The sequence below is a fragment of the Dermacoccus barathri genome, assembly GCF_015070805.1.
GTDB classification, from domain to species: domain Bacteria; phylum Actinomycetota; class Actinomycetes; order Actinomycetales; family Dermatophilaceae; genus Dermacoccus; species Dermacoccus abyssi.
Map to the genome: position 1 here is coordinate 1 of NZ_JADCTK010000004.1, position 57,671 is coordinate 57,671.

A 57,671-nucleotide genomic window follows, 5' to 3' on the forward strand; every position below is an offset into this window, starting at 1 on the left:
ACCCAGCCGAGCGCCTGCGTGATCTACTTCAAACCACGTGATCAATCAGGTGTTGCGAGGACCACGAGAATCCGCCCTTCTCGGCAATGGGGCTTCGTTCGTTCTCCGTCACACGGTGAGGATCAGTCCTCGAACGCCTCGGGCGGCGGGCACGAGCACACGAGGTTACGGTCGCCGTACGCACCGTCGATGCGACGAACCGGCGCCCAGTACTTCGCACGCGGGTCGGTGCTCCCCGGGTAGACCGCCTCGCGACGCTCGTAGGGGTGGTCCCATTCGCTCGTCAGCGACAGCGCGGTGTGCGGTGCGTGACGCAGGGCCGAGTCCTCGGCCGCGACCTTGCCGTCGATGACGTCCTGGATCTCGGCGCGGATGGCGAGCATCGCCTCGACGAAGCGGTCGAGTTCCTCGAGCGACTCCGACTCCGTCGGCTCGACCATGAGTGTGCCCGCGACGGGGAAGCTCATCGTCGGGGCGTGGAAGCCGTAGTCGATGAGGCGCTTCGCGACGTCGTCGACCGTGACGCCGGATTCCTTCGTCAGGGCGCGCAGGTCGAGAATGCACTCGTGCGCGACGAGACCGTCGGTGCCCGCGTAGAGGACCGGGTAGGCCTCACGCAGACGAGCGGCAACGTAGTTGGCGTTGACGACGGCGAACTGCGTCGCGCGCGTCAGACCCGCGCCACCCATGAGGCGAACGTATGCCCACGAGATCGGCAGGATGCTCGCCGAACCGAACGGCGCAGCCGAGATCGGACCGACGCCGGTGGCCGGGCCAGCCTCCGCGAACAGCGGGTGGTTCGGCAGGTGCGGTGCGAGGTGCTCACGCACTGCGACCGGGCCGACGCCGGGGCCACCGCCGCCGTGCGGGATACAGAACGTCTTGTGCAGGTTGAGGTGCGAGACGTCGCCGCCGAACTTGCCCGGCTGGGCGAGGCCGACCATCGCGTTGAGGTTGGCGCCGTCGACGTAGACCTGGCCGCCGGCCTCGTGCACAAGCGAGCAGATCTCGGTGATCGTGTCCTCGAAGACGCCGTGCGTCGAGGGGTAGGTCACCATGATCGCGGCGAGGTTCTCGCCGTGCTCCTTGAGCTTGCCCTTGAAGTCCTCGAGGTCGACCTCACCCGAGGCCGCCGTCTTGACGACGACCACCTTGAGGCCGGCCATGACGGCGGACGCCGCGTTAGTGCCGTGCGCCGAGGCGGGGATGAGGCAGATGTTGCGGTGCCCCTCGCCGTTGGCCTGGTGGTAGGCGTGGATGGCGAGAAGGCCGGCGAGCTCACCCTGGGAGCCGGCGTTCGGCTGCAGCGAGATGTCGTCGTAGCCGGTGATGTCGCACAGCCACTGCTCGAGGTCGGTGATGAGCTCGCGGATGCCCTCGTTCTGGTTGGCCGGAGCGAACGGGTGAAGGTTTGCGAACTCGGGGCACGTGATGGATTCCATCTCCGTCGTGGCGTTGAGCTTCATCGTGCACGAGCCGAGCGGAATCATGCCGCGGTCGAGCGCGTAGTCGCGATCGGCCAGACGACGCAGGTAACGCAGCATGGCCGTCTCGCTGTGGTGGCTGTTGAAGACGGGGTGGGTGAGGTACTCGTCCTCACGCACGAGCGCCTTCGGCAGAGCCGACGCCTCGCCCGCCTCGCGGGTGCGGAAGCCCCACGCGGCGCCGAGAGCGTCGATCTCGCCCTGCGTCGTCGTCTCGTCGAGGCTGATCAGGACGGTGTCCTCGTCGGCCTTCCAGACGTTGACGTCGTGCTCGAGCGCGGAGTCGACGAGCGCCTGCGCGCGTCCCTCGCTGCGGACGGCGAGCGTGTCGAAGAAGGTGTCGTGGACGACCTCCAGGCCGGCCTTCGGCAGCGCAGCGGCGACGAGACGCGCCTTCGCGTGAACGTCCTCGGCGATCTTCGCGAGCCCCTGCGGGCCGTGATAGACGGCGTACATCGACGCCATGACGGCGAGCAGCACCTGCGCGGTGCAGATGTTCGACGTCGCCTTCTCACGGCGGATGTGCTGCTCACGCGTCTGCAACGCGAGGCGGTAGGCCTGGTGGCCGTCGGCGTCGAGCGAGACACCGACGAGGCGCCCCGGCATGTTGCGCTCGAGACCGGCGCGCACCGACATGTAACCGGCGTGCGGGCCGCCGAAGCCCATCGGAACACCGAAACGCTGCGAGGTACCCACTGCGACGTCCGCACCCCACGAACCGGGCGACGCGATGAGCGTCAGGGCGAGCAGGTCAGCGGCAGCCGTGACGAGCGCACCGTGCTCGTGGGCGGCCTCGGTGAGCGCCTTCCAGTCGACGATCTGACCGTCGGCGCTCGGGTACTGCACGATGACACCGAAGACGGACTTGCCACCCGCAGCTTCGACGAGCGCGTCCGCGTCCTTGACGTCGCGCAGGTCGGCGACGACGACCTCGATGCCGAGCGGCGTGGCACGCGTCTGCGTCACGGCGATGCTCTGCGGCATGACCTGCTCGTCGACGACGAGCACGGCGTCCTTGGCCGACTTGCTCGCACGGCGCATGAGCGTCATGGCCTCGGCGACGGCGGTGGCCTCGTCGAGCAGCGACGAACCGGCCGTCGTGAGACCCGTGAGGTCGGTGACGACGGTCTGGAAGTTGAGCAGCGCCTCGAGGCGACCCTGGGAGATCTCCGGCTGGTAGGGCGTGTAGGCCGTGTACCAGGCCGGGTTCTCGAGAATGTTGCGGCGAATGACGCCCGGCGTGTGCGTGCCGTAGTAGCCGAGGCCGATCATCGACGTCAGGACGCGGTTGCGGGAAGCCTTCTCACGCAACTCGGCGAGCACCTCGGCCTCTGAACCGGCGGCCTCGAGGGCGAGCGGCTCCTTCTGGGCGATGGCCTGAGGAACGGCGCGGGCCACGAGGTCGGCGACGTCGCTCGCGCCGATCGTGGAGAGCATGTGCTCGAGGTCGGAGTCGCCCGGGCCGATGTGGCGGGCGACGAAGGGGGCGAACGAATCGCTTGTCATGGGTGACTCCCTGACGCGTGTCGGTGGGCGACGGCCGACGGTCTGGTCGGCTGCTCCCCCTCTGTCACGCACGACGGCGCTTCAGAGTTGCTTCACCCGATGGTCCACTTCGCCTGAGAGGTTGCGGGGAGGCTTGCCCCTTCGGCGCCCCGGCTCGCGGCCGGAGTCTCTCCCACCGGATTCGACAGCGAGCACAACAGTACCCGACACCGCCGTTGCGGTGTCGGGTACGAGAAGGCTGGTGGAAGCGGTTCAGCCGGCGCGCTTCGCGGCGCGGCGCTTGCGCAGTTCGTCGCCCGGGTGCACGGCGATCTCGGTGGCGTCGGGACGCTCACCGGGGAGTTCTGCAAGGGTGCCTTCGACCTCGGCCCAGACGCTTCCGAGCGCGATACCGAACACGCCCTGGCCGCCGCGCAGAAGGTCGATGACCTGGTCGTCGCTCGTGCACTCGTAGACCGACGCGCCGTCGGACATGAGCGTGATGCCCGCGAGCTCCTTGACGCCGTGGTCGCGCAGTGCTGCCACCGCGACGCGGATCTGCTGGAGCGAGACACCGGCGTCGAGCAGGCGCTTGATGACCTTGAGGACGAGGACGTCGCGGAAGGAGTACAAGCGCTGGTGGCCGGAACCGCTGACGTTGCGCACCGACGGTTCGAGCAGGCCGGTGCGGGCCCAGTAGTCGAGCTGGCGGTATGTCACACCGGCAGCGCGGCAGGCAGCCGGGCCGCGGTAGCCGAGCATCGCGTCGTCGATCTCGACCTCGCGCGTGACATCGGCGTCGATCGGCGCGGCAGCCTCGGAGTGAGACTCGGGCGCTTTGCCGGTGGAAACCACGGCGACCTCCTGGAAGAAACAAGGCGTGAGCACGTTGACCCGCGCCCTCTTGACTCCTCAAAGGTAGAGCCGATTCAGGGTCCGATCAATGACAGCGCGCACGACACGCCGAATAAATTTCCCGAAATTTCGCGGGTCACGACTCGATCACAAACACTAAAGATCCACTTAACACTTAGTTCTATCGAATCATTCGGGGGTCAACCAACACTTCACTCTTCGGGTTCTTCGAAGTCCTCTGCGCTGACGTGGTCAAGGAATTCGCGGAACTTCTCGACCTCTTCCTCCTGCTCGTCGGCGACCTGAACGCCCACTTCGTCCACGATGGCGTCCGCGACAAAGATGTCCACAGAAGCGCGCATCGCGAGAGCGACGGCGTCGCTGGCGCGGGAATCGACGCGCCCACCGTCGTCGAAGACGAGGCTTGCTTCGTAGACGTCGTCGCGTAGCGCCGTGATCTCGACACGTTCCAGCGAACGGCCCGCCGCGCCCGCAACGTCGAGGACGAGATCGTGCGTGAGGGGCCGCGGGGAATCAACACCTTCGGCGAACAACGCGATCATCGAGGCCTCGGGCGAGCCGATCCAGATGGGTACGTGCGTCACTCCACCTTCGATACGCAGAAGGAGGACGGGGCTGGTCGTCGGCAACTCGACTCGGATGCCGGAAACTTCGGCGCGCTTCACATGTCCACGCTACCGCGCAGCCGCGACCGGGAGCGACCTGCGGAACACCTCGGATGCCACCGACCGGCGACACCTGCAACGTCAGTGACGCAGGCCGGCCTTCACGAGGGCCACGTGCAACGCGAGGCAGCGCTGAGCGATGACGGCGCGCTGCGACTCGTCACGCAGTGGAACCTGCTCGACAAGACCGATCTCGCGGTCTGCCGCCAAGCGGAAAGGACGCAGATGACGGCCCTGAACCCCGAACTCGGCGAGTGCGGCCGCAGCCGTCGCCACGGCGAGAGCCTCACCGTCGAAGTGCCCGTCCGCGCCGGGGCGCACGAGACCGAACGTTTCGAGCTCGGCGATGAGGGCGTCCGTGCCGCCGGCCCCACGAGCAAGTTCTTCGCGGGTGAGCGAGAGTGTCTCGTTCGCATCCGCGGCGAGCGTCTCGACATCAGGCACGTCGGGGTCGGCCGTCGGCGTCGGAACGCTGGGAACGGCGCTGACGAAGTCGGCGTCCTGCGGGGTGAGGCCACGGTCGTAGGCGTCGAGCGCCTCACGGATGACCTTAAGGGGCCAGAAGCGATCGCGCTGGGCCCGCAGGACGAAGCGCAGACGCTCGACGTCCTCGTCGCTGTAGCGGCGATACCCGGAGTCGGAGCGTTTCGGGGAGACCAGACCTTGGGCGTCGAGGAAACGAACCTTCGAGACCGACAGGTCGGGGAACTCCTCGCGCAGGGTCTTGAGAACCGCGCTGATCGTCAGGCCGTGCTGTGCCATGGAGCGGAAGCGCCTCAGCTCTGCTCGGGTGCGGAGTGTGCGGCGGCGTAGTACGTGAGTCGGTACTTGCCGATCATCACCTCGGCGCCGGTGACTAGCGGCAGATTGTCGACGAGCTTGCGGTCGACGTAGGTGCCGTTGAGCGATCCGATGTCCTGCACGCTGTAGCCGTTGCCGGAGCGAACGAAGATGGCGTGACGGCGCGAGACCGTGATGTCGTCGAGGAAGATGTCGCTCTTCGGGTGACGCCCAGCGCTGACCTCGTCTGCGTCGAGCAGGAATCGCGCACCGGAGTTGGGTCCGCTCAGCGCAATGAGCAGCGCGGTGTTCGGGCGCAGCGCCTCGACCATCGCCTGGTCGGCCGGCGAGAGCACACGGGGTGCCTCGTGCGACAGCTCACGCGGCTCCCAACCAGCTTCGCCGGGCACGCCGATCGTCGTGGCATCACCGGAATAGCCGTTGTACTCGTCAGCCATGGTGTACCCCATCCCCTGCGCCTTGCGGCGCCGTGTCGTGAGCGGCTCGTCCGCACGGGGCGAGCCGTTCGATGTGGTGGTCAGACTACCGTCACCCGACGGAACCGAGGAACCGCCGGGTGACGAGAAGACTTACAGGACGTGTCAGTCGAGCGAGCCGGTGTAGGCGTCGGCGTCCATGAGGCCGTCGATCGCAGAGGCATCGCTGGGGCGGATCTCGAACATCCAGCCGGAGCCGTACGGGTCGGAGTTGACCGTGCCGGGCTCGGCGTCGAGCGTGTCGTTGACGGCGACGACCTCACCGTCGAGCGGCGAGTACAGGTCGCTGACGGACTTCGTCGACTCGACCTCGCCGCAGGATTCGCCCGCCGTGACGGAGTCACCGACGGACGGGAGGCTGACGTACACGACGTCGCCGAGGGCGTCCTGGGCGTACGCCGTGATGCCGACGCGAACGACGCCCTCGCCCTTGTCTGCGACCCACTCGTGGTCTTCGGTGTAACGAAGGTCGGCCGGGTACTGCAACTCGCTCATGGTTCTCCTCGAGTCGGTCGGTGAGCAGGCGTCTGGTCAGTCTCTTCGGTGCAGCGAGGTGATCTGCATCGAGGTTTCCTCGGAGACCTTAACGCGAGCGCCTGCCTGTGTCAGCGTATCGGTCACACCGCCCGGAATGGCCATCGCGGTGCTCATGGTGTGCGGATCGCCGATGGCGCTGATCGTGAACTTCTCCGGCAGGCTTCGGCCTTCGACGCTCGGGCGGCCGTCCACGTCGGTGAACCAGGACGACGCGACGATGCGGTTGCCACCGACATCGATGGACTCGGCGCCGGCGTCGCGTAGCTCTTGGACGGCGTCGAGGATGTTGGCCGCTGTGACGTCGCCGCCGGCGGAATCGACCTCGATGATGATGCCGGGGCCCTTCACCTGCACCGTTCCGTTGAGGATGGCGAGTTGGTCGAGACGCTTCTGCGCGTCGGCCACGGCTGCCCGGTCTCCGCCGCGAGCGAGCTGTTCCTTGCTCGTCGTGAGGTCGTCGAGTTCCTTCTCCAGGCGCGCGGACTGGTCGTTGACGTTGCCCAGGAGCGCCACGAGGTCGGCCTGCGAGAGGTTGTCGAGGCCGGACTTCTCGTTCTGCTGCACCTGCGTCATGACAGCGAAGCCGAGGCCCAGGGCGAGCACCGCCGCCGTCAGACCGCCCGCGAGGGAACGCGGACCTCCGAAGGCGTAGCGTCGCCAGGGTTGGGCGGGAGCCTCGTGCCCGTCATCGGGCGTCGCGTCGGACTGCTCAGCCGAGGTCGCGATCGACGGGGAGGTCTCGGCGCCTTCCTCAGGAACGTGCTTCTCCCCCGGCAACGCCGCGTCCTTGGCCGGCTCCGACGACGCCTCAGCGGGGTCGATTTCGGTCGGTGCGTCGAGGTCTGGCGCCTCGGGCGTCTTCTTCTGCTTCTTGCTCATGCCTTGAACACGTGTCGGCGGATCGAAGCGACGTTGGTGAAGATGCGCAGGCCGAGCACGACCACGACGCCGGTGGACAGCTGGTTACCGACACCCAGTTGGTCGCCGAGGAACACGATGAACGCGGCGACGACGACGTTCGAAAGGAACGAGACGACGAAAACCTTGTCGTCGAACAATCCGTCGAGGGCTGCACGGATACCGCCGAACAGCGCATCGAGCGCGGCGATGACGGCGATCGGCAGGTACGGCTGCATCCACAACGGAACGTCGGGGTGCAGCCACAGGCCGAGCACGAGGCCGATCACGAGGCCGATGGCGGGAATCACGTCAGCTCCTAACGAGGGGAAGGGCGAAGTCAGCGCACCGGCTGAGCGTGGGCGATACGGATGGTTCCTTGCGCAGGCACCGTGACGTTGCCACGGGAGGTGGAGATGGTGAAATCCGACTTCCGCAGCGACGTGAGGTAGTCCCCCGAGAACCCGCTCTCGAACTTGTTCTGCATGTCGCTCGGACCGATCGCGGTGACGGTGTACGGCGTCGCGAGCGGACGGTAGTTGACGAGGATGGCCGAGCCGGCGAAGCGCACCGCGCTGAGTGATGTGATGCGCTGACCGTTGACGCTGACGGCGGTCGCCCCCGAGGACCACAGACCGTTGATGACGTGCTGCAGATCGCTCGAGGTGAGAGCGTTCTCGTCCTCACCGGTGCGCGGATCGCTGTCGGCTGCGTCGGGCTCGGCGTCCTCGGGGTTCTCGATGACGACGGTGAGCCCGGGCCCGCTGACGGCGGCCGCTCCAGCGGTGCGCTCACCGGCCGTGAGGTCGGCGCTCAGGTTCGAGCGCTCCTGGCGGGTCAACGCTGACGAACGGTTCGAGTCCAGTTCCGTGCGTAGTGCCTCCACCTCGGCGGCGGAGTCGTCGTTCGCCTTCTGTTTCGCCTCGACCTGTTCCACGAGTTGCGCGTGACGATCGGCCTGCACCGAATCCGGCACTCGCAGGGCATGGGCCGCCGCGCCGAGAAGGAAGCCGAGGGCGATGACCGTCACGACGAGCAGCGGCGAACGGCCCGGACGACGAACCAGCCCCTCACCCGTTGCCTCGCGCTTGCGGGCCACGTCTTCGTAGAGGGGGTCGATCGGCCGCTTCATGGCGTCGAAGATGAGCGCCATGCTCGCGGCCGGGTCCTGGACACGTACCTCGCGCGTCGTTCCCGGCGAGCGCGGCTTGCGTCGGATGAGTCGGTGCGGTGCCATCACACCGCCCGCGCGCGAACGACCTTCAGCATCTCGCGCACCTGGACGGCGTACAGCAGGCCGGCGAGCCAGTACAGGCACACGCCCCACAGGACGAAGGCCCAGGCGGTCGGGCGCGCCAGGTCACCGGCAGCGCCCTCGATCTCGGCGAGCAGGAGAAGGGGGAAGGCGTACAGAAGGTTGAAGGTGGCCGCCTTGCCGATGAAGTGCACCGGCGGCAGCGGCAGGTTGTGCCGGCGGACGGTGGGCGCCATCGTGAGGATGAAGACTTCGCGCAGAACCAGGGCGAGCACCACCCACATCGGCAGGATTCCACGCATCGCGAGGCAGACGATCGTCGCGACGATGTAGAGCCGGTCAGCCATCGGGTCGAGGATGGCTCCGAGACGCGACTGCATGTCGAACTTGCGGGCGATCTTGCCATCGAGGTAATCGGTGAACCCCGCCACCATGAGGACGACGAGGGCCGTCTTGTCCCACTCCGAAAGGATCAGCCAGACGAACGCCGGAACACCGACGAGCCGCAGGAAGGACAGCACGTTCGGCACCGTCCAGATGCGGCTCGAAAGCTCCGGTTCAGCGGTCGTCACAGGCCAAGACTAGGCGATGGCCCCGCGCGGCGCGCACCGACCGTCGAGCCCGCGGCCCCTAGCATGGAGCCGTACTGCACCGACCCCGAGGAGCTCATGTCCGCCGCACGCAACACCCTGTTCACCGCGCTCGCCTGCCTGAGCGTGTCCGCCGCCTCCCTGACGGCGCCGGCGTCCGCGCAATCACCCGCTGAGGCCTCTGCCCCCGCGAGCGCCGCGACGACGACCGCCACCGGCCTGCGCGCCGCGTCGAACGCCCTGTACGAGAACTGGGCCGGCTACCAGGTTGCGGCGAAGAACCCGACGCAGGCCCGGGGTTCGTGGACGGTACCGAAGGCGTCGTGGCCCGGACGTGACGGCTACTCGAACATGTGGGTGGGCCTCGGCGGCGGAAACCGTGCGCAGGGCCAGCTCATTCAGGCCGGAACGGAGCACGACTCGAAGTGTGTCGCGCTCAGGGCGGGCAAGTGCTCGAAGTGGAAGAACGACTACTACCTGTGGGTCGAGACGTTCCCTCAGCGCTCGCAGGAACGCATCACGAATCTGCCCGTCTCTCCCGGTGACCCTGTCCGGGTCGCGGTGCGCTGGTCGGCGCGGGACAGCCGTGCCTACTTCACGCTGTGCAACGAGCGCCTCCAGCGCTGTGTCGTGACCTCCCGCGCCACGAGCGCGCCGAAGGGCGTTGCCGAGTTCGTGCTCGAACGCCCGAGCCGCGCCGACGGACGCCCGCTCGCCCTCGCGAACACGGGCACCGTCTCGTTCCGTCAGCTCAGCGTCACCGACGCCTCGGGCACGCGGGCGCCGAAGAAGATGGCCCACACGCGCATCTTGATGTTCAACGGCAACCTGCTCGCATCGCCGGGCGCGTGGTCGGCGAGCGGCAACGGCTTCCCGGTGACGTTCAAGCGCGCGGCCTGACGCTGCCGGTTCAGCCCGCCTGGGGTTCGATCCGGCGGATGGTGTCGTCGCCGTCGTCCGCGCGGACCGCCGAGGGCTTGAGCAGCTGCTGGAGCCGCAGCGGGAACTTCATGGCGACGAGGAGGATGACGATTCCCGTGAACGAGGCGGAGAGCACGATGATCGCTCGACCGAGCGACATCGTCTCCGCGAGCGCGGCTCCGACGACGGGCGACACCGCTCCACCGAGTGCGCCGACGTTGTAGGTGAAGCCGAGCGCTGCGGCGCGCTTCTCGATGGAGAACCAGCTCACCATCCACTTGGGCACGAGGCCGCCGACGCCGGCGCCGAAGCACTGCTGGACGAACAGCAGCAACCCGATGAGGGGCGCGTGGTCCGAGGTCAGCGTGAAGATCGGCCACAGCAAGGGTAGGGAGATGAGCAGGCTGCCCCAGTAGGCGCGAGTCGTGCCGAAGCGGTCGCCGGTGAAACCGGCCAGGATCGCACCGAAAGCCGTACCGAATCCGCTCCAGAAGAGGATGTCGCTGACTTCTCCGGGCGAGAGACCGAGGTCGGTCTTGAGGTAGGTCGGCAGCAGGGCCGTGATGGGCCAGGCGAAGAAGAACACGGTGAAGACCACGACCGTCACGGCAACGGCGGTGGGCCAGCGCTGAGGCTCGAACTGCACGAGGAACCAGACGAACACTGCCGTGATGAAGACGGACATCGGTGCGACGGTCCCTGCGCCGTGGACGTAACCACCGAAGATGGCGAGGAGAACCGCGAACGTCGCCAGGGTGAGGAGGACGTTGAGAATGCGGTGCGGGCCGCGGTAGAGCGTCGTGAACATGTCAGGCGTTGCATCCACCCGACCGGAGTCCTTCGCCCGGCGGAAGTCCTCCGGTTCGGGCAGACCACGGCGCAGCCAGAGGGCGAGCACGATCGGCACGAGACCGATGGCGAACAGCGCTCGCCAGCCCCACGCGGGCACCACGAAGCGGTAGACCTGAGCGACCAGCACTCCACCGATGGAGAAGCCGCTGATGAGGAAGGCGCTCGCCTTGTTACGCAGGTGCTGCGGCCACGACTCTATGACGTAGGTGGCGCTCGCGGAATACTCCCCCGCCATGCCGAAGCCGATGAGAAGGCGTGCGGCGAACATCATGACGTAGCCGGTGGAGACTGCACACAACAGTGAACCGAGGGAGAACGTGACGATGGCGAGCACCATGGCGTCACGGCGTCCGAGGGTGTCGGCGATGGCGCCGAGCACGAGACCTCCGAACCAGCGGGAGACGAACGCCGCGCTGATGAGGGTGGCGGCCTGGACGCCGTTGAGGTCGAACTCGTCGGCCACCTCGGTGAGGACGAGCGTGATGATGACGAAGTCGAAACCGTCGAGCAGGTACCCGAGCCACGCGGCCCAGAAGGACTTCCACTGCGTCGGGCTGACCTCGCGATACCAGGGCACGGTGGCAGCGTTCATGTGTGCCTCCTCATCCGGTTGTGCTGCTCACGGTTCTCCGGCACCTTATAGAGATTCGATGCGTCGCAGGCTGAATTCGCTCTGGGCACGGTGCCGGCCGAGCGTTAGGGTCGAAGCATGAACGGCATCGAGGTACTCAAGGATCTGGCGGGACGAGCCGCGGAGGTGGCGGGTTCCCTGCGGGACGTTCCGGCCGAGCGACTCAACGCTCACCCGGGGCACGACAACTCGATCGCGTGGCTGTTGTGGCATGCAGCTCGAGAGATCGACGTGCAGGTCGCGCAGCTCTCGGGCGAACAACAGGAGTGGACGCGAGGGGGCTGGGCGGAGAAGCTCGGCGTGGACCGCGGTGCGGACGCGATGGGCTACGGCGATTCCTCCGAGCAGGCGCGCGCCCTCGTGGTGAACGACGCGAACGCCCTCGTCGATCACCTCGAGGCCGTGACGGCTGCGCACGTGGCCTACCTCGACACCCTGACGGACGCGGACCTCGACGATGTCGTCGACGAGAACTGGGATCCGCCGGTGACCCGCGGCGCCCGCCTGGTGAGCGTCAGCGAGGATGCGCTGCAGCACGTCGGCCAGGCGAGCTACCTTGCAGGCATGAAGGATTCCGCCTTCGAGTGAGTCGCGTTCCGACGCGACGCCCGGTCGTCAGCGCACGTATCGTCGAAACATGACCATCAGCAGCCAGGACATCGGGGACTTCTTCGGTCGCTATGCGGCGGCGCTCACGAATTTCGACGCCGGGGCCTCGGCGGACCTGTGGGCGACACCCGGCACGATCGTGGACGACCGGGTTCTCCGGCGTCCTCGACTCACGGGACGCGATGGTGTCAGGGCTCGAGCAGTCCTAGCCGGTCTACAAGCAGCTCGGTCTCGCGTCGGTGGCGTACGAGATCGTCGATCAGCGCCACTTCAGTGACCGTCTCGTCCTCGTCGCCGTCCGCTGGACGTTCTTCGACGCGAACGGGGACGCCCTCACGGACAGCAGCCCCTCCTACCTCCTGCGTCGCGAGGATTCCGGTCTGCGGGCGACCGTATGCATCCAGACCGACGACATGGAGAAGCTGCAGGCACTCGCCGAAAGCCGCGGGGTGGATCTCGCGTCCCGCAGCGAGTGACTCTCACCGCGTCCGGCGAAACGAGCACGAAAAAGCGGGAGGGATCGCACGATGCGATCCCTCCCGCTGGTCTGTCGGGCTGACAGGATTTGAACCTGCGACCCCTTGGAGGATCCTGGCAATCTGCCGGGCTCCACCGATCGTCTCGGGAACTCGCGGATTCCCTTGTCTTGACAGGGAACCGGGCGGTTCGCTTGGTCCTAGTGTACTCGGTCGCTGGCAGTTGTCGGCGGGTGATTGAGATGGGTTACTGATGACCGTCGCAGTGGCCCGACGCGCAATTTGGTGGCTCTTCAGCTCCGAACCGCTCGTCGCGGCAAATTTCGCCCAGTCACGTTACGTTCATGTGTGCCCGGTAATGCCCATGTGCGGACGTTTTCGATCACCCCCCGGTCACGTCCTTTCGCCTAGAATGACGCGCAGCGGGATGGATCAGCTCCCAGGACTTTTTCAGTCGGGATGAGGCACCCCCACCGCATGAGCGACTAACTTTCTTCAAGCTGTTGGAGCACTACCGACGCCGAATCGCCAGCCGCGGCGAGTCCGTCCACGATACGGCGGTAGCGGGCGAGCGGCGGGCCCACCACAGCTGCGGAGGCGCGTAGCTCCTCTAGCCAGTTGGTCACGAACCATATGCGGTTTGCGAACGCGCCGAACCTTCCGTGAAGCACGCTCTCCAACCAGACGAGTCCGGTTGTTGCCTGCCAACTGGTCGGAGCCGTCCGGGCGAACCGAGCCACGGCCTCGGCGCACTTCGGCTCGCCCTGCCCCATGGCCAGCCATCGATCGACCACCCCTTCGAAGGCATCGGGCGGCGCCCAAGAAGCTCTGCAGCTGTCCAGCGTTGCATCGGGGTCAAAGTCTTCCGACTTGATCTGCGGCACAGGAAGCAGTGCAGAGATCGCGTAGTCGTGCCACGAGATGGAGTCGTCGATCAGGCTCGTGCCTGAGTCGATCTCGTCGAGAACCGTCGCCATTAATGGCGGCCAGAACTCGGCCAGCAGGGGGCGCAGTTCATCGTCATAGCTGAACGCGGTCGCGAAGCTGTGAAGCAACAGATGAAGGGCGTGTGCGTTCGACGCGAAAAGGCGGAGGTGCGCGTTGAGTGCTTCCCTGTCTCCTTCGGTTGCAAGCTGGATGAACAGGCGTGCGACGAGCTCGTGATGGCGTTCGCCCAGGTGGTCGTAGTTCCCGCGCCAGGCGTGATCGAGGGCTCGCAGGTGAGCGTCCCAAAGCGGACTAGCGAGGAGTTTCGCGCGTGCAGTCGTACATTGAGACGAAAGCGCGGCGTGGTTGCAGACCACTGGCATGCGGAGACGGTTGACCAAGAGTTCGTCGCCGGGGACTGTCAGTAGCGTCTGTTCAAAGGGACCCTCAAGCGAGATAGAGTGCCGGCGTTGCGTTTCGTACTCCCACGGCCCTAGGCGAACGGTCGAAATGCAGGCCTGGATAGCCTCCCACAGCGGCTCGTGTCGCATGCAAACCGTTCCCTGGCTAATGGCGCAGTCTGCTGCCCAGACAGGCGCCGTCCCTTTCGCGAAGGCGGTGCGAACCTCGTCGTAGACGCTTGTCGCCAACGAGATTAAGGCTCGTTGAAGGCGACCGGCGTCCACGTCCAGGTGCTCGAAGACCGGCAGGAGTAGAAACGGCACCGCGATGGCCGCGGCACGGTCGGCGCCCGTGGAGAAGAGACTAGAGGAGGAGCTGAAACTATCTATCCATGGCTCTTCAGCTGCAGTGAGAACTATGTCGACCGCCCAGTCCAACTCGGTCAGTCCTAGTGTCGCGAGCCCCAGAGCGTGCGCGCGCAGGCCTGCGGCCGCGACCGCCACGACTGGGTTTTCGTGCCGGTTAAGCATCGCGGACGAGCTCTCATCCATGAGACGTCTCGCCTCGGCAATGTCCGCAGTGATCGATTCAACCGGCCATGCCTCAGGTGTCTCGTTCTTCAACGCGTACGCGACCTGCAGCCGCAAGAACGCCTGCGTAGCCTTGATCTCGGCGTTGCTTGGCGCTAGTGCAGCTTCGAGTTCTGCCGGACGCCCGAACTGAACGACGACGCCGCCGTCGACGACCGATGCCTCGTAGTTCTCGGCGCTGAACTCCGCAGCCCAGCTGCCGACCATCGCCAGGTACTGCTCCGGTCCTTCTCTCGTCAGAGCTGCCTCGGCAGGGTCTGGTTCCGATGCCGCTGTTTGTTCGGCGTCAACATTCCGTTGAGCCGACTCCAGTAGTCTTGAGCCGACTGCGCTAAGTTGGTCGAGACGTGCCTGGTTGCCTGCCGCGCGTGCGTTGACGACCATCCAGCCGACAGTTTCGTGAGGCGAGTACCTGCGCTTGTCCTGGCCTGCCAGCATGTCGGCGTCACGGTCTCGCACGGTGAACGCCCCTTCAGTCGTCACGCGCCCAATCTCCAAGTGCCAGACGGTCACGTCGGCGAGAAACGGGTCGAGGAGGTCTCCCACCTCGTCGAGGTGTCGGGTCAAGAACCCGTGGAGCAGGCCGGGAATCGCGAGATTGTGGCAGCCCTCCAGGAGGAGATCGACGATGGTGGCCAACGGGATCTCAGCTTCGTTGTGCAAGTGGTCGATGAAGCGTTCGAGCGCAAGGAGGGCGCTCATGCACGGGTAGGGACCGACACTGGTGCCGCGGTACCAACTCCACACGTGGGAGTCTCCGACGTAATGCCGCTGCCCGCTCTTGGCATTCAGATGCAGCGACGCGCCCGGATAGCTGCTCCAGTCAACGCCGGCGGTCAGAGTCTGGGTCTCGTCTGTGACTCGATAGAAAGCCGCCTGGTTGAGCATCCGGTTTATGAACGCGATGGTCTTGAGCGGCGTTAGGTTCAGCAGCCTGAAGAAGGGCCCGAAGTACCAGGCGGCACTAGGCGGCCCGAACCCGAATTTGTTGCCATGCCCGAAGTCGCGGATCCCGTCGTCGAGATAGCTGCGGCCACTCAGACCGGCCCACCCGAGTTCAGTGTCTTCTGGTTGGGGCTGCTCGATGTAGTAGGCCTCGGTAAGTTCAAGGAGGAGGTCGGGGTCGATTGACTCCAAAGCGAGCACCGAGGACGGTGACTCGGGGATCTCGTGAAGTGAATTCGGCCGCTCGCGCGCGACTGTGCGCAGCCACGAGGCAGCGGCATCGTTGAGATCTTCACCCAGTGCGGCTAGAGCTTGGATTGCGAACTCGTCATACAGGGGCCGGTCCTGTCCGAGGATCGATTCACGCACTCGCTGACGGAGAGGGTCAGGACCTGCGCCGGCGTGAGCCATGCCGCGCAACCACGCGAGTACCAGTTCCTGGACACGTTCTTGCTGAGTGTCGCGCGCGCCAGCCTGCGGCCGCCCGAGGTCTCTACCTTCGCAGAAGGCAACCTCAACAATGGGAGCCAACGCGAACCGGTCACCGAACACGCCTCCGTATCGCGAAGCAGCGAGGCGCAACAGCGCGTCGAGATCCTCTCCTCGTTGGAGTACGTCCCAGAGCTCCCCGATCGCTTCGCGTGCATCGCCGACGGTTAGGAGGGCTTCGACGGGGACCTCTCTCCATCGGATCCCTTCGCCAGCGGCGATGGCGTTGAACTCCTCGGCCAGCTCATCCCAGACTTGGCGGCGTGTTCGACCACCTAGGTTCGCCAGGCGCGCTTCGCAGGCCAACCTCACTGCCCGAATCGTCCAGCGGGGAGCCGCGTTCTCGGTGAGTGGCGTCCATCCGACTGACAGGAAGAGTCTGCATAACGCGAAGTCGCGGTACAGGTCTGTCGAGAAGTCAGGCCCTTGAGAGAGGGCAGGGTTTGCGTCGGCACGGAAGACCCCGTCGGAACGCAGCTCCCTGACGGCGGCGGAAGTAGGATTTGCCTCATGCGCTCCGAGACGCCGCCGAGCGACCGTGAGGGTTGCGTATTCACGCTCCTCGGGCGGCGCAGTACCCGGTCTATGCGTCCCATCGCGGAGCACGAGGCCGTTCCAAACCGCGACGTAGACGTCCGCCTCGCAGAGGAGACGATCGGGCTCGATGGGCCGGCCGGAACGCAGTAAGGCGTCGACCAGCCCCGGGCGCCCAAGCAACCAGTTGGACTTGGCGTTTTCGTTGACTCGGGTTAGCCGGGGGATGCGTTCGGCGAGGAGCGCGCGTTCTCCCTGGGTGAGTTCCTGGACCACACGGGTCTGCACCTTCTGCAGGGGATCCACCGTATCGGCCACCCGCTGCAATACAGCCTCCACGAACTTCGCCCCGTCGGACCGCGTCACTGCCACTACGCCGATGGATTGTTTCATTGCCGACGCAGCCAACTCCGTGAAGAGCGACTCGTGGCCCTCCAGAACTGCTTCGCACCCGTCGACCACGAGCAACCGCGCCGTGGCGGTCGGCGCGCCGCCGAAGAGGTCAGTCAGAGCCACTCCGCCGAGTTGGCCCTCGAACTCGAGGACACTGCCGGGAACGTCTCGGAGGCTCATACACGCGACGAACGCTCCGTCGGCGCGCAGCAAGTCCCCGACTGCGACCGAGAGTGCAGACTTGCCGACGTCTGGCTCGCCCGTCACTATGAGCGGCCCGCCTGCATCGGCGCAGGCCTCCATTGACCGCCGGAGCGCTTCGACAGCTTCGACTCGCTGAAGATGAACCGACTCGGTCCCAGCAGAAATGGTCGAACGGGTCTGCTGGTGTAGGAGGCCATCGAGTCGTTCGACGATCGCCCAGGCGCGTTGGTGAGGCCCGAACTGCTTCAGCGGATAGGTAGTAAGGCGGCGGCGCAACATCGCACCTGTCACCTGCGCGCCAGACTGGGCGTACTCATCGACGAGCTCGGCAAGACTGTGCAGCACGGCCTCTGCCGTTGCCGACGTTCCATCAAGGACGGCCCCCTGGAGGACTGCGACGGCAGACGATCGGTCAGACGTGTCGGTTCCTTCAAGCCTTAAGGTGCGAACGGACAGGCTCGACAGCAGTCTCCAAACGAGCTCGTCCGCGCCGAGGTCGGCTAGGTCGATGCCCTCGACCGCGGCGGCGACAACCAGCTTCTTCAGGTGCGCCAGGCGTTGCCGTGTAGGAGCGTTGGCGGCTCTGGGGCGATTCACGGCGGCGTCGAAGGCGTCGGCGTTGGGAACCGACCGGGCAATCACCGAGAGCGCCGCTATCTGCCCGAACGCCTGTCTCGACCCGGCCACCGCCAGCACCAGCGACCATCGCCCAGCTGACACTTCGTCCCAGTGCTCCGTGACAACCGCCAGGAAGTCGCGAATGAGAGGAACAGAGGCCGTGTCGCTGGAGTTGAGGGCTGGATTGCGACGAACTCCGATAGAGGCTCGGTGGAAAGCCCCGTCGGGCGCTTTACCCTCGAGGACGATGTCGTCAACGGCGCTGATGTCACTCGCCTGAAGGCGCACCTTGGTTAGTTCGATGTTGTCGCCGATCTCTGCGCAAGGTGCTCCGACGAGCAATCGCGCGAGGAGGGTCGCGGCGTAGCGGTGCTCCAGGACGACGCCTCCACCACCCGTGGAGTAGGGACTCGCCGCACGATCTGTCGTCATGACTCAAGGATATTTCTGCCGGGGACAAACACCAGCCGCCGACGAGGCAGTCTGCGACTGGCCCTCTGGGAAGAACTGGAGTGACAGCGTAGGTGCGGTTGAGAAGCGCAGTCGCTGCTTTGGGCGGCCCGCCCCTGGCCATCTGACGAGCCTGCGTTACATCGCCGCAAGTGGCGCACTCATCTGCCGCTCACCGCAAGGAATTCCGAGCCGTGCTGTCCATCCTCGACGTTCAGGGCAGAGCCATCAGTGCACAGGGTGTGGCTTGCATTCCCCGACCTCGTCGTCAGATGGAAAGCACACCCCTACAGAAAGATCTATTGTAACGGGAGTTCGAGCTCCCTCACGCGGCCGGGGCGTCGCCCGGCGCCAGGTGACCAAGTTCGTGTGCGTCCGGTCATGCCGATGAGCGCACGTCCCAGCCAACCAGCTGTAGAGCATGCGGACTGAGGCTCTCGGGTGATCGGGGTTCGCCATGGGGCGGTTCTTGACACCATTTCTATCCTCAGGGTGATTCGCCCAGCTGGTTGGTACGAGGGAATCCGTGGCTGCTTCAGCGCCGCTACTTCAAATCGATAGAGGACGTCGAGAGCGTCGCCACTTTCCTCATGGCCCTGGGGAATGGACGTCAGCCGTTTTGCGACCCAGTCCACGTCTGTCGCGACAAGGACCTTGGCCGGACGGCTTACCCCAGTGGATACGATGAGTCCAAGCGGCAGAGGATCGTGGCCGTGATGTCGAAGGACGCCGAGGAGCCTTTGTCGTGTACCTGAGTAATGTGCGTGTCCGCGGGATGCGCGGCGCGGTTGACGGCCCCCTGGAACTCAGGATCCCGGGGCGTTTTACCGTCATCGCGGGCCCAAACGGCGGCGGCAAGACCACCCTGACGGACGCGATCTACCTCAGCCACGGCAAGCGCTTTCCCCACCTCCCGAGGCACTCCGCAGCGGCGCTCGGCATGGGAGATCGCGACATTGAGGTGGCATACCGTTTCGAGGACGAACCCGACAAGGAGGGCCCACTCGGGCAGCAGTTGCAGGCGCAAGGTGGGCGCCTCGCCCCAGGGACTGTCGCTGCCGAGTGGTCGCGAACACTGCACCGCGACCTCGGCTTCATCTCGACGAGCGCACTCGGTGCCGTTAGCGAGGTGGAGCCGCGTACCCGACTCGTCTACCTGCCGGCGTGGCGCAACCCCATCGAAGAACTAGCGCGCCGTGAGACCCGCGTCTTGGTCGAGTTGCTCCGTGCACAGCAGCAGAATCGCGGCCGCGGACGCGACTTGTCCCGGCTGCGGGGCCGGGCGTCGGGCCTTCTCGAGGCCCTTGCGACGGATGAGATACTTGCTGGCCTTGAGGCCAGGGTCGGCGAGCAACTTCGCGCGCTGTCAGCAGGCGTGTCCCGCAATTGGCCCTACATCCGCGGCCAGGTCGTCGATGACCGCTATTTGGCGCGCGTGCTGGAGTTGATGCTCTCCTCGTCGGAAGGACGTTCTAACGCGCTTCCCCTTGAAGTCGTCGGGCTGGGCTATGTCAACCTGCTGCACATCGCAGTAACTCTCGCGGCCATCCCAGACTCCACGCAGATAGCGAGGGCGGTAACGGACGTCACCGCAGGTTCGACGGGACGGTCGGCTGTGGATGACGACGGCACGACCGCCAGCGAGCTTCAGGATGCGGAACGAACCCTGCGACAGGCTCGCGTCGAGAGCGAGAGTGTCGAGGATTCCTTCTATCCTGACGGACCCTTCCACGTCACTGTGGTCATCGAAGAACCTGAAGCCCACTTGCACCCGCAGCTACAGCACTCCCTCGTCCGCTACCTGCGCCGACAGGTCGAACAGCGCCCTGAGCTTCAGGTCATCCTGTCCAGCCACGCCACAGACATCATCACTTCGTGCGATCCAACTGAGCTCGTCATCGCTCGCCGAGACGGCACCGGAGGACGAGTCTGCCGAGCCGTGGCCGACATCCCCTTGGGCAAGAACTCAGCTGAGGTGCTGCGTAAGGCTCGACTTCATTTGGATGCCAGCAGGTCAGCCTCTCTCTTCGCCGACCGTCTCCTGCTCGTCGAGGGCGTCACCGAGGCGGCGGTGCTTCGCGAGTTCGGCTGGGCGTGGGCCCAAGATGACCCTGACAAGCAGTCGTTCGTTGATGCGCTGAGCATCGTGCCGATGGGAACGAAGGTGGGCCCATGGGCGGTTCGCCTGCTCGCCACCCCGGGCCACGAATTGTGCAGCCGTCTGGCCGTTCTGCGCGACAGCGACCTTGACTTCGATCAGACCCCGACCCTGCCTCCGTGGGCCGCCGAACATGACCCGCACGTCTTGCTAGTCGAACACAGTCACCCGACGCTGGAGCCTCAACTGACCGAGGGCAACGAGTCCCTGGTCGCAGCCGCTTTGACGGACATCAACGTAGCCGTCCCTGAGCAGGTCACACCGCAGACGATTAGAGACCTGTTCCGCGGCAAACACAAGGATGGCAAGGAGACGGTACCCGCCGGCGCAGCAGCAGCCCGCAAGGGCGAGTTTGCAGAGGCCCTCGCCGGCCAGCTCCGCGACAACCGGCAGCTCATCGGCGCCGAGGTTCGCGTGCCAGCGCCGATCGAGCGCGTCTTCGCCTTCCTCTACCCAACGCCTGAGCCAGCCGCCGAGGCCGAGGACGTTTCGAGCGCCGAGCCGGACATCCAGCTTTGAGCAAGGCACTCAGCCACGCCGGAGTCATCGACGACCTAACCACCGAGCAGCGCCTCGCCGCAGCCACCTCGCAGACCAACCTGTTTATTGAGGCAGGCCCAGGCACGGGCAAAACCACGGTGTCCGCGCAGCGCTTCGGGGTTCAACGGTTCGCCGCCGCGCACCGTCAAGACGCACGCGCGGTCGTAGCTGCCAGCTTCACCCGTGCCGCGACCTACAACCTGCGCCGACGCGTCCAACGGCTGTGGGGCCCCGCGGCCCTGACCTGGCCACACCGGATCGTCACCCTAGACGCGATAATGTGCGACCTGCTTCACGATTTGATGCGACAGCAACTCGTTGTCTGGCCGGATGCCTCCGCGGTGTGGCCAGACGGGGACGTCGCTCTGGACGTGCGGGATAGCTGGGCCTCGACGGGCGGCACGGTCTGGACTAAGTCCGTCTACGAGTCGTCCCTCGTCGGACGCCAACTCAGTTTCCGCGAGACATTCGCTTCAGACTCCGCCGCGCGGTTCCCTGCGGTAAGAGTGGTGCCCCTACTGAGGCAGGGCGTGTGTACCCACCAAGACGTTCGGGACATCCTTGCGCTCGCTCTCCAGGACCCAACTTCGGCAGCCCGGGTGCGGCAACGGCTCAGCAGCACCATGAGAGCCCTAATTGTCGACGAGGTCTTCGACGCCAACGACCTGGACATCGCCATCATCGAGGCCGCCATCACCGCTGGCGTTGCCGTCACCTTAGTCGGAGACCCATGGCAGGCCCTGTACTTGTTCCGAGGCGCCCGTCCGCAGGCCATCCCCGAGCTTCTGGCACGGGCCGGAGTGGGCACGCGCAAACTCACCAAGTCGTTCCGGTGGCGGTCCGGGGAGCAGCACGACCTGGCCACCCACCTTCGGGCTGGACAAGGACTTGTCCTGCCGACCGGTTCATCTGACCTCGACGTCGACGTCGTGCTCGCCCTGCGGTGGGCTGAACTGTGGAACCTTGGTGGCGGAGTACTCCCGTTGGCGTTTCACGCCTTCAAAGGCGGCTACGAAGAGGCTGCGGCCACGTTGCTGCTCAACCACGTCACCCGGAACGTCTTCGCCCTCGACGCCACATACCTGAACGATGCCCTGACCGCGCTGAACGTGCAGGACCGTGACGTCCCACGCGCGCTGGAACCAGCACTGCAAAACGTCGTCGAAATCCTGCGGGCCGACGGCAAGGACGCGGTGAAATCTGCATACCTAAAGCTGGTGCAGGTCGTCGGCAGAGTGTCGGCGCGAGAGCTACGTCCGCCTAACCACCACCACACGAAGCGGCTCGCCCAGCTACAGGAACGACTGGTCTTTCCTGGGCGCCCAGTTCCAGGCCTGACAACGCACCAGGCCAAAGGTGGCGAGTGGGAGGTTGTCGGGCTCCGCCTGAAGGACGACGAGCGCAAAGCCTTGGCCGCCGGCCTCGACAGCGCCGACGACCTACATCGCAAGATCTACGTCGCCTGCACCCGGGCACGGGAGCGCACCGTGGAGATCGAGCCCGACCCGACGCCTGCATCCCAGGCACCGAAGCGGGGACAAGGGCCGCGCTCGCGCACCTGAACGCGGTCCAGCAGCCGGGCCGTGGGCCGCACACGGGAGCGGCCATGGCTGTGACCCGATGGCGAGCGCCATGCGGTGCATCTGACAGTCGCCGGACACACCCACGTCTCGGACCACGGCCCCAACGCGGGCGCCACTGAGGCTCTGTCCACCCAACGATCTCCAGCGGCACGGTTCCCATCCGCGTCAACCCCGCTTTGAACATCCCCGTTCCTGGCCCTCTGCCAGCCCGTCGTGAGGCCCTGACTCTGCCCGAGGTCGAGGCCCTGCTCGATGCCCTTCCCGAGCATGCCCACCCTGTGGTGCGTGTCTTGGCCTTCACCGGCCTCCGCCGCTCTGAGCTCGCAGCCCTGAACGTCGGTGATGTGAGGACTGAGCCGGACGGCAGCCTGAGCCTCCGCGTCGCCCACCGCTGGGTGCTCGGTCCCGATGGGTGCTATCAGCGCCTCCGGGGCACGAAGGCCGGGGCCCACGTCGTGCGGACCGTGCCCGTCCTCGCCATCATCCGGGCCGATCTGGAGGCCGCTATGCAGGGCAAGCGCCCCGCCCAAACGCTCTTCACCAGCCCCCGTGGTGAGCGGATCGACTGGCGCAACTGGCTCCGCGATGCGCGCTGGCGAGCAGCGGTCGCTAAGGTCGGCAAGCCTGGCTTGACCCTTCACGCTCTTCGTCACACAGCGGCCACGGCGTGGTTGTCGGCAAGTGGGTCTATAAAGGTCACACAAGAAGTCCTGGGTCACAGTTCAGCGCAAATGACTCTCGACATCTACGGCCGCGTCTTGGATAACCACAGGTCTGAGGCTGTTGCGGCCATGAATCGGGCTGTTAGGTGGGACCGCAACGACGATAGGGTGCGCTGATCACACGCTGTCAGGGGGCGGCTCAACGGTCCAATGTTCAGGAGCAAGATCCAATTCGGGAAGGAACGGTAGAAGCCTGCCCCGTATGGTGGCTGCGATATTATCGACTGACCCGCCCGCCGCCAACGCTGCGTCTGGGGCGACATTGATCGCGTAGTGTGCCAGCGATGAAGCGTTGGTGCCGATAACTCTCCACAGCTGCAGGGAGTTTGGCGACTCGGTCTCGGACTCGTCCAAGTCGAAGACGTAAATCCACGCGGACACCTCCTTGTCTGGTTCTTGGACCGCTAGCCTCCACGTTCCATCTCGATTTGGGACGAGGGCTGGCGCGCCCAGGTGGCGTTGCCAGGAATCCCACACCGCCTTCGGAATTGCGAAAACACATCCGGCACTTGACTCGTGCTCGCCGATGCGGAACTTGAACATCATCTGGTAGAAGGTCCGCTTGAACACGTTCGCGATGTTGGGCCCCTCCATTCGTTCACCAGCCCATTCGGGATGATCGCGTAGCGCCTCAGGGAACGATTCCTTGTGCAAACGGTGGGCATCCGTAAGATTCTTTACTGCGGCGGCATAACTGCCGTGGAAATCCATTGTCTGAATCTCGAAGACGCCATAACGCCCAAGTTCGATACGAGTTCCATCCGTTTCGACCGTGACCATGGTCGCGTCGAATGACATTTCAGGCGAACCGGGGGTGGCCGGCAAAGAAATCTCCCCACCCAACTTGTTCTGGAAGTAAACCACCGAGGGCGTCCCGGCCCGCACGGAACTTAGAAAGCGCGCTCGCTCCCGGGGATCGGCTAGCAGAGGCGCCGCTACGAGGTGAACGGGTGCCTTCTCAGCAACCCTGTAGAACCGTCGAGCAGCGTTGAGGAGCAACTCGAAATCGAGTGCACGGTAGGGACAAACGAGCCAATCTTGTCTTTCGCCGTTGCTGTGGGCGCTTACGGTGCAGACACCTGAGGAGTTTGCATTCTTAACGCAGCTAGTTTCTTGCTGCGTGACCTGAGTGAGGAACGGGCATCGTCCTGCAGTTCGGTCGCGCTCGGCTTCCTCGGTCGCGGCCACCACCGGAAAAACACGGTGTCCGTACCACTCCGCCACGTGGTTCTTGGGCGACTTCTTTGAACTTCCGCTACTGCTTCTCACTGCCGCCATGACCTTCCTGTGCTCCCGTCGCCTGGTCGACGGCCCGTCGTGCGATCTGCGCATACTCCGGGTTTAGCTCAAACCCGACACCACGCCTCCCCGTTTTGGCGGCGACTGCCACCGCAGTGCCCGTCCCAGCGAAGGGGTCAAGCACGACGCCTCCTGGTGGACATGAGGACTGTATGCGTGGACGGATGAGCGCCTCGGGGAACGTCGCGCTGTGGCCCCCGGCGCCGGCCTTGACGTTGACCCGAACGACGTCACGGGAACCCAACTCCGTCTCTGCCACGTCGTAGTAGTACTTGGCCCTTCCTTCCTTGGGGCGCAACACAAAGTGGAAGAAGTGTTCATGGGCCAACCGCAGGCGGTCGCGCTCAGGACGGGGTGGGACGTTCGGCTTGTCCCAGATCACATCGTTGCGGAGAATCCATCGGCGCTCTTGCATGGCGATGGCGAATCGCGCGGGCACGAGGAGGAGTTGCTTCTCCTGTCGATAGCCGCCCATGGGAGTGCGACGTCTGCCCCGCGGGTGGTCACCCAGGCCTTGTCGCCCACCTTGGCGAATTGACGACCAGCGTGCGAAGTAGGTGTCCCCCAAGTTGACCCAGAGACTACCCCCGGGCTTGAGCGCGGGCCGAAGCCGGTCGAAAATGTCGGCCAGGTGAGAGACGAACCAGTCGGGCGTCGGCTCCATCCCGAGGGCTCCACCAGCGGAGCGATACCACTCGTAGCCGGGCGCGCTGCTGAGGTCTCCGCCTTGGGCCTTCCAGGCCGTCAGAACGCTGTCGTTGTGATCCATGTCGTACGTGCGATGTCCCCAGTAGGGCGGGGAAGTGATCATCAGGTCGACGGAACCGGGTTCCAGCCGCGAGGCGAGGTCGAACGCGTCTCCTTCGTAGATGCCCGAGTCTTGGGTCCTGATCACTGACTGCACCAAACGAGCCTACGGCCCGGCGTAGAGACCCTCAGGTAGCGGCGCGCCAGCCGACGACACGCCGGGGTGCCCAGATGCGGTCGGGATCGGTCGACCCGGGCAGCTACAGCACCAGCACGCGTCGGGTGCAAGAGCATAACGCCTGACTCCTCGGAGGCTAGTAGTGACCTAGGCCGAGCAGGTGGACCGCTAGCAGAGGCCCCGCCCTGGCCCCGCCCAGCTGAGGTACGACACCGGGGGCGAGACTTGAAGCCTCGCCCCCGGTATCCTCGGTTCTAAGCGGCTCTCGCCACTCAGTCGGGCTGACAGGATTTGAACCTGCGACCCCTTGACCCCCAGTCAAGTGCGCTACCAAACTGCGCCACAGCCCGTTGCGCCCGAGAGCGCAAGCCCCGAAGGGCGAAATGAACCTTACCCCACGGTGGCGGGCGCCTCACAATCGGGTGACGCGCGCCCCACTCGCAGGGGTCAGCGAGGCTCAGAAGTCGAAGATGTCCCCCGCGATGTCGCCGATGGCGTCACCGACGGAACCGAATACGTCGCCGAGGCCGCCGGCCATGTCGCCGAGGTCGAACAGGCCCGCACCGTCGCCGAGCAGATCAGCCAGTCCGCCGATGGCCTCGATGCCGAGATACGCAATGTCGTCACCGAAGAACAGCCAGAAGAAGGGGTCGGATGCCAGGCCGCCCATGATGTTGCCGTAGCCCTCGAGTTGGGCCGCCTTGGCGACGTCGCCGATCACCGACGCCCAGCGCTCTGTCAGCCCGAAGATCATGGCGTACGGCAGGTAGCGGCTGAACAACCCTGCTGCCTCTTCGTACTTGATCTGACTGGCCTCCGCCGTCGCGATGTACTTGCGGAAACCGAGCGTCTGGATGCGAACAGCCGTGCCGTCGGCCGTGCGCGGCGAACGGCCCGCGAGGCCGAGGAAACCCTTGCTGCGCGGGTCACGCTCGTACCAGCCGCGCTCCATCGTCTCGCGGTACAGCGAGTCCGTGATGTGCCGCAGTGGCCCCCGCAGCTGGCGCTTCATCTGCTCCAACCCGACGTACTTCACGCCGGGCGGGAAAAGCGCGTTGAGGAAGTCGGCCTCCACCTGCGTGATGATGTCGTCGCGCGGGAACTCGTTCTGCACGAACAACCACGAGTCATCCTGCTTGTCGATGCGAAACCACCCGCGAAGGGACAGATCGATCATCATGGCCCCGATGTCACGCGGGTCCACCTTGCCGTCGACCACGGTGCCCGCGAGAGCCGCGCTGACGCCCTTGGGCGGCGCGAACTGCACGGCTGCCTCGCCGGCCCACTCCTTGCGCCCCTTGACGCGACGGACCTCCCCCGTGCCGTCAGCCGGAGTGAGACCGGGCGTGACGCCGACGTACTCGTAATCGTGGTTCCAACCGAACATCGATGACCTTTCGTTCGCGGGGCGCTCACAGCCTAGCCACCGCGCCGAGCCTCTGGCAGACCGGCTCAGCGATCTCCGGAAAACTTCGCGCCGTAGTTTCGCGCCACGGCGAGCACATACAAGATCGTCAAGCGAGAAACCGCCCGATGACGCAGCAGCCATGCCGACCAGCATCGGGTTGCGGTGCATCTCGGCGAGCATCTGCCCAGCCGCGGACGTCGGACGTCCCGTCTGGGCGGTGTCGAGTTCCTTGGACCACGCACCGACGAGTTCGAACGCCACCGCCTAGGCGAGGTAGCCGCCCACGAAGCCCTCGCTCTGATCGTTCGCGAGCTGCTTGCTTTCGACCTTCGCGAGGTAGTGCTTGAACGACGCCGCCTCCCGCTTGAGACGCTCACCGTCGGAGCTCAGCCATGACCCCCGGCGCCCCAGCATCCCGCGGAACGCCGGATTGCGGGTTGCGACGCCGTGGGCCACCATCTCGTCGCCCAGCGCCGTCGCCACCTCCTCGACATGCCCCTGGAGGCGGTGCTTGAGCGACGACGGAGACACGTACTGACGCGGCACGGCGTCACCGGGCGTCTGCGTCAGGCCGGGCCGGAAGAGGGCATCCATGAGCAGTTCCTCAGCGCGGCTCGCGGTGTCGCCGCGGGGCGGCAGTTGCGTCGCAGAGACGAGTGCCCAGTCTTTACCCTCCTGCTCGATGGCGAACCAACCGCGCAGTGACAGGTCGATCAGCATGGCGCTCACCCCGCACGTGCCGAGCTTGCCGTCGAGCAGCGCTCCGACGTAGGGGGCACGAAGCCCCCGTGGCGGGTCGAAACGCACCACCTGCGCCTCCCGATGGACATCCGGCACACCCGAGGCCGTCTGGTTGGCGTCCTGCGACGGCTGGTCCTTGTGCGAGCGGCTGAACATGGCGACCCCGTTTGAGTGTGTGTGCTGGCTCGCCATAGGCGACGGCCGCCGTCTCGAACAGAGACGGCGGCCGGTCGTGGCCACAGTTGGATCAGCGCTGCTTGCGCTTCTCGCGCACGCGCACCGAGATCTCGATGGGCGTGCCGTCGAAACCGAACTCCTCGCGCAGGCGACGCTCGATGAAGCGGCGGTAGCCGGCCTCGATGAAGCCGCTCGCGAAGATGACGAAGCGCGGCGGACGCGTCGAGGCCTGCGTCGCGAACAGGATGCGCGGCTGCTTACCACCACGCACCGGGTGCGGGTGGGCCGCCACGACCTCGCCGAGGAACGCGTTGAGACGGCCCGTCGGGATGCGCTGGTCCCACGAGTCGAGAGCTACCTCGAGCGCCGGGACGAGACGGTCCGTGTGACGCCCCGTGGCGGCGGAGATGTTGACGCGCGGCGCCCACGGCACCTGCACGAGCTCGCGCTCGATCTCCTTCTCCAGGTAGTAGCGGCGCTCCTCGTCGAGCAGATCCCACTTGTTGTACGCGACGACGAGGGCGCGGCCTGCGTCGATGACCTGCTGGACGACACGGACGTCCTGCTCGGCGATGCTCTGCTCCGCGTCGATGAGGACGACGGCGACCTCCGCCTTCTCCAACGCCGTCTGCGTGCGCAGGGACGCGTAGAAGTCGGCGCCGCGGGTCTGGTGAACGCGTCGGCGGATACCGGCGGTGTCGACGAAGCGCCACGTCTTGTCACCGAGTTCGATGTATTCGTCGACCGGGTCACGCGTCGTGCCCGCGACGTTGTCGACGACGACACGCTCGGAGCCGGCGAGCTTGTTGAGCAGCGACGACTTGCCGACGTTCGGGCGCCCGAGCAGCGCGACGCGCCGGGGGCCGCCGCGCGGGTAGGCGCCGGCGACGGCCGACTTGTCCGGAAGCTCGTTGATGATGGCGTCGAGGGCATCACCCGTGCCGCGCCCGTGAAGGGCCGAGACCGGGTAGGGTTCGCCGAGTCCGAGCGACCACAGCATCGCGGCGTCCGCCTCGGTGCGGTTGTCGTCGACCTTGTTGGCCACGAGCACGACAGGCTTCTTCGAGCGGCGCAGCAGCTTGACGACGGCCTCGTCGGTGTCGGTGGCACCGACGGTGGCGTCGACGACGAACATCACGGCGTCGGCGAGTTCGACAGCCACCTCGGCCTGCTCGGCGACACGCAGGTGAATACCCGTGGCGTCGACCTCCCAGCCGCCGGTGTCGACGAGCGTGAAGCGACGTCCGACCCACTCGGCGTCATACGCCACGCGGTCACGCGTCACACCCGGAACGTCCTCGACGACGGCCTCACGGCGGCCGAGGACGCGGTTGACGAGAGTCGACTTGCCGACGTTGGGGCGGCCGACGACGGCCACAACGGGGCGCAGGTCGGCTTCGCTGAAGCCCTCGTCGTCACCGCCCTCGCTGCTGAGGAGGGCGCGGTCCTCGTCGCTGAGGTCGAAGTCCTCGAGCCCGACCCGGAGGGCCTGCTCGACGGACTCGTCGCCTGGGAAGTTCTGCTCGTCGCTCACGCGTCATACCTTCGAATGTCGGAAAGTTCTGCGCGGTTCGCTCGTCGATCGGAGTCTGATCCGTGTCGCGCCGCGCCTGACGCCGAACGGACGTCAGACACCATTCTCGCGCACTTGGGCGAAAAGTCAGATTCGGGCAGCGCGCACGTGCTCCGCGAGGCGCATACGCAGCGCCTCGGTGGCCACGGCAACGCGCTCGCGACCGGTGACGGCAGCGACCTCGGGCACGCCTGCGAGGTCGAACGGTTCGCCGAACGTCACCGACAGGCGTGAACGCACGCGCGGCAACGCACCCTTCGAGCGACCCGCCGTTCCCGACAAGGCAACCGGAACGACGACCGCCTTCGTTCCCAGCGCAAGGAACGCGGCTCCCTGCTGGGCGCTCGCCACCTCGCCACTGCCGCGCGTTCCTTCGGGGAACACGCCGACGACCCCGCCTGCGCGCAGGACCTCCCGTGCGCTGGTGAGCGCCTCACGGTCGGCGCTGCGCTGCGTGATCGGGATCTGCCCGACGCCGCGCAGGAGCCAACCGACCGGCCCGACGAAGTACGCCCGCTTGACGAGGAAGTGCACCGGTCGCGGGGACGTGATGAACCCCAGCGGCCCGTCGATGAAGCCGACGTGGTTCGCGACGAGAATGACCGGCCCACGCGAAGGCACGTGCGCTTGACCCGTCACCCGTGCGCGGTACAGGAGCCGCAGCAGCCCGACGCCCAGACGTTGGCCCGCACGTACGCCTCGATCAGCGTCCACGGGACGCGGCAGCCGAGAGGCCACCCGCTCGTCCAGGTGTTGCGCAGCGCTGCGCAGACGCTCAGGCGGTTGCACGCTCGACGAGGGTCAGCACAGCTTCGACGGACTGCTGGAACGTCAGTTCGCTCGTGTCGAGGGTGACGACACCGTCAGCGGCGGTCATGAACTGGGAAACGGTCGAGTCTGCCTTGTCGCGGTCGACGATCTGGGCGCGCGTTGCGGCGATCATCGACTCGTCGGCACCACCGTGAACCTCCTTGGAGCGACGAGCCAGGCGGGCTTCCTCGCTCGCCACCATGAGGATTCGCACCTCCGCGTCCGGCGCGACGACCGTGGTGATGTCGCGGCCCTCGGCCACCACTCCCCCTTGGTCGGCAGCGATCTGCGCCATGAGCTCGCGCTGACGCTGCTGCAGCTTGGGGCGCACCGCGAGGTTCGTCGCGACCTTGGAGACCACCTCGGCGATGCGCGTGGTGCGGATGTCGGAATCGATGGGGTTTCCGCCCATGGAGATGCTGGGAGCCTTCGGATCGGTACCCATCTCGAGTGGCATCGCGGCGACGGCGTCGGCGACGGCCTCGGTGTCGTCGAGGTCGATGCCCGCGTCGAGGCAGTACCACGTGAGGGCCCGGTACATGGCGCCCGTGTCGAGATAACCGATGCCCAGGTGCGCTGCGACCTTCTTGCTCACGCTCGACTTGCCGGAGCCCGAGGGCCCATCGATGGCGACCCGGAAACCGCTGCTCGTACTCGTCATGCGGGGATTCTAGTGCGTCTCGAGCACATGAACCGACCAGCCCTTGGCCGCCAGGACCTCGCGCAGCACCTCGGCCCGGACCGGCAGCACGTCGATCTCCAGCAGACCTGCGGCGACCGAGGCGTCGTGCTCGAGGCGCAGGTCCTCGACGCTGACGCCGCTCTCCCCGACGACGACGAAGAGTCGCCCGAGAGCGCCCGGCTCGTCAGGGACGACGACGGCAACGGTCGCGTAGGTCGTCGGGGGCGTGCCGTGCTTGCCGGGAATGCGTGCCTGTCCGTCCTGGCCCGCCGCGATCGTGCCTGCGAGCACGGCACGGGGGCCCGGCCCGAGGCCGTCACCCGCCGCAGGCGAGTCGGGCTGCTCGACGGCACGCAATGCGTCGCGCACTGCGGTGAGTTCCTCGATGAAGCGGTCCACGACGGGGCGCACGGCGCGCGCGTTACCCGCGAGGATCTGCGTCCACAGGAGCGGGTCGCTCGCGGCGATGCGTGTGACGTCACGGACGCCCTGGCCGCTCAGCCCGACAGCGGGTTCCGAGAGCTCGCGCAGTTGCGCCGCGACGAGGCTGGCGGCCAGCTGCGGCACGTGTGAGACGGCCGCGACGGCGGTGTCGTGCTCCTCGGGCGCCATCGTCACGACGCGCGCGCCGACGGACTCCGCGAGCGAGATGACATCACGCACCCGCTCCGCCTCGGCACCGTCGGGGCACACGACCCAGGTGCGGCCCTCGAAGAGGTCGCTGCGCGCGGCGACGGCGCCGCTTCGCTCACGTCCCGCCATCGGGTGCCCAGGAACGTAACGGGCAGCGGCGTCGGCGCCGGCGAGCTCTCGCACCGCGACGACGACGGCGTTCTTCACGCTCGCGACGTCGGTGACCGTGGCTTGCGGCCAGCGTCCGAGTTCGGCCGTAATGACATCGGCCGTGACGTCCGGTGGGGCCGCGACCACGACGACATCGGGCGCTGCATCGTCATCCGACGCGAGACGACCGCCGCCCATGTCGGCGGCCAGAGCCGCGGAAACCGGCGAGGTGTCGGTCAGCGTGACGTCGACACCCCGCACCCGCAGCGCGAGCGCGATCGACGTACCGAGCAGCCCGGCGCCGACGACGCGTACACGCTGCGGAACGCTCACAGCCCGGCGGTCTTGTACAGCGCCGCGACCTCGCGCTTGTTGAGCGGGCGCATCTTGCCCGGGCGCAGGTCGCCGACCTTGACGGGGCCGACCTGCGGGCGGGCGAGGGCGATGACCGGGTGGCCGACGGCCTCGAGCATGCGGCGCACGATGTGGTTGCGGCCCTCGTGGATGACGACCTCGACGAGCGCCATACCCGGCTGACTGTCGACGACCTTGAACGAGTCGACCTTGACCGGCCCGTCCACCAGTTCGATGCCTTCACGCAGGCGCTTGCCCAGGTCGCGCGGCACCGGACCCTGGATCGTGGCGAGGTAGACCTTCTCGACGCCGTAGCGCGGGTGCTGCAGACGATTGGCGAGGTCACCGTCGTTCGTCAGCAGGAGCAGGCCCTCGGTGTCCTGGTCGAGGCGTCCGACGTGGAAGAGGCGCTCGGTGCGTCCTTCGAGGTACTCCCCCACGGACGGGCGACCCATGTCGTCCTCCATCGTGGAAACGACGCCGGTGGGCTTGTTGAACGCGATGTAGACGAGCGTGTCGTCGAGCTGGATGCGCGCACCGTCGACGTGGATGACCGAGGTCTCGGGGTCGACACGCGTGCCGAGCTCGCTCACGATCTGACCGTCGACCTCGACGCGCCCTTCGGCGATGAGGTTCTCGCAGTGACGGCGCGAGCCGACGCCGGCCTGCGCGAGCACCTTCTGCAGGCGCGTTCCCTCGTCGACGTGCACGTCGCGCTGCGCAGCCTTCTTGGGCTGACGCTCGCGCGGCGGAGCGACCGGCTGGCCGTCCTTCGTCGTGCCGATGCCGAGCACGTCGGCCTCGTAGCGGCTGACCTTGCCTCCGGAGCCGCGGTTGACGCGGGTGCTGCGCTTGTCGCGCGCACCGGGACGGGGCTTCTTGTTGTTCATCCGTGTCCTTGTTCCACTAGTTCGTCGATGATCGCAGCGTCCGGCAGGTAGGGCGCCAGCGGCGGCAGCTCGTCGAGCGAGCCGATGCCGAGACGCTGCAGGAAGTACGGGGTGGTGCCGTAGAGCGTGGCGCCGCCCTCGGCGTCGGAGCCGACCTCGGTGATGAGGCCGCGCGTGACGAGCGTGCGCGTGACGCCGTCGACGTTGACACCGCGGATCGCGCCCACGCGCGAACGCGAGATCGGCTGGCGATACGCGATGACGGCGAGGGTCTCCAGTGCAGCCTGTGTGAGCTTCGCCTGCTGGTTGCCGAGAAGGAACTTCTCGACGGCGTCGGCGTAGACCGGGCGGGAGTACATCCGCCACGAGCCGTCGACCTCACGCAGGGTGAAGCCGCGCTGCTGGGCGCGGTACTCGACCTCCAGGCCTTCGAGGTTGGCGCGGATCTCGCTCTCGCCCACACCGAACGCGGACGCGAGATCGGGCACCGAGACGGGCTCGTCGACGACCATGAGAACGGCTTCCAACGTCGAGCGCAGACCGCCCGGAAGGTGGTGCACGACAAGGGGTTCGCCACCGTCGCGCGGTGCCGCCCGGTCGGGCTGCTCCTGCGGCATCTCAGCCATCTCCACCTCCGTTCACTCCTTCATTGTCCCAGGGCTCACCGTCGAACTCGTCCGAGACGACGATGCGCGCGTCGGGGGCCGCGCTCCAGCGCACGCTGAGCAGCTCGAGATGAGCCTCCTGCTCGAACGTCACGGCGGATTCCTTGAACAGTTCGAGCACCGCGAGGAAGCGCGCCACGACGACGAGCGTGTTGTCCGCGTCGGCGACGAGCTGCGCGAACGTCAGCTGCTCACTGCGTCGCAGTTTCGACGTGACGATCGTGGCCTGCTCGCGCACGCTCACCTGCACGGCGTGGAGGTGATCCACCGCCACAGTCGGCGGCACCTTCGGCGTCAGTGCCCACGCCGCGACGACGGCGAGTTGCTCCGGCGTCGCCGTCATGACGAGTTCGGGCAGGAGCCCCGCGAAGCGCTCCTCGAGTCCGGCCTGACGCGCGACGAGGCGGCCGTGGGTCTGCATCCGCTCGTCGAGGAACGTCGCCATGTCCTTGAACGCCCGGTACTGCAGCAGCCGGGCGAAGAGCAGATCGCGGGCCTCGATGAGTTCGAAGTCGTCCTCGTCGGCGGCGAGGCTCGGCACGAGCCGCGCGGCCTTGATCTCGAGCAGGGTCGCTGCGACGAGGAGAAACTCGCTCGCCTCGGACAGATCCCACTCGTCGCTCGCGGCGCGCGCACGACGAATGTGCGCGATGAACTCGTCGGTGACCTGCGAGAGCGAGATCTCCGTGACGTCGAGACGGTGCTTTGAGATGAGGCCGAGCAGGAGGTCGAACGGGCCGTCGAAGACCTCACCGAGGTGGACGTGGAACGGCGTCGTCGCGGCCCGCCTCGTGAGAACTCCGCCGGGTGTCTCCTGCGTCTCCTGCGCCTCAGGTGCCGACGCGGTCGGCGCCTCGTCGCTCACCGGCGTCTCGGTCAGGGTGCGCCGCCGCGCGAGATGAGCTCACGCGCCAGCTGACGGTAGGACTCGGCCGCACCGTGGTTCGAGGCGTACTGCGTGATCGGCTCCGCGGCGAGCGTGGCGTCGGGGAACTTCACGGTGCGCGAGATGACGGTGTGGAAGACCTGGTCACCGAAGTGGTCGACGACCGAGCGCACGACGTCGCGGCTGTGGAGCGTGCGTCCGTCGTACATCGTGGCGAGGATGCCGTCGATCTCGAGACGCGGGTTGAGTCGATCCTGAACCTTCTCGATCGTCTCGACGAGCAGGGCCACTCCGCGCATCGCGAAGAACTCGGCCTCGAGCGGAATGATGACGCCGTGCGAGGCGGTGAGCGCATTGACGGTGAGCAGTCCGAGCGACGGCTGGCAGTCGATGAGGATGACGTCGTACTCGTCCTCGACGGCGCGCAGCACGCGAGCGAGAACCATCTCGCGGGCCACTTCGCCGACGAGCTGCACCTCGGCGGCCGACAGGTCGATGTTGGCGGGCAGAACGTCGAGGCCCGCCATCCGGGTGTGCTGGATGACGTCGTGAATGGCGTGGTCCTTCTCGACGAGAAGGTTGTAGATCGTCACATCGAGATCGTGTGAGCGCACGCCGAGACCGACGGAGAGCGCACCCTGCGGATCGAAGTCGACGAGCAGCACCTTGCGGCCGTACTCGGACAGCGCCGCGCCGAGGTTGATGGTCGACGTCGTCTTGCCGACGCCGCCCTTCTGGTTGCACATCGAGATGATGCGCGCCGGGCCGTGCGAGTCGAGCATCGGAGGCGTCGGAAAGCCGGGCAGGGGTCGACCGGTCGGTCCCCACTGCCCCGTCGCGTCGATTCCGGGCAAACGGTCAAGTTGACCTTGAGGATTCGCCGCCTTGGGCGTGCCGTCGGACGTCACTCGCAAGCCTCCAGTGATAGTTGAACGTTTGGCATCTCGCCAATCTCCTCAAGCCTAGCGCGCGGCCTCGCGCCATGCCCAAACGAGCTGCGGATCAGCGGGCACGCGGGTGCGCCGCGGCGAAGGTCTCGCGCAGCTGTTGCACCGAGACCATGGTGTAGATCTGCGTTGTCGTGACCGACGCATGCCCGAGCAGTTCCTGCACGACCCGGACGTCGGCGCCGCCCTCGAGCAGATGCGTTGCGAACGAGTGACGCAGGGTGTGCGGCGATATCTCCCCCGTGAGCCCGGCGGTCTGGGCGCTGCGACGAACGACATCGAACACGCTCTGGCGCGTGAGGCGCGAACCGCGCTGGTTGAGGAACACGGCCGGCGTTCCCTTGCCCTTCTGGGCGAAGCTCGGCCGCTCGCGGGTGAGGTACGCGGTGAGGGCATCAGCCGCGTACGAGCCGAGCGGGACGATGCGTTCCTTGCTGCCCTTGCCGAACAGGCGCACCGACTTCGTCGTGAGGTCAACGTCGTCGACGTCGAGGCCGACGAGTTCGCTGACGCGCGCGCCCACACCGTAGAGAACTTCGAGCAGGGCACGATCACGCAGACCGCCGGGGTTGCCCTCTCCCCCCGTGGCCTCGATAAGCCGCTCGACGTCGCTGACGGGAATAGCCTTCGGCAGCTTGCGCGCCGGCGTGGGTGGTGCGACGTCGGCCGCCGCGTCGTCGCTGCCCGTCTCCAGCGACGTGAAGGTGTGGAAGCCGCGCACGGCCACGAGGGTGCGGGCAGCCGAACTCGCAGCCAGCGGCTTGTGCTCCGCATCCCCCTCACGCAGGTGACGAAGGAAGGCCTCGACGTGCTTCTCCTCGATGCCCTCGGGCGAGTTCACACCGTCGGCGGCGAGGAAGGCGAGGTAACGGGCGACGTCCCGGCGATACGCGGCCAGTGTGTTCGCCGAGACGCCCCGCTCGACCTGGAGGTGGTGCAGCCACGCCGTCGCGGCGTCACGCAGCGCGGCGGGCGCCTCGTTCATGTCGCCTCGTTCGTTCCTCAGCCGGGCAGGTGCAGCGTCGGCTGCGCGTCCTCGGCCGGGAGCGTCCACGTGTGGCGATCGGCGTCGCTCTGGTCGCCGGAGCGCAGATCCTTCACCTGATCGGCGTTGGGAACGCCGTCGCTCTCGCCGCCGAGGAACCACACGAAGGGGATGCCGCGACGGTCGGCGAACTGGATCTGTTTGCCGAACTTGGCTGCCTTCGGCGAGACGAGCGTCGGGATGCCACGAGCGCGCAGTGCGGCCGCCACGCGCATGCTCTCGTCACGCGATGCCTCGTCCGTCACGGCGACGAGCACCGCGGTGGGCGTCGGGCGCGTGGCGGCGAGGCCCCGCTCACCGATGAGCTTCGCGAGCAGGCGTGAAACACCGATCGAGAGGCCCACACCCGGGTAGGTCTTCTTACCGTCGCTGGCGAGCGCGTCGTAGCGGCCACCGGAGCAGATCGAGCCGTACGCCTCGTCACCGACGAGCTGCGTTTCGTAGACCGTGCCGGTGTAGTAGTCGAGACCGCGCGCGATCTTGAGTTCCGCGACGAGCAGACCGGGCGCGTGCTCGGCCGCGGTGTCGATGACGGCCTTGAGCTGCGCCAGCCCCTCGTCAAGAATCTCGTGCTCGACGCCGAGAGCGCGCACCTTCTCGACGAAGCTGGAGTCGCTCGTCGAGATCGCGGCGAGGGCGAGCACCTTGTCGGCGTTCTCGTCGCTGACGCCTTCGGCGACGAGCAGTTCCTTGACCTTCGCCGGTCCGATCTTGTCGAGCTTGTCGACGATGCGCAGCGTGCCGGTGATGTCGTCGATGCCGAGGCCGCGGTAGAAGCCCTCGGGGATCTTGCGGTTGTTCACCTGGATGCGGAAGTCACCGATGGGCAGGCGCTTGAACACGTCGGCGATGACGAGCGGGAGCTCGACCTCGTAGTGGAAGGGCAACTCCCCCGCGTCGACGATGTCGATGTCGGCCTGAACGAACTCGCGGTAGCGCCCCGCCTGCGGGCGCTCGCCGCGCCAGACCGGCTGGATCTGGTAGCGGCGGAACGGGAACGTCAGCTTGCCGGAGTTCTCGAGCACGTACCGGGCGAAGGGCACCGTGAGGTCGAAGTGCAGGCCGAGTCCGGCCTCCTTCGCGTCGCTCTCGTCGGCAGCCAGGCGGGAGACGGCGTAGATCTCCTTGTCCGCATCACCGCCCTTGCCGACCAGACGCTCGACGGGCTCCACGGCCCGCGTGTTGATCGGCTCGAAGCCGTGGAGCTCGAAGACCTCAGCGATGACGTCGAGCACCATCTGCTCGGCGTAACGCTGTGCGGGAAGCCATTCGAGGAAGCCGGAGATCGGCGTGACCTTGCTCATGAGGTGAGTCCTTGGAGATACGGGTTGGTGGCGCGCTCACGCGCGATCGTGGTAGCCGGGCCGTGCCCGGGAAGAACGAGGGAGGAATCGGGTAGCGGAAGCACCTTGTCGCGCAGGCTGCGCTGCATGGCTTCGGCGCTGCCGCCGATGAGGTCGGTGCGCCCGATCGAGCCGGCGAACAGGACGTCACCGGTGACGACGGTGCTCGTCACCGACGCCGCCGTGGCGTCGTCGAGCCCCTGGGGAACGTCGTCGATCGTGAACATGACCGAACCCTCCGTGTGCCCCGGTGCATGGGTGACGCCGAACGTCAGGCCGGCGAGCTCCAGTGGGGCGCCCTCGTGGATCGAGACGACCTTCTCGGGCTCCTGCCACGTGGCGGCCTTGCCGAACGACTGCTCGAGCATGCCGCGAAGCTGCGGGCCGAGCTGGGCGTACGGATCGACGAGGCGGTAGCGGTCGTCCTCGTGGATGTGCGCCGCGATCGTGCCGCCGCACACCGGCGTCACGGAGAAGGTGTGGTCGAGATGGCCGTGCGTGAGCAGTACCGCGGTCGGCTTGAGGTCGAGTTCGGCGAGCACGTGCTCGAGCTGGTCGGTGACGCCGATGCCCGGGTCGACGACCACACACTCGGAGCCGCGCTCACGCGCGACGACGTAGCAGTTCGTGCCCATCGCGGCAGCAGGGAAGGAAACGGTCAGCACCCGCCCAAGCCTACTGGCCGCGGCCACTCGGCTTTCGCGCGTACCTCAGTGCCGTGAAGTGTGTTGCCCGTCCGGGCGTGACATTGGCCGCATCCCACCTAGACTGATCGGGTTGCTGCCGGGGTGACGCGTGACCGATTCCCCGGCTACGTCGAGAAAAAGGCATGAACGTGTCCGAGGACTCCACCAATCCCACCCCGACGCCCGGTTCCATCAAGCCGAGCGCAATGCCGAAGCCCACCGCGGTTCCGGCCGCCGCCGAAGCGTCCGGGACGCCCGCTGCCGCTCCTGCAGCGCCCATCGCCCCCGTTGCCGAGTCCACGTCCAACGCGGCGTCGTTCGGCCGTGTCGGCGAGGACGGCACGGTCTACGTCAAGACCCCGGACGGTGAGAAGGCTGTCGGTTCCTACCCCGGCAAGAGTGAGGACGAGGCGCTCGCCTACTTCGCGCGCAAGTACGACGAACTGCACGCCAGCGCAGCCCTGCTCCTGCAGCGCGTCACGCAGACTGACGTTTCGGCCCACGACGCCACCGAGTCGCTGAAGAACCTGCGCAGGCAGGTCGGCGAGGCGAACGTCGTCGGTGACCTGCCGGCGCTCGACGGCATCGTCGAGGACATCTCGACGGCGCTGCGCGTCAAGGCGCAGGTCGAGGGCGAGCAGCGCGCCGCCGCGAAGGCCGAGGCGCTCAAGCAGCGTGAGGCTCTCGTCGCTGAGGCCGAGCAGATCGCCGCGCAGGACCCGGAGAAGGTGCAGTGGAAGAAGTCCACCACCCGCATGCGTGAGCTCCTCGACGAGTGGAAGACCCACCAGAAGGGCGGCGCGCGCCTCGATCGTGACGTCGAGTCGACGCTCTGGCAGCGCTTCTCCGCGGCCCGCAACGGCTTCGACAAGACGCGACGCGCACACTTCAGCAAGCTCGACGAACAGCACGGTGCGGCGAAGAAGGAGAAGGAGCGCCTCGTCGCCGAAGCCGAGAAGCTCCAGAACTCCACCGACTGGGGTTCGACGGCGTCCGCGTTCAAGCGCCTCATGGGTGACTGGCGTGCCGCCGGCCGTGCGTCGCGCGCCGACGACGACGCGCTGTGGCAGCGCTTCAAGGCCGCGCAGGACGCGTTCTTCGCGGCCAAGGACGAGGTCGTCGCCGAGGAGAACAAGGAGTTCGAGGCGAACGCCAAGGTCAAGGAGGAGCTGCTGGCCGAGGGTCAGAAGATCCTGCCGGTCAAGGAACTCGGCGCCGCCAAGGCGCAGCTACGCGCGCTCCAGGAGAAGTGGGACGCCGCGGGCAAGGTGCCGCGCAAGGACATGGACCGGCTCGAGAAGGGCATGCGCCGCATCGAGAACGCCGTGCGTGACGCCGAGCAGGCCCAGTGGAAGAAGTCCGACCCCGAGGTGAGCGCCCGCGCCAACTCGATGGTGGCTCAGCTGGAGTCGGCCATCGCCGACCTGCGGGCCGACGTCGACGCCGCCGAGGCGTCGGGCAACTCCAACAAGGCCAACAAGCTGCGTCAGGAGCTGAACGCGAAGCAGTCCTGGCTCGACCAGGTGCGTTCCACCGCCAGCGAGCTCGACGGCTGAGAGGTTTGATCTGATGTTCGGATCCGGTCGGTTCACGACGGATTCGGCCGCCGAAGGGCTGGTCGCTTACCTGAGCACCAGCCCTTCGCCGTTCCACGCGGTCGAGTCCACGGTACGTCTGCTCGAGGAGGCGGGCTTCGTCCGTCTCGACGAGGTCGACGTGTGGCCCACGGCGTCAGGGCGCTACGTCACGACGCGGGGCGGTTCGCTCGTCGCGTGGTCGAGCGAGCAGGTGGGTGAAGGCGCCTTCACGAAGGCTTCGGCGGAGGCGGTGCCCGGCTTCCGCGTCGTCGGTGCGCACACCGACTCCCCCAACCTGCGCATCAAGCCGCGTCCCGATCACGAGCGCGCCGGATGGCAGATGCTCGGTGTCGAGCCCTACGGCGGCCTGCTGCTCAACTCGTGGCTCGATCGCGACCTCGGCCTTTCGGGGCGCGTCTCCGTTCGCGAGGCCGACGGTTCGGTCGGCACGCGCCTGTTCCAGTGCGACGAGCCGCTGCTGCGCGTCTCCCAGCTCGCCATCCACCTCGACCGTTCCACGAATGACGGCCTGACGCTCAACAAGCAGGCTCACATGGAGCCGCACTGGGCGCTCTCTCAGGTGCCCACGTTCGGCGAGTGGCTCGCCGACCAGGTGGGCGTCGAGCCCCTCGACGTCCTCGCGTGGGACGCGATGACGCACGACACGCAGGCCCCGGCTCGCACGGGGCTGCACCACGAGTTCGTCGCCGGCGCCCGTATGGACAACCTGGCCACGAGCTTCGCAGCGACGACGGCGCTCCTCGACGCGGTGGAGAACCCGGCGGACGAGCCCGTCATCCCCCTCATCGTGCTGTTCGACCACGAGGAGATCGGCTCGATGTCGGAGCGGGGCGCGTTCTCCGCGTACCTGCCCACCGTGCTCGAGCGCATCGTCTCCACGCTCGGCGGCTCGCGTGACGCGCTGCACCGTTCCCTGGCGCGCACCGTCATCGCCTCGGGCGACATGGCGCACGCCACGCACCCGAACTACGCCGATCGTCACGAGCCGGCGCACCACATCGCGATGAACGGCGGCCCGGTGCTCAAGGTGAACACGAACCTGCGCTACGCGACGGACGCCGTCGGGGCGGCGCACTTCGCCGCCGCATGCCGTCAGGCGGGCGTGCCCATGCAGGAGTTCGTCGTGCGCTCGGACCTGCCGTGCGGCTCGACGGTCGGCCCGATGACGGCGGCCCTCTCCGGTGCGACAACGGTCGACTTCGGCGCCCCGACCCTCTCGATGCACTCGATTCGTGAACTCGTCGGCGCGGCCGACCAGGCGATGTACGCGGCCGCGCTCGCGGCCTTCCTCGCCCCCCGAGGTGCGTGAGACGCGGGCTGCTGCTCGACTGACGAGGAAAGTGCAGGTTGTGCGTGATATTTCACGAACAACCTGCACTTTGTTCATCAGTCATCGAGCGGGCTTAATTCGGTTGCGTCGAATTGGCGCACCGGCATCAACTGGGACGATGTTTGAGCACCTCGCACTTCGTCCGCTCCAGGTCAGCGACGCAGCCGACATGTCCGAGGTGCTGTCGGATCCCGAGCTCTATCGGTTCACGGGCGGTCATCCCCCAACGACGGGCGAACTGGAACGCCGCTACGCGGTTCAAACCCGAGGTGGCTCCTCCGCCGGCCTCGAGATCTGGATCAACGAACTCGTCTTCGCCCGGACTGACAGCGGCGAGCGGCCAGTGGGCTTCGTTCAGGCCACCATCCCTGTCGACACCGGGCCCACAGAGATCGCCTGGGTGATCGGAGTCCCCTGGCAGGGAAACGGTTACGGCCACCGCGCAGCCTCGCTCCTCATGGAGCAGCTTCGAGAACGAGGCATCACCGACGTGATCGCTCACATCCATCCCGACCACACGGCGTCACAGCGGATCGCGCAGCGGCTTGCGATGGAGCCGACCGACATCACGATCGACGGCGAGACCCTGTGGAAGGGCACGACTCCCGAACCAACGCGAGGTTGACTGAGCTCTCTGCGCGCCCAGGTCGAACGGGTCAGTTCTTCTGTGTCGCTACCCCGGTCTCGTCGGCACTGTCGCCCGGCTCCCCCGGCTGGTCCTTGGCCTTCGCTCCCGTGCCCGTCAGTCGGTAGACGTCGAAGACGCCGCTGACGCGCCGGACGGCACGCATGACGTGGTCGAGGTGGCTCGCATCGCCCATCTCGAACGTGAACTTGCTGACGGCGACGCGGTTGCTCGCCGTCGTGAGGGCCGCCGACAGGATGTTGACGTGCTGGTCGCTCAGGGCGCGTGTGATGTCCGAGAGCAGACCGTTGCGGTCGAGCGCCTCCACCTGCAACTGGACGAGGAAGACGCTCGCCTGTCCCGGCGCCCAGGCCACCTTGATGAGGCGCTCCGGTTGACGCTTGAGGTCGTCGATGTTCGTGCAGTCGCGGCGGTGTACCGACACGCCGCGACCCGTCGTCACGAAGCCGACGATGTCGTCGCCCGGCACAGGCATGCAGCAGCGCGCGAGCTTCACCCACACGTCGTCAGTGCCGACGACGGTGACACCCGGGTCGGCCTTCATCCGCGGACGGCCGGTGCGCGGCGTCGCCGCCTCCGCCATGTCCTCGGTGGTCGCCTCTTCCCCACCGAGCGCCGAGACGAGCGAGCGCACGACCGCCTCGGTGGAGATGTGCCCGTCACCGATCGCGGCGTAGAGCGCGTCGATGTCGGCGTGGTTGAGGCGGGTGGCGACGTCCGTCAGGCTGTCGTGCGACATGAGCCGCTGCAGCGGTAGACCCTGCTTACGCAGCGTCTTCGCCAGGGCGTCCTTGCCCTTCTCGATGGCCTCCTCGCGACGCTCCTTGCTGAACCACTGCTTGATCTTGCTCTTGGCTCGCGGCGACTTGACGAAGCCGAGCCAGTCGCGGCTCGGACCCGCGCCATCGGCCTTGGACGTGAGCACCTCGACGACGTCACCCGTGGCGAGTGTCGTCTCCAGCGTGGCGAGGCGTCCGTTGACCCGGGCACCGATGCAGTGGTGCCCCACCTCGGTGTGCACGGCGTACGCGAAGTCGACGGGCGTCGAACCCGCCGGCAGCGCGATGATGCCGCCCTTGGGCGTGAAGACGTACAGCTCGCGGCTGCCGACCTCGAAGCGCAGCGACTCGAGGAACTCCCCCGGATCCTCCGTGTCGCGCTGCCACTCGAGCAGCTGCCGCAACCAGGCCATGTCGTTCGTTCCGGCAGCCGTCGACGCCGCATGGCCGGCGTTCTCGACGCCACGCTTCGCGTCGTCCTTGTACTTCCAGTGCGCGGCGACACCGTACTCGGCGCGACGGTGCATGTCGTACGTACGGATCTGGATCTCCACCGGCTTGCCGCCGGGACCCACGACCGTCGTGTGCAACGACTGGTACATGTTGAACTTCGGCATCGCGATGTAGTCCTTGAACCGCCCCTGAATGGGCGTCCATCGCGTGTGCAGGGTGCCGAGCACTGCGTAACAGTCGCGTACCGACTCGACGAGCACGCGCACGGCGACAAGGTCGTAGATGTCCTCGAAGTCGCGCCCCCGCACGATCATCTTCTGGTACACGGAGTAGTAGTGCTTCGGGCGTCCGGTGACCTCTCCCTTGATGCGCGCCGCGCGCAGATCGCTCGCGACCTGCTCCTTCACGGTGCGCAGGTAGGACTCGCGAGCCGGCGAACGATCCGCCACGAGACGCACGATCTCGTCGTAGATCTGTGGGTACAGCGTCGAGAACGACAGGTCCTCGAGCTCCCACTTGATCGTGTTCATCCCGAGGCGGTGAGCCAGCGGAGCGTAGATCTCAAGCGTCTCGGTGGCCTTGCGCTGGGCCGAGGCCTGCGAGACGTAGCGCCACGTGCGCGCGTTGTGGAGACGGTCGGCGAGCTTGATCACGAGCACCCGGATGTCCTGCGCCATCGCGACGACCATCTTGCGCACCGTTTCGGCCTGCGCAGCGTCGCCGTAGGTGACCTTGTCGAGCTTCGTCACGCCGTCGACGAGGCGGGCAATCTCGGGGCCGAAATCCTTCGTCAGCTGGTCGAGGGAGTAGTCCGTGTCCTCGACGGTGTCGTGCAGCAGCGCGGCGGCCAGCGTCGGCGGCGTCATGCCGAGTTCGGCAAGGATCGTCGCGACGGCGAGCGGGTGCGTGATGTACGGGTCGCCGCTCTTGCGCACCTGGTGACGGTGGCAACGCTCCGCGACCTCGTAGGCTCGCACGATCAGCGCGGTGTCGGCCTTGGGGTGGGTCTCGCGAACGGTGCGAAGCAGCGGTTCGAGAACGCGGTTGTTGCTCGGGCGCGGACCGCCGAAGCGCACCAGCCTCTGGCGCACTCGCGACGACGAACTCGAACCGGACTGCTCAACCATGGGCCGATAGTAGTGGCAAACGCCACTCAGCCGACGACGAGGCCCGTGTGAACGGGCCAACGCTCCAGGCGTGCTCGGCCGTCGAGGAAGGCCAGTTCGACCAGGACGTCGAACCCGACGACGCTTCCGCCGACCTTTTCGACGAGCTCGCACGAGGCCACAGCCGTGCCACCGGTGGCGAGGACGTCGTCGATGACGAGCACTCGCGCGCCCGGCTTCACGGCGTCGGTGTGCATCTCGATGGTCGCCGAGCCGTACTCGAGGTCGTACGACTGCGCGACGACCTCACCGGGCAGCTTGCCCTTCTTGCGAATGGGGACGAATCCGACGCCCATGCGCTGGGCCAGCGGTGCCCCGATGACGAACCCACGCGCCTCGACGCCCGCGACGACGTCGACGCCGCCCTCGTGACGCTCCGCGAGGAGATCGAGCACCGAACCGAAAGCCGCGGCGTTGGCGAACAGCGGGGTGATGTCCTTGAACACCACGCCCGGCGTCGGGAAGTCGGCGACGTCCCGCGTGTGCCGGGCGACGAGGCCGGCCACCCGCTGCTGGTAGTCCGTCATCACTCGTCTCGCTGAGCAGCCGGGTGTGCACCACGACGACGCATCGTCGCCGAAGCGCCGCTCGCTGCACCGGAGGCAGCCCGGCTCGTGAGCACACCCGAGGAGTCGGCGCCGTGGCCGGCGTCCTCGTCACTGTCACCCGCGGCCCGCTTCTGGTAGGCCTTGGCGCGACGCGCCAGCTCCTGCACTCCCTTCTCACGGCGACGCAGGTCGGTGAGGGCCGGCGTCGCGATGAAGATCGAGGAGAACGTACCGACGGCCACACCGATGAAGAGGGCGACCGCGATGTCGAGCAGCGTGCTCGGGCCGATGAAGAAGACGCCGACGACGAGGATCGCCGCGATCGGCAGGAGGGCCACGACCGAGGTGTTGATCGAACGCACGAGCATCTGGTTGACGGCGTAGTTCGCGGCCTGGTCGAAGCTGCGGCGTCCCGTCGCGAAGGCCTCGGACGCGTTCTCACGCACCTTGTCGAAGACGACGACCGTGTCGTAGATCGAGTAACCGAGGATCGTGAGGAAGCCGATCATCGTCGCCGGCGTCAACTCGAGACCCGTAAGGGCGTAGATACCGACGGTGAAGAACAGGTCGTGGATGAGGGCAATGAGCGCGGCAGCCGCCATCTTCCACGTGCGGAAGTACAGCGCGAGCACGACCGACACGAAGGCGAGGAAGACGAACAGGGCGACGATGGCCTTGTTCGTCACGCTCTCACCCCAGGAAGGGCCGATGAACGAGGTCTCGGCGCTCGTGGCCGACACACCGAACTCCTTGGCCAGCGCGTTCTTGACGGCCTCCGTGGTGGCCGGGGTGCCGTCGCCGAGCTTCTCGGCCTGCACGCGGACCGTGCCCTCACCGAGCTTCGAAACACGCAGGTTCGATTCGGTCTTCGTCACCGACGTGACGGCGTCGGCAGCACGCGTGTCGTAGCTGGCCGTGTTCGAGATACCGGGAACGCGGATCTCGGAGCCACCGGTGAACTCGAGGCCGAAGTTGAGGCCACGACCGAACAGACCGGCTGCGGCGAGGACGAGCAGCACGGCGGTCAGGGCGTACCAGCGCTTGCGCTTGCCGATGAAGTCGAACTGACGACGACCCGTGTAGAGGTCGTTTCCGAACGTTGCGAAGCTGGCCATCAGGCGGTGCCCTCCTGAGCTGCGCGGCGACGGTCGGCCAGCGTCACGCGGCCGCGACCCGCGTACGTGGCGGTGCGCGCACCGAGACGCTCCGGGTCGAGACCCGAGGCCGGGTGGCCGTTACCGAAGAACTTCGTACGGGCGAGAAGTGCCACTACGGGGTGGGTGAACAGCATGACGACCAGGAGGTCGATGAGCGTCGTGAGGCCGAGCGTGAACGCGAAGGCCTTGACCGTGCTCTCCGACAGGACGTACAGCACGGCGGCCGCGAGGAAGTTCACCGCGTCCGAGATGATGATCGTGCGCTTGGCCCGGGCCCAACCGGTGTCGACCGCGGCTCGTAGTGGCCGTCCCGAGCGCACTTCGTCTCTCACGCGTTCGAAGTACACGATGAACGAGTCGGCGGTGATACCGATCGCGACGATGAGGCCCGTGACACCCGCCATGGACAGACGGAAGTTGTTGACCGAACCCAGCAGCGTCACGGCGAGGTAGGTCGTGGCCGCTGCGACGAGCAGGGACGCGACCGTCACGAGGCCGAGCGCGCGGTACTGGAAGAGCGAGTACAGGACGACGAGGCCGAGACCGATGGCGCCGGCGATGATGCCCTTCGTCAGCTGGTCGGAGCCGAGCTCCGGGCTCAGCTGATCGGACGTGAGTTCCTTGAACGACATCGGCAGCGCACCGAACTTGAGGGAGTCAGCGAGCAGCTTGCCGCTCTCGGCTGTGAACCCACCCGTGATCTGGGCCTGGCCCGACGTGAGCGGCTCACGGACGTTCGGGGCCGAGATCGACTGACCGTCGACCGTGATGGCGAAGCGGTTGCGCGGCTCCTGAAGGAGCGCCACTCGGCGCGTCACGTTGGCGAAGGCCGTCTTGCCCTCACCGTTGAGCTTGAGGTCGACGGCGATCTCACCCGTCTGGTTGCCCTGCTGGTTCGTGGCCATACCGCTGCTCGCGTCCGTGAGGTCGGCGCCCTTGACCTCGACCGGTCCGAGCAGCAGCTTCTCGTTGCCCTCCTTCGAACAGACGACAACCGGCTTGTTCGCCGGGATGCTCGCCGCGACCTCCTGGTAGGAGGGCGTGCAGGCATAGACCTGGAGCAGCTGGTTGTACGTCATGTTCGACGAGGCGATGCCGGCCTTGACCCACGCGGCGTCGACCTTCTGCTCGCCCCACGCGGTGTCGCTGGCGTTCTCCGGGCCGGCCTGCTTGTAGGCCGAGGGCAGGACGTCCTTCGACGAGCTGGAACTCGACGGTGCAGGCGACGACGATCCACCCGAAGAGCTCGCCGACGGGGAGGTCGATGCCGAACCCGAGGGCGTCGCCTGGTTCGCGCCGGAGCTCTTGATGACCTCGGGCAGGCGGTAGGGCGACTGTCCCTGCTTCGAGCCCTGGGCCGTCGCGACGACGGCGCGGAAGTCGAGCTGCGAGGAGCGCGACAGGGAGTCGAGCACCTGACGGCTCGGGTTGCCCGGAATCGACACGACGATGTTGCGCGCACCGAGCGTCGTCACCTCGGCCTCGGCGGTGCCGGACGCGTCGACGCGGTTACGGATGATGTCGACGGCCTGCTTGACCTGCGACTCGTTGACGGACGAACCGCCGGTGACGACAGGTTCGAGGACGACCTCACGGCCACCCTCGAGGTCGAGACCGAGCTTTGGCAGCCAGCTGTCCGTTGCCGCGATTCCGCCGATGAGAGCCAGGAACACGATGAGGAGGCCGGCGAGGCTCTTCTTCGGGCTGGACGGCGGAGTCTTCTTCGCCTTCGCGCGGTTCGGGCGGTTCGAGTCGATGTTGTGCGGCGCGCCGGTCGGCGTGCTCATCGTGCGTCGCCCTCGGCGCCTGCGGCGTCGTCGCCTCGGTTCTCGTCCTGAACCCGACCGGAGACCGGGTCGACATTGGCCGGCAGCAGCGCGCGGCGGTCGAAGCGGATCACCGTGCCGGGCGCCACCTCGACCTCGCCCGTGGCGTCGTCGAGGCGACGCAGCGTGCCGTACATTCCACTCGTCGTGCAGACCTCGTCGCCCACGCTCAGCGCAGCCTGCGCCCTCTGGGTCGCCTGGGCTCGCTTGCGCTGGCTGAAGAACATCAGCGCAATGAGGAGGAAGGGCAGGAGCAGCAGGAGCATCGAGAAGCCGGAGCCTCCCGACTGCGATGCGGCAACCATGTTCGGCATGAAGGTCCTCACGTAGTTCTCGGGTCTGCCGGGGTCCGCATCCACGTCAGGTGCCGGACCACTGGCCGCACCACCCTACCCGGTGAAGCGCCCGTCCCCACCCTCGGCCGGGTCGAACAGCGCGCCGCCGAGGGACGATTCCGGTGGGGTGAGCCCGAGGTGACTCCACGCGAGCGGCGCAGCAGCGCGCCCCCGCGGCGTGCGGATCATGTAGCCCTCGCGCACGAGGTACGGCTCGGCGACGGTCTCGACGGTGTCGGGCTCCTCGCCTACTGCGACGGCGAGTGTCGACAGGCCCACGGGTCCACCACCGAACCGGCGGCACAGGGCCTCGAGCACGGCACGGTCGAGCCTGTCGAGGCCGCTCGCGTCGACATCGAAGAGGTCGAGCGCGGCTTGAGCCGACCCCAGGTCGACGACCTGACGGCCGTGCACCTGCGCGTAGTCACGGACGCGGCGCAGGAGTCGGTTCGCGATGCGCGGGGTACCGCGCGAGCGACCGGCGATCTCCTCGATGCCCTCGCGTGTCGCGGGCACGCCGAGCAGGTCGGCGTTGCGCGCGAGGATGGCAGCGAGATCGCTCGCCTTGTAGTAGTCGAGGTGGCCGGTGAAGCCGAAGCGGTCACGCAGCGGCGCGGGCAGCAGCCCCGCACGCGTGGTGGCGCCGACGACGGTGAACGGCGGCAGTTCGAGCGGGATGGCCGTTGCGCCCGGCCCCTTGCCGACGATGACGTCGACGCGGAAGTCTTCCATCGCGAGGTAGAGCATCTCCTCCGCCGGGCGGGCCATGCGGTGGATCTCGTCGAGGAAGAGCACCTCGCCCTCGGTGAGAGAGCTGAGGATGGCCGCCAGGTCACCCGCGTGCTGGATGGCTGGTCCGCTCGTGATGCGAATAGGGGCCTCGAGCTCGCTCGCCACGATCATGGCGAGCGTCGTCTTACCGAGCCCGGGAGGGCCTGAGAGCAGGACGTGGTCCGGCGGCGCACCGCGTCGGCGCGCGGCCTCGAGCACGAGACCGAGCTGATCACGCACCCGCTCCTGACCGGGGAAGTCGGCCAGCTTCTTCGGCCTCAGGGCCGCTTCGAGCTGCTGCTCGTCCTCAGAACCGTGCGGGTCGACGAGGCGCGGCGAGATGTCGGCGCTGTGGTCCTCGAAGTGCGCCGGGCTCATCGGCCGAGCTCCCGCAGGGCCAGGCGCAGCAGGACGGGCGTCGTGGCGCCGTCGGCCTCGGGCAGCTTGGCGACCTTGGCCACGGCGTCATCGGCCTGCTTGGCGCTCCAGCCGAGCCCCACGAGCGCCTCTGCCACCTGCGAGTCACCCGGCGTCGTCGCGGCAGGTACCTCGGGCGTGGCCTGTGTTTCGCCCGTACCGACGGGCACGACCTTGTCGCGCAGTTCGAGGACGATGCGCTCGGCGCCCTTCTTGCCGATGCCGGGCACCTTCGTCAAGGCGGTGACGTTGCCTGTCGCGATGGCCGACGACAGCTGCGCCGGGTCGTGAACGGCCAGCATCGCCAGGGCGAGGCGCGGCCCGACACCACTGACGGTCTGCACCTGCTCGAACAGGGCGCGTTCGTCGTCACCGGCGAAGCCGAAGAGGGTGAGCGAGTCCTCACGCACCACCAGCGACGTCGCCAGGCGCATCGACTCCCCCGGGCGCGCCGAGGCGGCCGTCGCAGGCGTGGTGTGGACGAGCAGCCCGACTCCCCCGACCTCGAGGACCACGGTGTCGAGCGTCGCTGCTGCGACGGCGCCGGTGAGGCTGGAGATCATGGACGGGCTCCTCGGGTGGTGGCGTCGCGGGAGGCGGACGAGCGCAGCGGCTCACGATACTGCTTGGCCGCCGAACGGGATCGACGCGCCGCCGCAGCTTCTGCGGCACGGTACTGGGCCGCCGCCGGGGCGAGCGGACGCTCGCCGTCGGTGTTGGCCCGACGGGCGGCACCCGCACCACGCCAGTGGTGACAGATGGCAAGAGCCAGAGCGTCGGCGGCGTCAGCGGGCTTGGGGGCGCTCTCGAGACCGAGGATGCGCGTCACCATGGCCGTCACCTGACCCTTGTCGGCCCGCCCGTTGCCCGTGACAGCTGCCTTCACCTCGGACGGCGTGTGCAGACCGAGCGGCAACCCGCGCGACGCAGCAGCGAGCATCGGAACGGCGGAGGCCTGGGCGGTGCCCATGATGGTCGAGACGTCGTTTCGGGCGAACATGCGCTCGACGGCGACGGCGTCCGGCCTGGTGCGTTCGAAGACGGCCTCGAGTTCCACCTGCAACTCGTGAAGACGCTCATGCAGTGGGGTGTCCGCACCGGTGCGGATCACGCCGACCGTGACGATCTGCAGGCGACCGCCGGGAGCGCCCTGAACCACTCCGACGCCGCAGCGCGTCAGACCGGGGTCAACGGCGAGCACACGCATGCGCAACGCTCCTTCCGCTGACGGGACCGCCCCGGCACCTGACCAACAAGATGACAAGACGATGAGTCGATGCGAACACCTGTTCGCACCCGATCACTCTACCGTCGCACACGCCGAAGGCGACCCGACCCGCCGAGGGTCGAGCCGCCTTCCGCTCGTGACGTGCTTGCCGATCAGTCCTCGGCGTCGAGTTCGGCGAGAACCTCGTCCGAGACCTGACCGTTGGCGAAGACGTTCTGCACGTCGTCGCTGTCCTCGAGTGCCTCGATGACACGGAACATCTTCTTCGCGCCGTCCTTGTCGAGGGGAACCTCCATCGACGGCATCCACGAGGCCTCGGCGGAGTCGTAGTCGATACCGGCCGACTGCAACGCCTCACGCACACCCACGAAGTCGCCCGCTTCGGAGACGATCTCGAAGGACTCACCAAGGTCGTTGACCTCCTCGGCACCGGCCTCGAGGACGATCTCGAGGACGCCGTCCTCCGTCGCGTCGTCCTTGTCTCCCTGGTCCTTGGGCACGATGACGACGCCCTTGCGGTTGAACAGGTAGGCGACCGAACCGGAGTCGGCCATCGAGCCGCCGTTCTTCTGCAGAGCGGTGCGAACCTCGGCGACGGCGCGGTTCTTGTTGTCCGTCAGGCACTCGATGAGCACGGCGACGCCGCCAGGGGCGTAACCCTCGTACATGAGGGCCTGGTACTCGGCTCCACCGGCCTCTGCGCCCGAACCGCGCTTGACGGCGCGGTCGATGTTGTCGTTGGGAACCGACGACTTCTTCGCCTTCTGGATGGCGTCGTACAGCGTCGGGTTACCGGCCGGGTCGCCGCCACCGGAACGGGCCGCAACCTCGATGTTCTTGATGAGCTTGGCGAACAGCTTGCCGCGCTTGGCGTCGATCGCAGCCTTCTTGTGCTTCGTCGTCGCCCATTTGGAGTGGCCGCTCATGTCTCCCTCTCGCTGGTCCGTCGTGCCGTTCCTCTGGGGTTCTGTCGCGGTGCTCCTTCGCCGAAGGCCCGCGGGGCGGCTCACGACGACACGCGCGTCCACCCGTCAGATCTGTCGGCAGTCTAACGGGGTGCGCTCCTCGCCTCACATCTGCTCAGGTGAACCACAGTTGCCGCGACACGCCACTGCAGGTTCATACTTTCGGACGTGACATCTTCGAACGGGTCCGCGTCGGTCACTGCGGAAACTGACGAGCGGGCCGGTGGGCACCGGAAGAAGGGTGCCGGCGCGCTCGTGCTCGGCGCGCTCGGTGTCGTCTTCGGCGACATCGGCACGAGCCCCCTGTACTCCGTGCAGAGCGTGTTCAACGCCAGCCACAACGCCGTCATCGCCAACGAGGCAGACATCTACGGAACGATCTCCTGGATGTTCTGGTCGCTCACCATCATCGTGACGATCAAGTACGTGCTCTTCGTGCTCCGCGCCGACAACGACGGCGAGGGCGGCATCATGGCGCTCGCGGCGCTCGTGCGCCAGGGAGTGCCCAAGGGCGGCAAGCGCTGGAGCGTCGTCATGCTTCTCGGCGTCATCGGAGCATCGCTGTTCTTCGGCGACAGCGTGATCACCCCCGCCATCTCCGTCATGTCGGCCGTCGAAGGCCTCGAAGTCGTGCGGCCCGGACTCAACCGGTACGTCGTACCGATCGGCGCCGTCATCATCACGATCCTGTTCCTCGTGCAGCGCAAGGGCACCGAGGTCGTCGGCAAGTTCTTCGGCCCCATCATGATCCTGTGGTTCGTCACCATCGCCGCCCTCGGCATCGGCCAGATCGTGCGCGACCCGCACATCCTCAAGGCGTTCCTGCCGAACTACGCCACGCTGTTCGTCGTCGAGCATCCCTTCATCGCGTTCATCGCCGCGGGCTCGATCGTCCTGTGCGTCACCGGCGCCGAGGCCCTCTACGCCGACATGGGTCACTTCGGGCGCGCCCCCATCACCCGAGCCTGGTTCCTCCTCGTGTTCCCCTCGCTCGTCCTCAACTACATGGGCCAGGGCTCGCTCATCCTCACCAACCCGGACAAGATCGCGAACCCGTTCTTCCTCCTCGCCCCCGAATGGGCGAAGCTACCGCTCGTCATCCTCGCGACCATGGCCACCGTCATCGCCTCCCAGGCCGTCATCTCCGGCGCGTTCTCCGTGGCACGACAGGCCGAACGAACCGGTTACCTGCCCCGCATGACCGTGCGTCACACCGGCCAGGAGGAAGAGGGCCAGATCTACATCCCCGGGGTCAACTGGGTGCTCTTCATCGGCGTCATGCTTCTGCTCTTCGCCTTCCGCAGTTCCGAGAAACTCGCCGTCGCCTACGGCCTCGCCGTCACCGGCACATTCCTCATGACGACGACGCTGTTCCTCGTCTACGCCCACAGCACGCTCAAGTGGCGCACCTGGCGCATCGTCACCCTCGGCGTCGCGCTCTACCTCTTCGAAGGCATCTTCTTCCTCGCCAACGTCGCCAAACTGCTGCACGGCGGTTGGCTACCCGTCGTCATCGCACTCGGCATCGGCATGTCCATGCTCACCTGGCAGAAGGGGCGCGCCATCGTCGCCACCCGTCGCCAGAGCATCGAAGGTCCCCTCGCCACCTTCGTCGAAACAGCCCGCAGCGGCGACCTGTGCGAAGTGCCCGGCACCGCCGTGTTCCTCCACCCCGACAAGGACACGACGCCCCTCGCCCTGCGCGAGAACGCCAACTTCAACCACGTCATCCACGAGAACGTCTTCATCGTCAGCACCCTCAGCGCCAACGTGCCCCACGTCGCCCCCGAAGACACCGTCATCCTCGACCAACTCGGCAACGACTACGACCGCATCACCCACCTCACCCTCAAGTACGGCTTCCAGGACGACCAAGACGTCCCCGCCGCACTGCGCATCGCCAAGGAACAAGGCGTCGACATCGACCCCGACACCGCCTACTACTTCGTCTCCGAAATCGGCCTCCTCGACACCGGCCGCCCCGGCATGAACAAACTGCGCAAACTGCTCTTCATCGCCATGACCCACAACGCCGCCGTCCCCGCCGACTACTTCCGCCTCCCCAAGGAGCGGACGGTGATGATGGGAGCGCAGATCCTTTTGTAGGGCGCTCGCGCCCTACAAAAGGATCTGCCTGTCTTTTCCCTTGCGCTGTCGCACCGAGCGCCGGTCCGAGCTTGCGAGGACCGACGCTCGGTGCGACAGCGCTTCGGGGGCGTCCGCTTCCAGCCGGGTTCGGTTCCTCAAGAGCGTTGTGGCTTGGGTGCTTGCCTGGCTTTTCAGGCGGCGATTTCTGGGTTGGGTTTTCGAGGAACGGGAGTGCTCAGCGCCAGGCGGATGTCGTCGTCAGGCCCTCGACGTGGTCGTCGAACTCCACCGGGCGCGGCAAGTGGGTGCGGCCCGCCAAGTGCAACGCCCGCACCACCGGCTTCGCACGCACCCGACGGACATCCGTCACCGCCTCGTTGTGGAACCGGTGCGCCAACTCCACCCGCTCACACGCGTCAGCCAACCGGCGCCGAACCTGCGTGCCCGCCGCCGACGCCGGAGCCCAGTCCTCGACCACCGCGCCGAGGGCCGCCGTCAGCTCCCCCTCGATGAGCGCCCGTTCCTCGGGCACGCCCACCTCCTGCACCTCCGCGGTGATCTGAGCGCCTTCAGACGCCTCGAGCGACGCACTCGCCGCCGACGCCAGGAGAAACGCACTTGCAGCATCGAGGTCGGCGCCGTTCGCCAGTTCCAAGGCCACCTCCGCGCGCCGCACCAACTGGGCGTCGAGCGCCGCGAGCGACCCCTCGACCCGTGCGTGCAAACGGTCGAGCCGGGCAGCCGTGTAGCTCAGGTACCACGCGATGGCGAGCGCTCCCGCGAGGAGCAACGCAACAACGGTCCACTCCTGCACGACTACAACCTCCTCGCGATGCGCAACGTCCGCTCAGTCACCTCGTGCGAGCTCGCCACCGTCTCGTAGGCCGTGAGGATGTGGCGTGCGACGGTGCTCCAGTCGTAGATTCGGGCGCGCTCCGCGCCCCGACGCGCCAGGTCTGCGCGGCGGTGGGGGTCGTCGAGCAACGCCGTCACACGGCGTGCGAGGTCGCCCTCGTCGCCCGTGCGGAACAGGACGCCGCAGCGCCCACCGTCCAACACGCGCGCGAACGCCTCGAGGTCGCTGGCCACAACCGGCACCCCGGCACTCAATGCCTCCACGAGGATGATGCCGAAACTCTCACCGCCGGTGTTCGGCGCGACGTAGAGGTCGACCGAGCGGAACAGCGACGCCTTCTCCGCGTCGGAGATCATGCCGAGGAACTCGATGCGCTCACGCATCTGCTCGGGAACGGCCTTGATCACCTCGTCGCGCTCCCCCGGCCCGGCGACGAGCAGCCGCACACCCGGGTAGCTGCGGACGATCTGCGGCAGAGCGCGCACGAGGACGTCGAGACCCTTGCGCGGTTCGTTCATCCGCCCGAGGAACGCGATCGTCCGGCGCTCGTCCGTGCCGCGCCACGCAGGGTTCTGGGGTGCCTGCGCAAATTGGTCGACGTACACACCGTTCGGGACGACGACCGCGTCACCACCGAGGTGACGCGCCACCGTCTCACGCGCTGCCTGCGACACCGCGATGCGGCCCGTGATCTTCTCCAGGCCAGGACGAAGCAACGGGTGCGCGGCGTGCAGCGCGCGAGAACGCACGTTGGAGGTGTGGAACGTCGCCACGACGGGTCCGTCATACGCCCACAGGGCGAGCATCGACACGCTGGGGCTGACCGGCTCGTGCACGTGCAGGACGTCGAACTGACCGCGCTCCAACCAGCGGTTGACGCGGGCAGCCGTCAGTGGGCCAAAGGCGAGGCGCGCCACGGAGCCGTTGTAGCGAATCGGCACGGCACGCCCGGCGCTGACGAAGTAGTCGGGCATGTGCGTCTCGTCGTCCGCGGGCGCGAGGACGCTCACGTCGTGGCCGGCGCCGATGAGGTACTCGGCGAGGTCGCGCACGTGCAGCTGCACGCCGCCGGGCACGTCGAACGAGTACGGGCTGACGAGACCGACGCGCATCGTGTCAGTTCCCTCGCGGCGCGCGGTTGCCGAGGTCGTCGACGAAGACGCGCTGCATCATGTGCCAGTCCTCGGTGCGCTCGACGATCGCCGTCGACAACGCATCGACGCACTGCTGCGTGGCCGCGAGGACGTCGGCGCGCATGTCCGGCGACGAACCGGCATCGACAGGGTCGTGGAAGCGGATCTCGATGGCTCGCATCGCGCGACCCTTCGGAGGGTCGTAGGTGATCGTGACGGGGTACAGGCGAGCACCCGTGCGTCGGGCCAGAATCGCGGGCCCGGCGGCGACCCGCGCGTCGTGTCCGGCGAGCTTCACGGTGACGCCACGCTGCGTGAGGTCACGGTCCGACAGCAGCGGCGCAAAGGCGCCCGGCACCCGCAGCGCCGCCTCGACCTGACCCATGACGTCGACGCCCTCCGTCAACGGGATGATCGTCATGCCGAGGCCCTCACGGAACTCGAGGAACGCGCGGAAGAGCTCGTCGGGTTCGAGACGTTCGGCAACGGTCGTGACGTGCGCGAGCTCGGTGGCGGACCATGCGCCGGCGAGATCCCAGTTACCGAGGTGGCCGAGGTAGAGGACGATCGACTCCCCCGCCGCAAGGTCCGCCCGCACCTGGTCGATGGCACCGGTGGTGCGCACGAGCGAGCGCAGATCGTCATGCGAGAGCGACTGGAGGCGGAACGCGTCGCACCAGTAACGGAAGTAGGAGCGCAGGCCCTCACGGGTGAGGTCGTCCAGGGCCGCGGCGTCGAGTTCCGGGCGGACCCGGGCGTAGTTCGAGCGCATCCGCTCGACGTCCTTGCCGCCGCGACGGTGAAGGACGTCCGCGATCCTCTCGAAGAGCACGTACGCAGCCGGCTCGGGCAGGGCGCGCACGGCACGCCATCCGGCCTTGAAGGCGAGGACGGTGGCGGCGTCCTGCGCTCGCTTGCGGGAGGGAGCGGGCCGAGCCATCAGTTCGCGAGAGCCTTGCCGAGCGCCTGGCGACGCACCATGAGCATGCGCTGCAGCACGGTGATGAACGAGGCCACCGCGAGCAGGGCGAGCACGATCGTCAGGACGATGTACGGCAGGTCGAACAGGCCCGTGAGGCCGGTGGTGACGAGAACCGCAACAAGACGGTCGGCTCGTTCCGCGATGCCGACGTTCGCCTCCATACCGAGCCCCTCGGCGCGAGCCTTGGCGTACGAGACGACGGAACCGAGCACGAGACAGGCGAGCGCGAGGCACGCCATGAGGAAGTTGTCGCCCTGGCCGGCGAAGTAGAGCACGAGACCACCGAAGATGGCGGCGTCACCGACACGGTCGAGCGTGGAGTCGAGGTAAGCGCCCCACACCGACGAGCGACCCGACAGGCGGGCCATGTTGCCGTCGAGCATGTCGGAGAAGACGAAGGCCGTGATGAACAGGGTGCCGACGAGGAACTCGCCGCGCGGGTAGAACCACAGCGCGCCGAACGAGACACCAAGCGTGCCCACGATCGTGACGACGTCAGGGCTGATGCCGAGGCGCAGGAGCAGCTGCGCCAGGGGGCGGAAGATCGCGGAGAAGAAGGCGCGCGCGTACTTGTTCAGCATGGTGACTCAACTGTAGCGGTTCGATACGTCGAGCCGAGGTGCGCGCCGCGCCGGACGAGTCACATCTCACCCCGCGTTCACGAGTCGCGCGCCCCGCGAGGTCGAGGCCGTCAGTCGGTTGGCCAGGACGCCGCGATGCGCTGACGGCTGTCCTCGAGAAGCACCGGGAGAGCCTTCGTCTGACCGACGATCGGCATGAAGTTCATGTCGCCACCCCAGCGGGGCACGATGTGCTGATGCAGGTGCGCAGCCACGCCGGCGCCCGCGACATCGCCCTGGTTCATGCCGAGGTTGAAACCGGCCGGGTTCGACGCCGCCTTCAGAGCGCGAATGCCCTGCTTCGTCAGCTTCGTGAACTCCTCGGTCTCGGCGTCCGTGAGGTCGATGTAGTGCGGCACGTGACGGTAGGGGCACACGAGCAGGTGGCCCGGGTTGTACGGGAAGAGGTTCATCACGACGAAGCAGTGCTCACCGCGGTGCACGATGAG

General features: G+C 67.1%; 51 protein-coding genes, 1 tRNA gene and 1 riboswitch (1 of these 53 running past the window's edge). Of the genes, 10 read left to right on the plus strand and 42 right to left on the minus strand.

Annotated features, from left to right (window positions below; all coding sequences use genetic code 11):
* Positions 1-122 precede the first annotated feature (122 nt).
* The 10 genes from gcvP to IM689_RS08160 form a co-directional block, all read right to left on the minus strand.
* On the minus strand, positions 123-2,990 hold the full coding sequence (gene gcvP, locus IM689_RS08115) for an aminomethyl-transferring glycine dehydrogenase (RefSeq protein ID WP_193643615.1): 2,868 nt from the start codon (positions 2,988-2,990) through the stop codon (positions 123-125).
* A gap of 90 nt (positions 2,991-3,080) precedes the next feature.
* Positions 3,081-3,175, minus strand: a riboswitch (glycine riboswitch).
* Between the two features lie 67 nt (positions 3,176-3,242).
* Positions 3,243-3,773, minus strand: coding sequence for a MerR family transcriptional regulator (locus IM689_RS08120; RefSeq protein ID WP_047311747.1), 531 nt, complete (start codon positions 3,771-3,773; stop codon positions 3,243-3,245).
* Between the two features lie 263 nt (positions 3,774-4,036).
* The gene (locus tag IM689_RS08125) at positions 4,037-4,510 is read right to left on the minus strand and encodes a bifunctional nuclease family protein (RefSeq protein ID WP_047311609.1); all 474 of its coding nucleotides are present in this window, start codon (positions 4,508-4,510) and stop codon (positions 4,037-4,039) included.
* Between the two features lie 81 nt (positions 4,511-4,591).
* A complete protein-coding gene (gene ftsR, locus IM689_RS08130; protein ID WP_047311608.1) occupies positions 4,592-5,272 on the minus strand; it encodes a transcriptional regulator FtsR in 681 nt (226 codons plus the stop codon).
* A 14-nt stretch (positions 5,273-5,286) separates the two neighbouring features.
* The gene (locus IM689_RS08135) at positions 5,287-5,760 is read right to left on the minus strand and encodes an FHA domain-containing protein (RefSeq protein WP_225910758.1); all 474 of its coding nucleotides are present in this window, start codon (positions 5,758-5,760) and stop codon (positions 5,287-5,289) included.
* Between the two features lie 132 nt (positions 5,761-5,892).
* Positions 5,893-6,282 carry a glycine cleavage system protein GcvH gene (gcvH, locus tag IM689_RS08140; RefSeq protein ID WP_047311607.1) on the minus strand — a complete coding sequence of 130 codons (390 nt, stop codon included), beginning with the start codon at positions 6,280-6,282 and terminating at the stop codon, positions 5,893-5,895.
* Between the two features lie 36 nt (positions 6,283-6,318).
* A complete protein-coding gene (locus IM689_RS08145; protein WP_129663642.1) occupies positions 6,319-7,203 on the minus strand; it encodes a DUF881 domain-containing protein in 885 nt (294 codons plus the stop codon).
* Positions 7,200-7,532: a small basic family protein gene (locus IM689_RS08150; protein WP_047311606.1), complete on the minus strand. Its 333-nt coding sequence runs from the start codon at positions 7,530-7,532 to the stop codon at positions 7,200-7,202. The genes IM689_RS08145 and IM689_RS08150 overlap by 4 nt, the downstream gene beginning before the upstream one ends.
* 29 nt (positions 7,533-7,561) lie before the next feature.
* Positions 7,562-8,458, minus strand: coding sequence for a DUF881 domain-containing protein (locus IM689_RS08155; protein ID WP_187035146.1), 897 nt, complete (start codon positions 8,456-8,458; stop codon positions 7,562-7,564).
* Positions 8,458-9,048, minus strand: coding sequence for a CDP-alcohol phosphatidyltransferase family protein (locus tag IM689_RS08160; RefSeq protein ID WP_118913174.1), 591 nt, complete (start codon positions 9,046-9,048; stop codon positions 8,458-8,460). Before IM689_RS08160 ends, IM689_RS08155 begins: the two co-directional genes overlap by 1 nt.
* Before the next feature lie 96 nt (positions 9,049-9,144).
* Between IM689_RS08160 and IM689_RS08165 the strand changes: the two genes are divergently transcribed.
* Entirely contained in the window at positions 9,145-9,966 is an 822-nt protein-coding gene (locus IM689_RS08165; protein WP_193643616.1) for a G1 family glutamic endopeptidase, read from the plus strand.
* 10 nt (positions 9,967-9,976) lie between these two features.
* On the opposite strand, the gene IM689_RS08170 is transcribed toward IM689_RS08165, so the two are convergent.
* Positions 9,977-11,431 carry a sialate:H+ symport family MFS transporter gene (locus IM689_RS08170; RefSeq protein ID WP_193643617.1) on the minus strand — a complete coding sequence of 485 codons (1,455 nt, stop codon included), beginning with the start codon at positions 11,429-11,431 and terminating at the stop codon, positions 9,977-9,979.
* Positions 11,432-11,548: 117 nt separating this feature from the next.
* Between IM689_RS08170 and IM689_RS08175 the strand changes: the two genes are divergently transcribed.
* Positions 11,549-12,058 carry a mycothiol transferase gene (locus IM689_RS08175; protein ID WP_129663650.1) on the plus strand — a complete coding sequence of 170 codons (510 nt, stop codon included), beginning with the start codon at positions 11,549-11,551 and terminating at the stop codon, positions 12,056-12,058.
* 260 nt (positions 12,059-12,318) lie between these two features.
* Positions 12,319-12,555 (plus strand): hypothetical protein, encoded by a 237-nt coding sequence (locus IM689_RS14710; protein WP_227484656.1) that lies wholly within the window; start codon positions 12,319-12,321, stop codon positions 12,553-12,555.
* Positions 12,556-13,040: 485 nt separating this feature from the next.
* On the opposite strand, the gene IM689_RS08185 is transcribed toward IM689_RS14710, so the two are convergent.
* Positions 13,041-18,089, minus strand: a complete 5,049-nt coding sequence (locus IM689_RS08185) for a hypothetical protein (protein ID WP_193643618.1) — start codon at positions 18,087-18,089, stop codon at positions 13,041-13,043.
* 763 nt (positions 18,090-18,852) lie between these two features.
* Between IM689_RS08185 and IM689_RS08190 the strand changes: the two genes are divergently transcribed.
* The 3 genes from IM689_RS08190 to IM689_RS15135 all read left to right on the plus strand — a co-directional run bounded on the left by IM689_RS08190 (position 18,853) and on the right by IM689_RS15135 (position 23,227).
* Positions 18,853-20,784 carry an ATP-dependent nuclease gene (locus IM689_RS08190; RefSeq protein ID WP_193643619.1) on the plus strand — a complete coding sequence of 644 codons (1,932 nt, stop codon included), beginning with the start codon at positions 18,853-18,855 and terminating at the stop codon, positions 20,782-20,784.
* A complete protein-coding gene (locus IM689_RS08195; RefSeq protein WP_193643620.1) occupies positions 20,781-22,367 on the plus strand; it encodes a UvrD-helicase domain-containing protein in 1,587 nt (528 codons plus the stop codon). Before IM689_RS08190 ends, IM689_RS08195 begins: the two co-directional genes overlap by 4 nt.
* A 197-nt stretch (positions 22,368-22,564) precedes the next feature.
* Positions 22,565-23,227, plus strand: a complete 663-nt coding sequence (locus IM689_RS15135) for a tyrosine-type recombinase/integrase (RefSeq protein WP_193643621.1) — start codon at positions 22,565-22,567, stop codon at positions 23,225-23,227.
* Here the strand turns inward: IM689_RS15135 and IM689_RS15050 are convergent, their stop codons facing one another.
* From IM689_RS15050 to IM689_RS08280, 16 genes are all read right to left on the minus strand, one after another.
* The gene (locus tag IM689_RS15050; protein WP_319803838.1) at positions 23,228-23,974 is read right to left on the minus strand and encodes a PDDEXK family nuclease; all 747 of its coding nucleotides are present in this window, start codon (positions 23,972-23,974) and stop codon (positions 23,228-23,230) included.
* 391 nt (positions 23,975-24,365) lie between these two features.
* A complete protein-coding gene (locus IM689_RS08210) occupies positions 24,366-25,313 on the minus strand; it encodes a DNA-methyltransferase (protein ID WP_319803839.1) in 948 nt (315 codons plus the stop codon).
* 297 nt (positions 25,314-25,610) lie between these two features.
* Positions 25,611-25,684 (minus strand) — tRNA-Pro (locus IM689_RS08215).
* Positions 25,685-25,791: 107 nt separating this feature from the next.
* Positions 25,792-26,721 (minus strand): DUF2207 family protein, encoded by a 930-nt coding sequence (locus tag IM689_RS08220; protein WP_047311588.1) that lies wholly within the window; start codon positions 26,719-26,721, stop codon positions 25,792-25,794.
* A 285-nt stretch (positions 26,722-27,006) separates the two neighbouring features.
* A complete protein-coding gene (locus tag IM689_RS08225; protein ID WP_193643623.1) occupies positions 27,007-27,639 on the minus strand; it encodes a hypothetical protein in 633 nt (210 codons plus the stop codon).
* Between the two features lie 91 nt (positions 27,640-27,730).
* Complete coding sequence (gene der / locus IM689_RS08230) at positions 27,731-29,194, minus strand: ribosome biogenesis GTPase Der (RefSeq protein WP_193643624.1); 1,464 nt, start codon at positions 29,192-29,194, stop codon at positions 27,731-27,733.
* 126 nt (positions 29,195-29,320) lie between these two features.
* Entirely contained in the window at positions 29,321-30,022 is a 702-nt protein-coding gene (locus IM689_RS08235; RefSeq protein ID WP_319803840.1) for a lysophospholipid acyltransferase family protein, read from the minus strand.
* On the minus strand, positions 30,009-30,704 hold the full coding sequence (gene cmk, locus IM689_RS08240) for a (d)CMP kinase (protein WP_047311585.1): 696 nt from the start codon (positions 30,702-30,704) through the stop codon (positions 30,009-30,011). Before cmk ends, IM689_RS08235 begins: the two co-directional genes overlap by 14 nt.
* 9 nt (positions 30,705-30,713) lie before the next feature.
* On the minus strand, positions 30,714-31,841 hold the full coding sequence (locus IM689_RS08245; protein ID WP_193643625.1) for a prephenate dehydrogenase: 1,128 nt from the start codon (positions 31,839-31,841) through the stop codon (positions 30,714-30,716).
* Positions 31,838-32,752, minus strand: a complete 915-nt coding sequence (locus tag IM689_RS08250) for a pseudouridine synthase (RefSeq protein WP_193643626.1) — start codon at positions 32,750-32,752, stop codon at positions 31,838-31,840. The genes IM689_RS08245 and IM689_RS08250 overlap by 4 nt, the downstream gene beginning before the upstream one ends.
* Positions 32,749-33,369: an SMC-Scp complex subunit ScpB gene (gene scpB, locus IM689_RS08255; protein ID WP_193643880.1), complete on the minus strand. Its 621-nt coding sequence runs from the start codon at positions 33,367-33,369 to the stop codon at positions 32,749-32,751. The genes IM689_RS08250 and scpB overlap by 4 nt, the downstream gene beginning before the upstream one ends.
* Before the next feature lies 1 nt (position 33,370).
* Positions 33,371-34,282, minus strand: a complete 912-nt coding sequence (locus IM689_RS08260) for a segregation and condensation protein A (RefSeq protein WP_193643627.1) — start codon at positions 34,280-34,282, stop codon at positions 33,371-33,373.
* Positions 34,283-34,293: 11 nt separating this feature from the next.
* The gene (locus IM689_RS08265) at positions 34,294-35,211 is read right to left on the minus strand and encodes a ParA family protein (protein WP_193643628.1); all 918 of its coding nucleotides are present in this window, start codon (positions 35,209-35,211) and stop codon (positions 34,294-34,296) included.
* Between the two features lie 94 nt (positions 35,212-35,305).
* Complete coding sequence (xerD, locus tag IM689_RS08270; protein WP_193643629.1) at positions 35,306-36,235, minus strand: site-specific tyrosine recombinase XerD; 930 nt, start codon at positions 36,233-36,235, stop codon at positions 35,306-35,308.
* 17 nt (positions 36,236-36,252) lie between these two features.
* Complete coding sequence (hisS, locus tag IM689_RS08275; RefSeq protein WP_129663668.1) at positions 36,253-37,599, minus strand: histidine--tRNA ligase; 1,347 nt, start codon at positions 37,597-37,599, stop codon at positions 36,253-36,255.
* Positions 37,596-38,303, minus strand: coding sequence for an MBL fold metallo-hydrolase (locus IM689_RS08280; protein WP_047311577.1), 708 nt, complete (start codon positions 38,301-38,303; stop codon positions 37,596-37,598). Before IM689_RS08280 ends, hisS begins: the two co-directional genes overlap by 4 nt.
* A 164-nt stretch (positions 38,304-38,467) precedes the next feature.
* Here IM689_RS08280 and IM689_RS08285 point away from each other — a divergent pair, with 164 nt between their 5' ends.
* The 3 genes from IM689_RS08285 (at position 38,468) to IM689_RS08295 (ending at position 41,877) form a co-directional block, all read left to right on the plus strand.
* Complete coding sequence (locus IM689_RS08285; RefSeq protein ID WP_227484658.1) at positions 38,468-39,880, plus strand: DUF349 domain-containing protein; 1,413 nt, start codon at positions 38,468-38,470, stop codon at positions 39,878-39,880.
* Between the two features lie 13 nt (positions 39,881-39,893).
* Positions 39,894-41,231, plus strand: a complete 1,338-nt coding sequence (locus IM689_RS08290; protein WP_193643630.1) for a M18 family aminopeptidase — start codon at positions 39,894-39,896, stop codon at positions 41,229-41,231.
* 139 nt (positions 41,232-41,370) lie between these two features.
* Positions 41,371-41,877: a GNAT family N-acetyltransferase gene (locus tag IM689_RS08295; RefSeq protein WP_193643631.1), complete on the plus strand. Its 507-nt coding sequence runs from the start codon at positions 41,371-41,373 to the stop codon at positions 41,875-41,877.
* Between the two features lie 31 nt (positions 41,878-41,908).
* On the opposite strand, the gene IM689_RS08300 is transcribed toward IM689_RS08295, so the two are convergent.
* The 9 genes from IM689_RS08300 to IM689_RS08340 all read right to left on the minus strand — a co-directional run bounded on the left by IM689_RS08300 (position 41,909) and on the right by IM689_RS08340 (position 51,504).
* Positions 41,909-44,257: a RelA/SpoT family protein gene (locus IM689_RS08300; RefSeq protein ID WP_193643632.1), complete on the minus strand. Its 2,349-nt coding sequence runs from the start codon at positions 44,255-44,257 to the stop codon at positions 41,909-41,911.
* 26 nt (positions 44,258-44,283) lie between these two features.
* Positions 44,284-44,823 (minus strand): adenine phosphoribosyltransferase, encoded by a 540-nt coding sequence (locus tag IM689_RS08305; RefSeq protein WP_047311573.1) that lies wholly within the window; start codon positions 44,821-44,823, stop codon positions 44,284-44,286.
* The gene (secF, locus tag IM689_RS08310) at positions 44,823-45,959 is read right to left on the minus strand and encodes a protein translocase subunit SecF (protein WP_193643633.1); all 1,137 of its coding nucleotides are present in this window, start codon (positions 45,957-45,959) and stop codon (positions 44,823-44,825) included. Before secF ends, IM689_RS08305 begins: the two co-directional genes overlap by 1 nt.
* Entirely contained in the window at positions 45,959-47,788 is a 1,830-nt protein-coding gene (gene secD / locus IM689_RS08315; RefSeq protein ID WP_193643634.1) for a protein translocase subunit SecD, read from the minus strand. Before secD ends, secF begins: the two co-directional genes overlap by 1 nt.
* Positions 47,785-48,141: a preprotein translocase subunit YajC gene (gene yajC, locus IM689_RS08320; protein WP_047311570.1), complete on the minus strand. Its 357-nt coding sequence runs from the start codon at positions 48,139-48,141 to the stop codon at positions 47,785-47,787. Before yajC ends, secD begins: the two co-directional genes overlap by 4 nt.
* A 75-nt stretch (positions 48,142-48,216) precedes the next feature.
* A complete protein-coding gene (gene ruvB / locus IM689_RS08325) occupies positions 48,217-49,311 on the minus strand; it encodes a Holliday junction branch migration DNA helicase RuvB (protein ID WP_227484659.1) in 1,095 nt (364 codons plus the stop codon).
* Entirely contained in the window at positions 49,308-49,913 is a 606-nt protein-coding gene (ruvA, locus tag IM689_RS08330) for a Holliday junction branch migration protein RuvA (RefSeq protein ID WP_193643635.1), read from the minus strand. The genes ruvB and ruvA overlap by 4 nt, the downstream gene beginning before the upstream one ends.
* On the minus strand, positions 49,910-50,557 hold the full coding sequence (gene ruvC / locus IM689_RS08335; protein ID WP_193643636.1) for a crossover junction endodeoxyribonuclease RuvC: 648 nt from the start codon (positions 50,555-50,557) through the stop codon (positions 49,910-49,912). The genes ruvA and ruvC overlap by 4 nt, the downstream gene beginning before the upstream one ends.
* Before the next feature lie 173 nt (positions 50,558-50,730).
* Positions 50,731-51,504, minus strand: coding sequence for a YebC/PmpR family DNA-binding transcriptional regulator (locus IM689_RS08340; protein ID WP_047311566.1), 774 nt, complete (start codon positions 51,502-51,504; stop codon positions 50,731-50,733).
* Positions 51,505-51,711: 207 nt separating this feature from the next.
* Between IM689_RS08340 and IM689_RS08345 the strand changes: the two genes are divergently transcribed.
* The gene (locus IM689_RS08345) at positions 51,712-53,649 is read left to right on the plus strand and encodes a potassium transporter Kup (RefSeq protein ID WP_193643637.1); all 1,938 of its coding nucleotides are present in this window, start codon (positions 51,712-51,714) and stop codon (positions 53,647-53,649) included.
* A 217-nt stretch (positions 53,650-53,866) separates the two neighbouring features.
* Here IM689_RS08345 and IM689_RS08350 read toward each other — a convergent pair whose 3' ends face one another.
* The 5 genes from IM689_RS08350 to IM689_RS08370 form a co-directional block, all read right to left on the minus strand.
* Positions 53,867-54,445 (minus strand): hypothetical protein, encoded by a 579-nt coding sequence (locus tag IM689_RS08350; protein WP_047311564.1) that lies wholly within the window; start codon positions 54,443-54,445, stop codon positions 53,867-53,869.
* Positions 54,446-54,447: 2 nt separating this feature from the next.
* Positions 54,448-55,599: a glycosyltransferase family 4 protein gene (locus tag IM689_RS08355; protein WP_193643638.1), complete on the minus strand. Its 1,152-nt coding sequence runs from the start codon at positions 55,597-55,599 to the stop codon at positions 54,448-54,450.
* A 4-nt stretch (positions 55,600-55,603) separates the two neighbouring features.
* Positions 55,604-56,560, minus strand: coding sequence for a phosphatidylinositol mannoside acyltransferase (locus tag IM689_RS08360; protein ID WP_193643639.1), 957 nt, complete (start codon positions 56,558-56,560; stop codon positions 55,604-55,606).
* Positions 56,560-57,183, minus strand: coding sequence for a phosphatidylinositol phosphate synthase (pgsA, locus tag IM689_RS08365; protein ID WP_129663692.1), 624 nt, complete (start codon positions 57,181-57,183; stop codon positions 56,560-56,562). The genes IM689_RS08360 and pgsA overlap by 1 nt, the downstream gene beginning before the upstream one ends.
* Positions 57,184-57,293: 110 nt before the next feature.
* Positions 57,294-57,671 carry the 3' portion of an HIT family protein gene (locus IM689_RS08370; protein ID WP_047311560.1) on the minus strand. 192 nt of this gene lie beyond the right edge of the window, so only the last 378 of its 570 coding nucleotides appear in the window; its start codon lies beyond the right edge, outside the window; the stop codon is at positions 57,294-57,296.

Excerpts from the sequence above, each read along its gene's own strand:
- secF (WP_193643633.1), bottom strand. The coding sequence starts at position 45,959 with ATGGCCAGCTTCGCAACGTTCGGAAACGACCTCTACACGGGTCGTCGT.
- gcvH (WP_047311607.1), bottom strand. The coding sequence starts at position 6,282 with ATGAGCGAGTTGCAGTACCCGGCCGACCTTCGTTACACCGAAGACCAC.
- IM689_RS08145 (WP_129663642.1), bottom strand. The coding sequence starts at position 7,203 with ATGAGCAAGAAGCAGAAGAAGACGCCCGAGGCGCCAGACCTCGACGCA.
- IM689_RS08300 (WP_193643632.1), bottom strand. The coding sequence starts at position 44,257 with ATGGTTGAGCAGTCCGGTTCGAGTTCGTCGTCGCGAGTGCGCCAGAGG.
- gcvP (WP_193643615.1), bottom strand. The coding sequence starts at position 2,990 with ATGACAAGCGATTCGTTCGCCCCCTTCGTCGCCCGCCACATCGGCCCG.
- IM689_RS08175 (WP_129663650.1), top strand. The coding sequence starts at position 11,549 with ATGAACGGCATCGAGGTACTCAAGGATCTGGCGGGACGAGCCGCGGAG.
- IM689_RS08340 (WP_047311566.1), bottom strand. The coding sequence starts at position 51,504 with ATGAGCGGCCACTCCAAATGGGCGACGACGAAGCACAAGAAGGCTGCG.
- IM689_RS08220 (WP_047311588.1), bottom strand. The coding sequence starts at position 26,721 with ATGTTCGGTTGGAACCACGATTACGAGTACGTCGGCGTCACGCCCGGT.
- ruvA (WP_193643635.1), bottom strand. The coding sequence starts at position 49,913 with ATGATCTCCAGCCTCACCGGCGCCGTCGCAGCAGCGACGCTCGACACC.
- secD (WP_193643634.1), bottom strand. The coding sequence starts at position 47,788 with ATGAGCACGCCGACCGGCGCGCCGCACAACATCGACTCGAACCGCCCG.
- hisS (WP_129663668.1), bottom strand. The coding sequence starts at position 37,599 with ATGAGCAAGGTCACGCCGATCTCCGGCTTCCTCGAATGGCTTCCCGCA.
- pgsA (WP_129663692.1), bottom strand. The coding sequence starts at position 57,183 with ATGCTGAACAAGTACGCGCGCGCCTTCTTCTCCGCGATCTTCCGCCCC.
- IM689_RS08285 (WP_227484658.1), top strand. The coding sequence starts at position 38,468 with ATGAACGTGTCCGAGGACTCCACCAATCCCACCCCGACGCCCGGTTCC.
- IM689_RS08290 (WP_193643630.1), top strand. The coding sequence starts at position 39,894 with ATGTTCGGATCCGGTCGGTTCACGACGGATTCGGCCGCCGAAGGGCTG.
- ruvC (WP_193643636.1), bottom strand. The coding sequence starts at position 50,557 with ATGCGTGTGCTCGCCGTTGACCCCGGTCTGACGCGCTGCGGCGTCGGA.
- IM689_RS08185 (WP_193643618.1), bottom strand. The coding sequence starts at position 18,089 with ATGACGACAGATCGTGCGGCGAGTCCCTACTCCACGGGTGGTGGAGGC.
- IM689_RS08155 (WP_187035146.1), bottom strand. The coding sequence starts at position 8,458 with ATGGCACCGCACCGACTCATCCGACGCAAGCCGCGCTCGCCGGGAACG.
- scpB (WP_193643880.1), bottom strand. The coding sequence starts at position 33,369 with ATGCCGCAGGAGCAGCCCGACCGGGCGGCACCGCGCGACGGTGGCGAA.
- IM689_RS08165 (WP_193643616.1), top strand. The coding sequence starts at position 9,145 with ATGTCCGCCGCACGCAACACCCTGTTCACCGCGCTCGCCTGCCTGAGC.
- ruvB (WP_227484659.1), bottom strand. The coding sequence starts at position 49,311 with ATGAGCCCGGCGCACTTCGAGGACCACAGCGCCGACATCTCGCCGCGC.
- IM689_RS08135 (WP_225910758.1), bottom strand. The coding sequence starts at position 5,760 with ATGGGGTACACCATGGCTGACGAGTACAACGGCTATTCCGGTGATGCC.
- IM689_RS08305 (WP_047311573.1), bottom strand. The coding sequence starts at position 44,823 with ATGACGGACTACCAGCAGCGGGTGGCCGGCCTCGTCGCCCGGCACACG.
- yajC (WP_047311570.1), bottom strand. The coding sequence starts at position 48,141 with ATGCCGAACATGGTTGCCGCATCGCAGTCGGGAGGCTCCGGCTTCTCG.
- IM689_RS08225 (WP_193643623.1), bottom strand. The coding sequence starts at position 27,639 with ATGTTCAGCCGCTCGCACAAGGACCAGCCGTCGCAGGACGCCAACCAG.
- IM689_RS08355 (WP_193643638.1), bottom strand. The coding sequence starts at position 55,599 with ATGCGCGTCGGTCTCGTCAGCCCGTACTCGTTCGACGTGCCCGGCGGC.
- cmk (WP_047311585.1), bottom strand. The coding sequence starts at position 30,704 with ATGACGAGTACGAGCAGCGGTTTCCGGGTCGCCATCGATGGGCCCTCG.
- ftsR (WP_047311608.1), bottom strand. The coding sequence starts at position 5,272 with ATGGCACAGCACGGCCTGACGATCAGCGCGGTTCTCAAGACCCTGCGC.
- IM689_RS08170 (WP_193643617.1), bottom strand. The coding sequence starts at position 11,431 with ATGAACGCTGCCACCGTGCCCTGGTATCGCGAGGTCAGCCCGACGCAG.
- xerD (WP_193643629.1), bottom strand. The coding sequence starts at position 36,235 with ATGAACGAGGCGCCCGCCGCGCTGCGTGACGCCGCGACGGCGTGGCTG.
- IM689_RS08250 (WP_193643626.1), bottom strand. The coding sequence starts at position 32,752 with ATGAACAACAAGAAGCCCCGTCCCGGTGCGCGCGACAAGCGCAGCACC.
- IM689_RS08360 (WP_193643639.1), bottom strand. The coding sequence starts at position 56,560 with ATGGCTCGGCCCGCTCCCTCCCGCAAGCGAGCGCAGGACGCCGCCACC.
- IM689_RS08295 (WP_193643631.1), top strand. The coding sequence starts at position 41,371 with ATGTTTGAGCACCTCGCACTTCGTCCGCTCCAGGTCAGCGACGCAGCC.